The 56875-nt window shown below is 61.9% G+C and carries 52 protein-coding genes, 2 tRNA genes and 2 pseudogenes (2 of these 56 running past the window's edge); 36 read left to right on the top strand and 20 right to left on the bottom strand.

The window, feature by feature from the left end:
• The 4 genes from F759_RS0105585 to F759_RS0105570 all read left to right on the top strand — a co-directional run.
• Window positions 1–192, top strand: the 3' portion of a protein-coding gene (locus F759_RS0105585; RefSeq protein WP_027798987.1) for an SRPBCC domain-containing protein. The gene continues 312 nt to the left of window position 1, outside the view; 192 of the gene's 504 nt are visible here — the last part of the coding sequence; the start codon falls outside the window, past its left edge; its stop codon occupies window positions 190–192.
• Between the two features lie 25 nt (window positions 193–217).
• On the top strand, window positions 218–1012 hold the full coding sequence (locus F759_RS0105580) for an SDR family NAD(P)-dependent oxidoreductase (protein WP_027798986.1): 795 nt from the start codon (window positions 218–220) through the stop codon (window positions 1010–1012).
• Between the two features lie 209 nt (window positions 1013–1221).
• The gene (locus F759_RS0105575; protein WP_027798985.1) at window positions 1222–2379 is read left to right on the top strand and encodes a DUF3182 family protein; all 1158 of its coding nucleotides are present in this window, start codon (window positions 1222–1224) and stop codon (window positions 2377–2379) included.
• Complete coding sequence (locus tag F759_RS0105570) at window positions 2376–3152, top strand: alpha/beta hydrolase family protein (protein WP_027798984.1); 777 nt, start codon at window positions 2376–2378, stop codon at window positions 3150–3152. Before F759_RS0105575 ends, F759_RS0105570 begins: the two co-directional genes overlap by 4 nt.
• 84 nt (window positions 3153–3236) lie before the next feature.
• Here F759_RS0105570 and F759_RS0105565 read toward each other — a convergent pair whose 3' ends face one another.
• A complete protein-coding gene (locus F759_RS0105565; protein ID WP_027798983.1) occupies window positions 3237–3863 on the bottom strand; it encodes a dihydrofolate reductase family protein in 627 nt (208 codons plus the stop codon).
• 193 nt (window positions 3864–4056) lie between these two features.
• The gene (locus F759_RS0105560; protein ID WP_027798982.1) at window positions 4057–4464 is read right to left on the bottom strand and encodes a hypothetical protein; all 408 of its coding nucleotides are present in this window, start codon (window positions 4462–4464) and stop codon (window positions 4057–4059) included.
• A gap of 871 nt (window positions 4465–5335) precedes the next feature.
• On the opposite strand from F759_RS0105560, the gene F759_RS0105550 reads away from it, so the two are divergent.
• The 9 genes from F759_RS0105550 to F759_RS0105505 all read left to right on the top strand — a co-directional run bounded on the left by F759_RS0105550 (window position 5336) and on the right by F759_RS0105505 (window position 14214).
• A complete protein-coding gene (locus F759_RS0105550; RefSeq protein WP_027798980.1) occupies window positions 5336–6097 on the top strand; it encodes an enoyl-CoA hydratase/isomerase family protein in 762 nt (253 codons plus the stop codon).
• An 88-nt stretch (window positions 6098–6185) separates the two neighbouring features.
• On the top strand, window positions 6186–7247 hold the full coding sequence (locus F759_RS0105545) for an ABC transporter substrate-binding protein (protein ID WP_027798979.1): 1062 nt from the start codon (window positions 6186–6188) through the stop codon (window positions 7245–7247).
• A gap of 10 nt (window positions 7248–7257) precedes the next feature.
• The gene (locus F759_RS0105540) at window positions 7258–8328 is read left to right on the top strand and encodes an ABC transporter ATP-binding protein (RefSeq protein WP_027798978.1); all 1071 of its coding nucleotides are present in this window, start codon (window positions 7258–7260) and stop codon (window positions 8326–8328) included.
• Window positions 8329–8339: 11 nt separating this feature from the next.
• Entirely contained in the window at window positions 8340–10130 is a 1791-nt protein-coding gene (locus tag F759_RS0105535) for an ABC transporter permease subunit (protein ID WP_027798977.1), read from the top strand.
• Window positions 10131–10156: 26 nt separating this feature from the next.
• A complete protein-coding gene (locus F759_RS0105530) occupies window positions 10157–11698 on the top strand; it encodes an AMP-binding protein (protein WP_027798976.1) in 1542 nt (513 codons plus the stop codon).
• 70 nt (window positions 11699–11768) lie between these two features.
• Window positions 11769–12611, top strand: coding sequence for an IclR family transcriptional regulator (locus F759_RS0105525; RefSeq protein WP_027798975.1), 843 nt, complete (start codon window positions 11769–11771; stop codon window positions 12609–12611).
• A 118-nt stretch (window positions 12612–12729) separates the two neighbouring features.
• A complete protein-coding gene (locus F759_RS0105520; protein ID WP_027798974.1) occupies window positions 12730–12996 on the top strand; it encodes a hypothetical protein in 267 nt (88 codons plus the stop codon).
• Window positions 12997–13339: 343 nt separating this feature from the next.
• The gene (locus F759_RS0105510) at window positions 13340–13549 is read left to right on the top strand and encodes a DUF2905 domain-containing protein (protein WP_027798973.1); all 210 of its coding nucleotides are present in this window, start codon (window positions 13340–13342) and stop codon (window positions 13547–13549) included.
• Window positions 13550–13740: 191 nt separating this feature from the next.
• Complete coding sequence (locus F759_RS0105505; protein WP_027798972.1) at window positions 13741–14214, top strand: VOC family protein; 474 nt, start codon at window positions 13741–13743, stop codon at window positions 14212–14214.
• A gap of 86 nt (window positions 14215–14300) precedes the next feature.
• Here F759_RS0105505 and F759_RS0105500 read toward each other — a convergent pair whose 3' ends face one another.
• Both F759_RS0105500 and F759_RS0105495 read right to left on the bottom strand, forming a co-directional pair.
• On the bottom strand, window positions 14301–15308 hold the full coding sequence (locus F759_RS0105500; RefSeq protein ID WP_027798971.1) for a sulfonate ABC transporter substrate-binding protein: 1008 nt from the start codon (window positions 15306–15308) through the stop codon (window positions 14301–14303).
• Window positions 15309–15676: 368 nt separating this feature from the next.
• On the bottom strand, window positions 15677–16672 hold the full coding sequence (locus F759_RS0105495) for an AraC family transcriptional regulator (protein ID WP_027798970.1): 996 nt from the start codon (window positions 16670–16672) through the stop codon (window positions 15677–15679).
• Between the two features lie 180 nt (window positions 16673–16852).
• On the opposite strand from F759_RS0105495, the gene F759_RS0105490 reads away from it, so the two are divergent.
• The 6 genes from F759_RS0105490 to F759_RS0105460 all read left to right on the top strand — a co-directional run bounded on the left by F759_RS0105490 (window position 16853) and on the right by F759_RS0105460 (window position 24541).
• Window positions 16853–17686 (top strand): oxidoreductase, encoded by an 834-nt coding sequence (locus F759_RS0105490; protein ID WP_027798969.1) that lies wholly within the window; start codon window positions 16853–16855, stop codon window positions 17684–17686.
• Between the two features lie 316 nt (window positions 17687–18002).
• A complete protein-coding gene (locus F759_RS0105485) occupies window positions 18003–19337 on the top strand; it encodes an MFS transporter (RefSeq protein ID WP_027798968.1) in 1335 nt (444 codons plus the stop codon).
• 413 nt (window positions 19338–19750) lie between these two features.
• Window positions 19751–20098, top strand: a complete 348-nt coding sequence (gene nirD / locus F759_RS0105475) for a nitrite reductase small subunit NirD (protein WP_027798967.1) — start codon at window positions 19751–19753, stop codon at window positions 20096–20098.
• A complete protein-coding gene (locus F759_RS37260) occupies window positions 20095–21366 on the top strand; it encodes an NAD(P)/FAD-dependent oxidoreductase (protein ID WP_084534208.1) in 1272 nt (423 codons plus the stop codon). Before nirD ends, F759_RS37260 begins: the two co-directional genes overlap by 4 nt.
• Window positions 21367–21379: 13 nt before the next feature.
• Window positions 21380–24205, top strand: coding sequence for a nitrate reductase (locus tag F759_RS0105465; RefSeq protein WP_027798966.1), 2826 nt, complete (start codon window positions 21380–21382; stop codon window positions 24203–24205).
• Between the two features lie 123 nt (window positions 24206–24328).
• Complete coding sequence (locus F759_RS0105460) at window positions 24329–24541, top strand: hypothetical protein (protein ID WP_244438785.1); 213 nt, start codon at window positions 24329–24331, stop codon at window positions 24539–24541.
• On the opposite strand, the gene F759_RS0105455 is transcribed toward F759_RS0105460, so the two are convergent.
• The 4 genes from F759_RS0105455 to F759_RS0105440 all read right to left on the bottom strand — a co-directional run bounded on the left by F759_RS0105455 (window position 24534) and on the right by F759_RS0105440 (window position 29623).
• Window positions 24534–26066 carry a UxaA family hydrolase gene (locus F759_RS0105455; protein WP_407668516.1) on the bottom strand — a complete coding sequence of 511 codons (1533 nt, stop codon included), beginning with the start codon at window positions 26064–26066 and terminating at the stop codon, window positions 24534–24536. The genes F759_RS0105460 and F759_RS0105455 overlap by 8 nt on opposite strands.
• Window positions 26067–26086: 20 nt before the next feature.
• Window positions 26087–27373 (bottom strand): MFS transporter, encoded by a 1287-nt coding sequence (locus tag F759_RS0105450; protein WP_027798963.1) that lies wholly within the window; start codon window positions 27371–27373, stop codon window positions 26087–26089.
• Window positions 27374–27462: 89 nt separating this feature from the next.
• Entirely contained in the window at window positions 27463–28596 is a 1134-nt protein-coding gene (locus F759_RS0105445) for a mannitol dehydrogenase family protein (RefSeq protein ID WP_027798962.1), read from the bottom strand.
• Between the two features lie 16 nt (window positions 28597–28612).
• Window positions 28613–29623: a zinc-binding alcohol dehydrogenase family protein gene (locus tag F759_RS0105440; RefSeq protein ID WP_027798961.1), complete on the bottom strand. Its 1011-nt coding sequence runs from the start codon at window positions 29621–29623 to the stop codon at window positions 28613–28615.
• Between the two features lie 916 nt (window positions 29624–30539).
• On the opposite strand from F759_RS0105440, the gene F759_RS0105435 reads away from it, so the two are divergent.
• The 3 genes from F759_RS0105435 (at window position 30540) to F759_RS0105425 (ending at window position 31974) form a co-directional block, all read left to right on the top strand.
• Complete coding sequence (locus F759_RS0105435) at window positions 30540–30737, top strand: hypothetical protein (protein WP_027798960.1); 198 nt, start codon at window positions 30540–30542, stop codon at window positions 30735–30737.
• A 49-nt stretch (window positions 30738–30786) separates the two neighbouring features.
• Window positions 30787–30951 (top strand): hypothetical protein, encoded by a 165-nt coding sequence (locus tag F759_RS43215; RefSeq protein ID WP_167334007.1) that lies wholly within the window; start codon window positions 30787–30789, stop codon window positions 30949–30951.
• Between the two features lie 108 nt (window positions 30952–31059).
• Window positions 31060–31974, top strand: coding sequence for a LysR family transcriptional regulator (locus F759_RS0105425; protein WP_027798959.1), 915 nt, complete (start codon window positions 31060–31062; stop codon window positions 31972–31974).
• A gap of 237 nt (window positions 31975–32211) precedes the next feature.
• On the opposite strand, the gene madM is transcribed toward F759_RS0105425, so the two are convergent.
• The 3 genes from madM to F759_RS0105410 form a co-directional block, all read right to left on the bottom strand.
• Window positions 32212–32979, bottom strand: coding sequence for a malonate transporter subunit MadM (gene madM / locus F759_RS0105420; protein ID WP_027798958.1), 768 nt, complete (start codon window positions 32977–32979; stop codon window positions 32212–32214).
• A 14-nt stretch (window positions 32980–32993) separates the two neighbouring features.
• Window positions 32994–33389 (bottom strand): malonate transporter subunit MadL, encoded by a 396-nt coding sequence (madL, locus tag F759_RS0105415; protein ID WP_027798957.1) that lies wholly within the window; start codon window positions 33387–33389, stop codon window positions 32994–32996.
• Between the two features lie 519 nt (window positions 33390–33908).
• Window positions 33909–34832, bottom strand: coding sequence for a LysR family transcriptional regulator (locus F759_RS0105410; RefSeq protein ID WP_027798956.1), 924 nt, complete (start codon window positions 34830–34832; stop codon window positions 33909–33911).
• Between the two features lie 104 nt (window positions 34833–34936).
• Between F759_RS0105410 and F759_RS0105405 the strand changes: the two genes are divergently transcribed.
• From F759_RS0105405 to F759_RS0105385, 5 genes and pseudogenes are all read left to right on the top strand, one after another.
• The gene (locus tag F759_RS0105405) at window positions 34937–35680 is read left to right on the top strand and encodes an SDR family oxidoreductase (RefSeq protein WP_027798955.1); all 744 of its coding nucleotides are present in this window, start codon (window positions 34937–34939) and stop codon (window positions 35678–35680) included.
• Between the two features lie 293 nt (window positions 35681–35973).
• Entirely contained in the window at window positions 35974–36402 is a 429-nt protein-coding gene (locus F759_RS0105400) for an ATP-dependent Clp protease ATP-binding subunit (RefSeq protein ID WP_027798954.1), read from the top strand.
• A 170-nt stretch (window positions 36403–36572) separates the two neighbouring features.
• Window positions 36573–37094: pseudogene (locus F759_RS40620) on the top strand (CbbBc protein); the annotation flags it as partial.
• Between the two features lie 621 nt (window positions 37095–37715).
• Window positions 37716–39635: a hybrid sensor histidine kinase/response regulator gene (locus tag F759_RS0105390; RefSeq protein WP_084534200.1), complete on the top strand. Its 1920-nt coding sequence runs from the start codon at window positions 37716–37718 to the stop codon at window positions 39633–39635.
• A gap of 432 nt (window positions 39636–40067) precedes the next feature.
• Window positions 40068–40373, top strand: coding sequence for a hypothetical protein (locus F759_RS0105385; RefSeq protein ID WP_027798951.1), 306 nt, complete (start codon window positions 40068–40070; stop codon window positions 40371–40373).
• A gap of 502 nt (window positions 40374–40875) precedes the next feature.
• Here F759_RS0105385 and F759_RS0105380 read toward each other — a convergent pair.
• Genes F759_RS0105380 through glnH form a run of 5 tightly spaced genes read right to left on the bottom strand, consistent with a single transcriptional unit; the run spans window position 40876 to window position 45045 of the window.
• Window positions 40876–41841 carry a MurR/RpiR family transcriptional regulator gene (locus F759_RS0105380; RefSeq protein WP_027798950.1) on the bottom strand — a complete coding sequence of 322 codons (966 nt, stop codon included), beginning with the start codon at window positions 41839–41841 and terminating at the stop codon, window positions 40876–40878.
• Entirely contained in the window at window positions 41798–42850 is a 1053-nt protein-coding gene (locus F759_RS0105375) for a C45 family autoproteolytic acyltransferase/hydolase (RefSeq protein ID WP_027798949.1), read from the bottom strand. The genes F759_RS0105380 and F759_RS0105375 overlap by 44 nt, the downstream gene beginning before the upstream one ends.
• A 21-nt stretch (window positions 42851–42871) precedes the next feature.
• On the bottom strand, window positions 42872–43621 hold the full coding sequence (gene glnQ / locus F759_RS0105370) for a glutamine ABC transporter ATP-binding protein GlnQ (protein ID WP_027798948.1): 750 nt from the start codon (window positions 43619–43621) through the stop codon (window positions 42872–42874).
• Complete coding sequence (glnP, locus tag F759_RS0105365; RefSeq protein WP_027798947.1) at window positions 43618–44274, bottom strand: glutamine ABC transporter permease GlnP; 657 nt, start codon at window positions 44272–44274, stop codon at window positions 43618–43620. Before glnP ends, glnQ begins: the two co-directional genes overlap by 4 nt.
• 24 nt (window positions 44275–44298) lie before the next feature.
• Entirely contained in the window at window positions 44299–45045 is a 747-nt protein-coding gene (gene glnH / locus F759_RS0105360; protein ID WP_027798946.1) for a glutamine ABC transporter substrate-binding protein GlnH, read from the bottom strand.
• Window positions 45046–45435: 390 nt separating this feature from the next.
• On the opposite strand from glnH, the gene F759_RS0105355 reads away from it, so the two are divergent.
• A complete protein-coding gene (locus F759_RS0105355) occupies window positions 45436–46296 on the top strand; it encodes a MurR/RpiR family transcriptional regulator (protein WP_027798945.1) in 861 nt (286 codons plus the stop codon).
• On the opposite strand, the gene F759_RS0105350 is transcribed toward F759_RS0105355, so the two are convergent.
• Window positions 46293–47180: a LysR family transcriptional regulator gene (locus F759_RS0105350; RefSeq protein ID WP_027798944.1), complete on the bottom strand. Its 888-nt coding sequence runs from the start codon at window positions 47178–47180 to the stop codon at window positions 46293–46295. The two genes, F759_RS0105355 and F759_RS0105350, sit on opposite strands and share 4 nt — an antisense overlap.
• A gap of 105 nt (window positions 47181–47285) precedes the next feature.
• On the opposite strand from F759_RS0105350, the gene F759_RS0105345 reads away from it, so the two are divergent.
• The 6 genes from F759_RS0105345 to F759_RS0105320 all read left to right on the top strand — a co-directional run bounded on the left by F759_RS0105345 (window position 47286) and on the right by F759_RS0105320 (window position 53549).
• The gene (locus tag F759_RS0105345; RefSeq protein ID WP_027798943.1) at window positions 47286–48722 is read left to right on the top strand and encodes an N-acyl-D-amino-acid deacylase family protein; all 1437 of its coding nucleotides are present in this window, start codon (window positions 47286–47288) and stop codon (window positions 48720–48722) included.
• 23 nt (window positions 48723–48745) lie between these two features.
• The gene (locus tag F759_RS0105340; protein WP_027798942.1) at window positions 48746–50062 is read left to right on the top strand and encodes an MFS transporter; all 1317 of its coding nucleotides are present in this window, start codon (window positions 48746–48748) and stop codon (window positions 50060–50062) included.
• 107 nt (window positions 50063–50169) lie between these two features.
• A complete protein-coding gene (locus tag F759_RS0105335; RefSeq protein ID WP_027798941.1) occupies window positions 50170–51513 on the top strand; it encodes an aspartate aminotransferase family protein in 1344 nt (447 codons plus the stop codon).
• Window positions 51510–51677 (top strand): hypothetical protein, encoded by a 168-nt coding sequence (locus F759_RS42815; protein ID WP_154670903.1) that lies wholly within the window; start codon window positions 51510–51512, stop codon window positions 51675–51677. Before F759_RS0105335 ends, F759_RS42815 begins: the two co-directional genes overlap by 4 nt.
• Window positions 51658–52998, top strand: coding sequence for an AtzE family amidohydrolase (locus F759_RS37255; RefSeq protein ID WP_322787077.1), 1341 nt, complete (start codon window positions 51658–51660; stop codon window positions 52996–52998). The genes F759_RS42815 and F759_RS37255 overlap by 20 nt, the downstream gene beginning before the upstream one ends.
• Window positions 52995–53549, top strand: coding sequence for a carboxymuconolactone decarboxylase family protein (locus tag F759_RS0105320; RefSeq protein WP_027798940.1), 555 nt, complete (start codon window positions 52995–52997; stop codon window positions 53547–53549). Before F759_RS37255 ends, F759_RS0105320 begins: the two co-directional genes overlap by 4 nt.
• A gap of 18 nt (window positions 53550–53567) precedes the next feature.
• On the opposite strand, the gene F759_RS0105315 is transcribed toward F759_RS0105320, so the two are convergent.
• On the bottom strand, window positions 53568–54473 hold the full coding sequence (locus tag F759_RS0105315; protein WP_027798939.1) for a glutamate/aspartate ABC transporter substrate-binding protein: 906 nt from the start codon (window positions 54471–54473) through the stop codon (window positions 53568–53570).
• Between the two features lie 435 nt (window positions 54474–54908).
• Here F759_RS0105315 and F759_RS40615 point away from each other — a divergent pair.
• Window positions 54909–55169, top strand: a pseudogene (locus tag F759_RS40615) (transposase); the annotation flags it as partial.
• 119 nt (window positions 55170–55288) lie between these two features.
• Here F759_RS40615 and F759_RS0105305 read toward each other — a convergent pair.
• Together F759_RS0105305 and F759_RS0105300 are read right to left on the bottom strand one after the other, a co-directional pair.
• Window positions 55289–55375 (bottom strand) — tRNA-Leu (locus F759_RS0105305).
• Window positions 55376–55653: 278 nt separating this feature from the next.
• Window positions 55654–55740 (bottom strand) — tRNA-Leu (locus F759_RS0105300).
• Between the two features lie 305 nt (window positions 55741–56045).
• On the opposite strand from F759_RS0105300, the gene rnr reads away from it, so the two are divergent.
• Window positions 56046–56875, top strand: partial view of a ribonuclease R gene (gene rnr / locus F759_RS0105295; protein WP_027798938.1) — the beginning only. It continues 1675 nt past the right edge of the window; the window shows 830 of its 2505 coding nt (coding positions 1–830); its start codon is at window positions 56046–56048; its stop codon lies off the right edge, out of view.

Here is a 56875-nt window from a genome sequence, read left to right as displayed (position 1 = left end):
GCCTATCACGGCTGGGTCATCACGCCGACGGACGAGGGCTGCCATGTGCTGACCGAGGAAACGCAGCAAGGCGAATTTTTCCTCGACGTAATCGGACGCCAATACCCCGGCGCACTTTATCGCTACCACCAGGATTGGGTCGAACGCCTCGCCCGCGCGGCGGAAGCCGAAGTGACGAAGCGGGCGAGCTGATTGATGCTCACTCGGAGAAAAGATCATGCATATCGAACTCAACGGACGTAAGGCGATCGTGACGGGCTCCACCGCTGGCATTGGCCGCGCGATTGCCGTAGGGCTGGCGCGTGCAGGCGCGTCGGTCGTGGTCAACGGACGCACGCAAGAACGCGTCGATGCCGCGTTGCGCGAGATGCGCGTCTTGTTGCCGGAAGCCGGCTTGACCGGCGTCGTCGCGGACATCGCCACGGCGGCAGGGTGCGCGGCTCTGTTCGCGCAAGCGCCGGACGCGGACATTCTCGTCAACAATGCCGGCACCGCGCGCCTGAACAATTTCTTCGATCAGGACGACGGTGAATGGCTCGACCTCTTCCAACTCAACGTGATGAGCGGCGTGCGTACCGCGCGCCACTACCTGCCGAAAATGATGGCGCGCGGCTGGGGGCGCGTGGTGTTTATCAGCAGCGAATCGGGGCTGAATATCCCGAAGGAAATGATCGACTATGGCGTCACCAAGACCGCGATCCTCGCCGTCTCACGCGGCCTGGCCGAACTCGTCGCGGGTAGCGGTGTCACTGTCAATGCCGTGCTGCCGGGCCCGACCAACTCCGAGATTCTGTCCAACTGGATGAAATCGACGGCGCAGGAACAGGGCATCACACAGGAGCAAGCCGAGCAACAGTTCCTGAATACTGCACGCCCGACGACGCTGATCAACCGCTTCGCCACCACCGAAGAGGTTGCGAACATGGTGGTATATGCCTGCTCGGAACAGGCTTCTGCGACTACAGGTGCCGCACTGCGGGTCGATGGGGGCGTAGTTCGTTCGATTGCCTGAAGCAGGTTGTGCGGCAACGACGCGAATGGAACTGCGCCATCTGCTCGCTGTTGCCGAAGAACTCCATTGCTCCCGCACGGTGGAGCGGTTGGACACATCTCTATCGCACCGCCACCATTGATGGCACAGCATTTGCGTCTCGACAGCGCGAGGAAGTGAAGGCAATGCCTCTCACGGCAGCGCGCGACTTTCCGTTGGGGGAGGGCAGCATGGACCCATCGGCCGTATCGGACGAATCTGCGGTACAAGGACTACCCGTCGTCATTGTGCATCGGCAGATGCGCAAGACGTCCCGAGGCGGTCATGAAGCCGACACGCTTCGCGAACTGGCGCGCCAGATCGCGGAGCTAAAAGGCACGCGGGTTGCAGGCGAATTCGACGACTCGCAGGCGTATCCCGCGCATCGTTATCTGATCCCCGACGATACGTTGACGCTTGCGCAAGCGCGCAAGCTGGGAGTGCGCTCGGTGCGCGATCTCTACGGCGGCGTCGTGCCGTTTCCGTTCGTTGCGACAAAGCTGATCGCGCATAGCCTGCCTGATGGCGCAAATGTCGCGCCGCCTGGCTGGTCGCGTGCGTTCGGCGCGCGCGTCGCGTCACTCGTGTTGCCCGGTTACGCGACGTTCTCGCGCGACGACGCACACAGTGCGGCACGCGCGCTATGGCAAGGAGGCCGCGTGCGCGTCAAGCGGCCGTATGGAATCGGCGGCGCGGGACAGGCGTTGATTGCGAACGAGGACGAACTCGAGGTGCAACTCGATACGCTCGGTGACGACGCATTGCGCACAGAGGGCATCGCGATCGAGCGGCATCTGGAGGTAATCGATACGTTCAGCGTCGGCCAGATCGTGCTCGACGACCTCTGCGCGAGCTACTATGGCGTGCAGCATCTAACGCAAAACAATCACGGCCATTACGTATATGGCGGCTCGGATCTCGTTGTCGTGCGAGGTGGCTTCGATGCTCTCGAGCGACTCGATCTCACGCCGGACATACGCGAATCGATTGCGAAGGCGCGCGCGTTCGATGCCGCCGTCCAGATCGACTACGCCGGATTTTTCGCGTCGCGGCGCAACTACGACGTGGCGTGCGGCTTCGACGACGCGGGAGCGCGTCATTGCGGCGTACTCGAACAATCATGGCGTGTAGGCGGGGCAACGGGCGCTGAAATCGGCGCGCTGCGCGCCTTCCGGGCCGAACCGGACGCGTATCTGGTCCGCGCATCGACACGCGAAGTCTATGGAGAAGACGTGCCGTTGCCCGCCGGCGCGTGCCTGGTTTATCGCGGCGTCGATGTTCAGGCTGGCCTGATCACGAAGTTCTACACGCTCGATTGCAATGCGATGCAAAGGAGTAGCGGCCCATGACGGCAGACCGTTATCAGCTACAGATCAAACTCGAACGCGGCCATCTCGACGGCACGATGCTCGTACCTAAAACGACCGTGCCCGGCGTGCTTTTCGTGCACGGATGGGGCGGCAACCAGGAGCAGTACCTCGAGCGCGCGAGACAGGCCGCGGCCCTCGGCTGCGTCTGCCTGACGTTCGACCTGACAGGGCATGCGCGCACGCAAAGCGAGCAGCAGACAGTGACGCGCGAAATGAATCTCAACGACCTGCTTGCCGCGTACGACACGCTGGCCGGGCATCCGTCGATAGACCGCGATTCGATTGCCGTGATCGGCAGCAGCTACGGCGGCTATCTTGCAGCCATCGTGACCGAGTTGCGTCCGGTGCGATGGCTCGGTCTGCGCGTGCCCGCGTTGTATCTCGACGAAGGCTGGGCCACACCGAAGCGAGCGTTGCATGACGAGTACGATCTTGTCGCCTATCGCAAGCGCATCGTGCCGGCCACGGAAAACCGCGCGTTGCGCGCTGCTGCGAACTTCAGGGGCGACGTGCTGCTGGTCGAGTCGGAGCACGATGAGATCGTTCCGCATACGGTCATCGCCAGCTATCTGCAGGCTTTCCTGCAAGCACATTCGCTCACGTACCGCGTGATCGAGGGCGCGGACCACGGCCTGTCCGACGCGGGCAGTCAGCGGGCTTATACCGACCTGGTGGTCAACTGGCTGGCGGAGATGATCCAGGGCTCGCGGGCCGGCAGCCGCGGTGCGGTGCGCACTCAGGGAAATGTGTAAGCGCGTGTCAATGGCACAACGGTGCTGTCCAACGCCCTGCGCTCTCCGGAACGGCAATCGCAGCGCGACGAATCGCACGCGTTGTTAAGCGTCTTCGTCGAACGATCCCGTGCGCACGTCGCCATTACGCAGGTAGCGGGTAATCAGCACGCCGTCGCGCGTCGCCGCCGAGCGCGCCAGGGTGAAGGCAGACGCGCGTGCGTTGTCGTCGAAGAGACGTTTGCCGCGCCCGAGTATGACGGGGTAAATCACAAACCGAAGCTCGTCCACCAGATCGTCTGCGAGCAGTTGACGCACCATGTTGCCGCTGCCGAACGTCAGCAGATCTGCGCCGTCCTCACATTTAAGCGCGCGTATCGCGTCGGCAAGCCCGCCCTCCAGCACATGACTGTTGCGCCAGTCGACCGTATCGGGTCGATGCGTGGCCACATGCTTCGGTACGCTGTTGAACAGGTCGGCGATGGCGCGGCTATGCGAATCGGCCGGTACGCGCGGCCAGTACGCTGCGAATATGTCGTAGGTGCAACGCCCGAGCAGCAACTCGAACGGCTGCGAGAGCAGGTCCTGCAAATTTTCCCCGATGGCTTCGTCAGCATACGGAACGATCCAGCCGCCAAGGCGGAACTCGCCGCTGGGGTCTTCTCCGGGTCCGCCCGGTGATTGAATTACGCCATCCAGACTGATGAAAGCCGAAACAGTGAGCTTGCGCATAAGGTTCTCCAGATCCACGGACCCGATCGGTCCTTAGATACGACGAACGAGCCACATGTGGATCGACAGCGCGCCCGGCGGCAAGATGCGAAACGTCGGCCAACGACGACAGCACGGTTTGGGCTCCGACGATTGCCGCCCGTTCCGCTTACGCCTGAGCGCTGAGACGATCGATCGCCGCAGGTTCGCGACCTCATCGACCCAGTCGCGCGGATTGGTCTCTATCCCGGGTCAGTTCGTCTCGCTTGTCCGCGCCCGTCTTTGGCGGCGTCGGGGCGGCGCAAGCTTCCAGCGCGGCGACTGCGCGTTTCGCGAGCTCAACCGTTTCGTCACATGCAGCGACGTTTCGCAGCATCGTGCAATGGGCGCCCCAGCCGAGCTTCGACAAGACCGAGCGCAGCTTCGCCAGCGCCGCTTGCGGCGAGCCGTTGTCAGCAATGAGCGAGGCCATGTCGAATGCGCTGCCAGCCGGCGTTGTGATCACTGTCGGGCAACTGGTCGCGGCGCCTACGCCGGACACGAAGAGCGCCAATGTGAGTCCGACGGTGCCGGTGCGCCAGGCGCCGGGAACATCGAAATACGTATGCATCGATACGATCATAGGAAACTCCGGTCGGCGGCGGTGCAATGCGGGTTGCACGACACCGCTCAGTATCGGCTGCGCGTATTTCGCGTGCAAGCATCGACAAGAAGCGGGCGGCGGCGATCGCAATGGAACCGCAGAAGCGCTCTGCGGCGTGTGGCATTTGGGGCACCTATGAGCGCCAACCCAAGCGCCAATAGGGAGCGACGCGGCCATCGCGCAGATATTCGTCACGGCGAACACCGCTTGCGAGCCTTCGGGCCTGCGTCTTGTGCGGCTCGCGTTGTTTTTTTGCGACTGGCGAAAAGGCGAGGTGCGGGGACAGCCATGTGCTGAAAGCCTCCGACGCAACGAGGGCATGCTGTCATACGAAATACCCGATTTTCAGGCGTCGCAAACATGGATACGATTCGATTGACGTCAGCGTTCTCCAAACGTTCGGCGTGTGTGTTTGTTAGCCGCAGCTTGTCTGCGGCTTTTTTCTGCGCTTTTTGCCCGCTTTTTGCCCGCTTTTTGCCCCCTTTTGCCGCAGCTAGAACCGGCCGGCCCGTTTTAATCTTCCCGCCAACGAACCGGGTTCGGTAAGGCCATCAACGGAACGATATTGCATCGGATATCTAACTATTATCCGTGCCTTCGGAACTGCGCGGCGTGACCGCAAAGAACATCACCGCAAGATCCGTCGCGGACGCCTCGCGCACGCAGGGAACCGCGTATTTCCTCCTACATGACAGCAGCTCCATCGCGTAATAGCGGCTGGCGAGACCTTGGCTCGCCCGCGCGTTGGCGGTTTCATCCTGTTCGCCGTCTCTCTGGTAAACCCGCTTGCACCACAATTTCGGTGCGTCTATATTGCTATACACCATTAACTATTGCGATGCGATAACAAATGAGCAATGACGTGTTGTTCTCGAATCACGGCCGCGTCGCGGTCATCACCCTCAACCGCCCTGAGCGTCTGAATGCGTGGACCACGCCGATGCGCGAAATGATCATCGAGGCGTTGGAGCGCTTTAACAGCGACCCCGAAGTCGCCGCGATCATCATGACGGGCGCGGGCAATCGGGCCTTCTCGGCGGGCCAGGACCTGTCGGAAGCGCATGACTTCGACGGCGAACGCGCGGTGGCGTGGGTCAAGGAATGGCAGCGCTACTACACGGCGCTGCGCAGCCTCGCGAAGCCGCTCGTCATGGCGTTGAACGGTACGGCCGCGGGCTCGGCGTTCCAGGTGGCGCTGCTTGGTGATATTCGGGTCGGCCATCCGGGCGTGCGCATGGGACAGCCGGAGATCAACGCGGGCATCGCCAGCACGACCGGCCCGTGGATCATGAACTCGATGCTCGGCATGTCGCGCACCATCGAACTGACGCTGACGGGTCGTTTGATGGATGCCGAGGAGTGTCATCGCATCGGCCTCATTCATCACCTCGTTGCCGAAGACAAGGTGTTTGAAAAGGCGCTGGAAATTGCCAGCGAGCTTGCCGCCAAGCCACCCGTCGCGATGCGTCTGGACAAGCAGCGCTTTCGCGAAATGACCGAACCGGGTTTCATCGACTGCATCGAAGCTGGCGAGCGCATTCAGCGCGAAGCCTACGACTCGGGGGAACCCGCTCGCATGATGGAAGAGTTCTTCCGTAAGCGCGGGAAGTAGCCGGCCGCGAGCGATGCCAGAAGCGATGCCAGAAGCGAGGCAAAGTCGAGCCGTTCCAATCTCAACCCTTGTGCGGGAGACCTGAACAATGACGCAAGACTTCAATGCGGCGCGCCGTCGCATTCTTCACGGCGCGGGCGCGCTTGCTGTAGCCAGCGCGATGCCGCTCGCCGCGCGAGCGCAGACCAGGCAGATCGTGGTGTCGGACCCGGGCGGTCCCTATACGACCGCGTATCGCGAAGCGTTTTACGATCCGTTCGAGAAAGCGACTGGTATCAAGGTCGTGAGCGTCGCGCGCGAATCGCAGCCCGTTGCGCAATTCGCCGCGATGGTGCAGACGAAGAATTATGTGTGGGACGTCACCACGCTCACGCTGTCGGCCGACATCCCTTACCTCGAATCGAAAGGTCTGCTCGAACCCATCGGCCTGAAGGCGAGCGACTATCCGGACATCATGCCCGAAGCCATCACGCCGAACTGGCTCGGCGTCGACGTGTATTCGACCGTGCTCGCGTATCGCGCGGACAAGTTCAAGGACAACGGCCCGAAATCGTGGGCGGACTTCTGGGACGTGAAGAAATTCCCCGGTCGCCGCTGCCTGCGGCGCAGCCCGCTCGACACGCTCGAACAGGCGCTGCTTGCCGACGGCGTGCCGCTCGACAAGCTCTATCCGCTCGACGTGGACCGCGCTTTCAAAAGCCTCGACAAAATCAAGCCGCACGTGAACATCTGGTGGACCTCGGGCGCACAAGCCATGCAGGCGATCCAGAGCGGCGACGTCGACATGATCTCGACGTGGAACGGCCGCGCGCAAGCCGCGAAGGACGCGGGAGCGCCGGTCACGATCGTCTGGAATCAGGGCCTCTATTCGATCGAAGGCTGGGGCATTCCGAAAGGCACGCCGCGCGCGGACGCAGCGAAGCAATTCGTGCGCTTTTGCGCCGATGCCAGGCGCCAGGCGCTGCTCACGCGCACGCTCGCCTACGGCCCGACCAACAAGAAAGCGTTCGAGACGATTTCGAAAGACCGCGCGACGCTGTTGCCCACGGCGCCCGACAACATTCGCGATATGCGGCTGCCGAGTCCGCAGTGGTGGGAAGCGAACCGTCAGAAGGTCACCGAACGGTTCAATTCGTGGATCATTTCGTAAGGGCCGCACCATGAGTTCGAAGCTCGAGGCGATTGGCATTGCAAAGCGCTACGGCGATGCGCTCGCGCTGGAACCGACGGACCTCGCCGTGCAAGCCGGCGAATTCCTGACGCTGCTCGGTCCCTCGGGTTCGGGCAAGACTACGCTGTTGCAGATGATCTCGGGCCTCGTCGCGCCGAGCGCGGGGCGTATCGAGATCGACGGGCGCGACGTCACGCATGTCGAGCCTGGCAAGCGCGGCATCGGCATGGTGTTCCAGAGCTATGCACTGTTTCCGCACATGAGCGTGTGGGACAACGTCGCGTACGGCCTGCGCATGCGACGAAAGTCGCGCGGCGAAGTGCGCGCGGCCGTCGACGATGCACTCGCGATGGTGCGCATGACGGAATACGCGAAGCGCTTTCCGAAGGAATTGTCGGGCGGGCAGCAGCAGCGCATTGCACTTGCGCGCTGCTTTGCGTACCGGCCGTCGGTGATTCTGCTCGACGAGCCGCTCGGCGCGCTCGACAAGAAATTGCGAGAGCACATGCAGTCGGAGATTCGCCGCTTGCATAAGGAGCTCGGCGCAACCTTCGTGTACGTCACGCACGATCAGGACGAAGCGCTCACGCTGTCCGATCGCATCTGCCTGATGAATCAGGCGCGCATCGAGCAGGTGGGCACGCCCGCCGATCTGTACGACCGTCCCGCGACGCGCTTTGCGGCGGGTTTCATCGGTCATTCGAATCTGCTCGAGGGTTCGCTCGACGACGCACGCGGCGCGAGCGGCGAGCCGATCCTGCTCGCGGCCGGCGGCCGCATTCCGTTGCCGATGAACGCTATAAAAACGCTCGGGCCATCGGGTGCGCGCCATACGCTGCTCGTGCGTCCCGAGGCCCCGCGCCTCGTCGACCCGACAAGCGGTTTTGTCGACGGCACGATTGCGGACGTTGTGTTCTTCGGCAGCGACACACGCATACAACTGGCGATGAACGACGGCAGCGAGCTCACTGTGCGTTGCGAGCGCGGTCTCTCGCCGCGCATCGGCGACAAGGTTGGTCTCGTGTGGGACCCGTATCGCACGACGCTTCTGCACGCCTGAAAGGGATCACGATGACCATCGCTCTTCACGCGCACCGCGAAAACGAAGCGTCGCGGCGCAGCCGGTCCGTCTGGCTCGGGCGCTGCATGCGCTTCCTGCCGATCGTGCCGACGCTGCTGTTTCTGTTGGTGTTCTTCATCGTGCCGGTCGGCGAAATCCTGCAAGGCGGACTTTTCAGCGCCGAAGGGCAGATCGGTTTCGCGCAGTTCGAGCGCATCGCACGCACGCCTGTTTACGCCAAGGTGCTGTGGATCACCTTCGCCATTTCGTTCATGACGGCGGCGCTCTCCCTTCTGCTCGGCTATCCGGTCGCGTACATGCTGAGCCGTTTGTCGGAGCGCACACGCGAACGCTGGCTGCTGTGGATCATGCTGCCGTTCTGGACGAGCTATCTCGTGAAGACATACGCATGGATGTTGCTGCTTTCGAAAACGGGCGTGCTGTCGACCATCGCGCTGTCGCTCGGCCTCGTGCGCGAGACGAGCGGCACGATTCCGTCGCTCACTGGCGTGCTGATCGGCATGGTGCACTCGATGCTCCCGCTCGCCGTGATGACGATGCTGCCCGTGATGCGCGGCATCGACGATCGGCTCACGCAAGCCGCCGAAACGCTCGGCGCCGAGCGCAGCACCAGTTTCTTCACGGTGTTCCTGCCGCTGTCGTCGCCGGGCGTGGCGGCGGCCGGCCTGCTCGTGTTCATTTCGAGCCTCGGCTTCTTTATCGTGCCGGCGCTGCTCGGCTCGCCGAAGGAAACGATGATCGCGCAGCTCGTGATCTCGTCGGTGCTGGAACTGTTCGACATGCGCTTCGCCGGCGCGCTGTCGACCGTGCTGCTCGTCTGCTCGATCGTGATCTTCTTCGTGTACGACCGCATGGTGGGCCTCACGTCGCTAACGGGCGAAGTCGCGGAGCGTCAGCGCGGCTCGCGTGCACAAGGCATCAAGCTCGCGCTTCTGATAACGGCAGGGCGCGTCTTCGCCCCGTTCGTGATGCGCCGCAAGACGCACCCCGAAGAGGGTGCGCGAGGAGCGCGCGCGGCGAGCCCGCTTGGCTTCTATACGTGCGTCATCATGGTGGCGCTCGTCGTGCCGGTGCTTTCCGTGATTCCCTATGCGTTCACGAAGAGCGACTACATCGGCTTTCCGCCGAAACTCTTCAGTGTTCGCTGGTTCGGCACCTTCATGGATTCGCCGGTGTGGCAAAGCGCGATCATCCGCTCGTTCGAAGTGGGTCTCGGCACCGCGCTGTTGTCGCTGCTGCTCGGCTTCGGCGCCACACTCGCGATGACGCGCATGCCGCGCCGCGCGAGCAAGCCCATCTTCGCGTTGCTGGTCGCGCCGCTCATCGTGCCGCGTATCGTGGTGGCGGTCGGCCTGCTGTATCTGTTCGGACGCTTCGGCCTCACCGGCACGAACCTCGGTCTCGTGATCGGCCATACGGTGCTCGCGATTCCCTATGTGGTCGTGACGCTTGCCGCGGGCTTCCAGCGCTTCGACTGGCGTCTTGACGACGCGGCACGCGTGATGGGTGCGTCGCCGTTGCGGCGCATCACGTCGGTTGTGTTGCCGCTTCTGATGGCGAGCGTGACCGCCGCGTTCCTGTTCGCATTCCTCGTTTCGTTCGACGACCTGACTATCGCAATCTTCGTTTCCGGCGGCATCAACACAACGCTGCCCAAGCAGATGTGGGACGACATCCAGCTCGCGATTACACCGACGCTTGCGGCCGTGTCCACCACGCTCGTCATTCTCATTGCGCTCGTCGTCGCGGTTTCTTCCTGGCTCAAGCGCAAGACGCGCTAACTCTCCGTATTCCGACCGGTTCACACATGCATTGTTATCCAGAATATTTCGCTCACCGGCACGCAAACGACGAACTCGACTGTGTGCCGCTGCTCGCGGCGGGGTTGCGCCGCGACCCCGCGCGCACCATTGTGCATTTCGAGGATCGAGCGATTACATGCGAAGACGCCGCGCGGCACGTCGTGCAGTTGCAGCGCTGGTTCGCTGCGCAAGGTCTGGAGCCGGGCGATCGCCTCGCGGTGATGCTCGGCAACAGTCCCGGGCATATTCATCTGATCTACGCGCTGCATTTGAGCGGTCTCGTGTGGGTGCCCGTCAACACGAAGCTGCGCGCGGCGGGCCTTGAATATCTGCTGCAACATGCAGAACCGAAGCTGTTCGTGATCGACGACGAATTCGACGCGGTGACCGCTGAGCTCGATTGCGGCACGGCGCGGCGCACGCAACTGCCGGCATTCGATGCGCACGATACGAACGCGGAGTTCGCGACGCCTGTTATCGGCGTGCACGATCCGCTGTGCATCATCTACACGTCGGGCACGACGGGCGCGCCGAAAGGCGTAGTCTTCACGCACCGGATGATGCGCATCGCGAGCGAGGCGGCGCTTCGCGTCGCGGACGTGCGCGATGGCGACCGGCTTTTTCTGTGGGAACCGTTGTGTCACATCGGCGGCGCGCAGATGCTGTTGCTGCCGTTTCTCGCCGACGTGACGCTGCACGCGGTGCCGCGCTTTTCCGCGTCGCAGTTCTGGCCGCAGATCGAGCGCGCGGGCGCAACGCAACTGCATTACCTCGGCGGCGTGCTCGATATCCTGATGCAGTTGCCCGAGAGCGAGCAGCCCGCCGGGCACACGCTGCGCGTCGCGTGGGGCGCGGGCGTGAGCGCTTCGTCCTGGGAGCCGATCCAGACGCGGCTGAACGTTTCGCTGCGCGAGTGCTACGGCATGACCGAATGTTCGAGTTTTGCGACGGCGAATGTCACCGGCAAGCCAGGTTCGATCGGCCGCGCATTGCCGTGGATCGACATCGAATTGCTCGATGAAAACGGCCATGCCGTGAAAGAGGGCGAGGCGGGCGAAATCGTGCTGTCCAGCAAGGTGGAGGGCACATTTTTACCGGCGTATCTGAAGAGTCCCGATGCAACGAGAGCCGCATTGCGCAACGGCCGGCTTCATACGGGCGACCGCGCGCGCCGTGACGCGGATGGCGATCTGTTCTTCATCGGCCGGCAGACGGACAGCATGCGCGTGCGCGGCGAGAATGTGTCCGCATGGGAAATCGAGCGCATTTTCGCGGCACATCCGGCGATCCGCGCGAGTGCGGCGATCGGTGTCGAGTCGGCGATCGGCGAGCAAGACATTTTGCTCGACGTTCAGTTCAGGGACCAACCGGTGGAGTGGCAAGCGCTGCATGCATGGGCGCGCGAGCGTCTCGCGAGTTTCCAGTTGCCGCGCTACTACCGCGCGGTAGCCGGCTTCGAGATGACGGCGAGCGAGCGCGTGAAGAAGCATCTGCTGTCCCGCGATACCGCGGACGCCTGGGATCGTCTCGCGACTGCGGAGCAGTAGCTATCGCATACAGATAGCGTTTTAGGGCTATGCGATAATTCCCCGTTCGAACCAGACAGACACTGACCCGATGAGCGACGAGCCCAAAGCCCCGCCCAAGCGCAAGACTTCTGCGGCAAAGCCGCCGGCCGAGGCAGCCGACCCGAGCGCGTCTTCACTCTATGTGCAGTCGGTCGAAAAGGCGATGAAGGTGCTCACCGCTTTCGACGGCAGCAAGCGTCAGCTGTCGTTGTCGGAAATCTCCGCGTTCACGGGTTTCGACATGAGCGCGACGCAGCGTTTCACTTATACGCTCGCCGCGCTCGGTTATCTCTTCAAGGACCCGGACAGCCGCAAGTATGAACTGTCGCCGCGGCTTCTCGACTTCACGTATCACTACCTTACGTCGAACGATCTCGTGAGCCGTGCGACGCCTTATCTCCAGCAGCTCGGCTCCGAGACGGAAGAGGCGACCAACCTCACGGTGCTCGACGATACGGACATTGTGTTCGTGCTGCGCATTGTGAGCCGCAATGTGTTCAACGCACACGTCATTACTGGCTCGCGGCTGCCCGCATATTGCACCGCGCCGGGCCTCGCGATTCTGGCGACGCTCGCCGACGGCGAGATCGACGACATCCTTTCGCGCACGAATCTCGTGCCTTATACGGCGTCCACGGTGTACCAGCCGCGCAAGATCAAGGAGCGGATCGCGCAGATCCGCAAGCAGGGCTACGCGCATACAGAAGACGAATACTTCGTGAGCGATATCTCGACGGCGGCCGCGATCACGAACGCGCACGGACGCGGCATTGGCGCGGTCAATATTGCGGTGGCGCGTTCGCGCTGGCAGGCGGATCGCGATGAAAAACGCTTCGCCGATCTGGTCATTTCCACCGCCTCTGCAATTTCCACACGGCGGCGCGTGGAATAACGGCGCCGCGCCTACCGACGCTCGTCATGGCTAGTGCCGTGCGCTGAGATTCGGTTCGCGGCACGCTCCATGCTGGCCTTCCGGAAAACGGCAAGCGCCGTGAAATCGGGAGACAGTGATGAACATGGTGAAAGTAGCAGGCATCGCGTTGGTGCTGTGCGTGAGTAGCGCGGCCTATGCGCAACAAAGCGGTAACGCGCCGGCGAACAGCGGCGCGCAAACCGGCAAAGAGGCTCAGCCCGGGCAGGCGGGACGCACCGTCGACGAGCCGGCAGCGCTAGGCGCTCCCGGCAACAAGCCGGGATCGCTGATGGATAAGCGCGCAAACGCGCTGTCGCCGCAGGGCGCGTCGTCGCCGACCCGAACGGGTGAGGTCAAGCAGTAGCGGCGGTGAGAACGGGCGTCGCGTGCATCTGAAAACGCGACGACCACGGGCGGCGGCGTGTCCTAGCGACGCACGCCGTCGCTGATTCTTCGGCATGGTAGGGAGCCCTTGGCGCGTTCATGGCAGCGGGGGTTGGTATGCCGCGCGTACGCATGGACCGTGCTGGCTTCGATGCGCAGGCCCGGCGCCCGGAGACCGGCATCGACGCGGTAAAGGGCGCGAGCTGCTGGACTTGCGTTGTCTGCATCGAGGGGTGAGCCCCTTGATGGACGCGCGGGTCCTGGCCCGCCACTCACAGTGCGCCTATGATGAACTCATCGACTGCCGCGACTGCTCCTGTCTCATGAACCGTTTTCTGATCGTTGCTGGGGTGCTGTGCATTATTGCCGGGCTAGCATGGCGCTGGCTCGCGCGCATACCGTTCGGCCGGCTGCCTGGCGACATTCATATTGTCCGCGACGGATTTCACCTTTACTTTCCGATTGCCACCTGCATCGCGATCTCAATCGTGGTGTCCGCGCTCTTGTGGTTTGTGCGGCGCTGGAATGGATAATAACGATAGCGAAGCTCTCCGTTGCCTATAATCGGCTCCGGTGGAGCGACGGAGCAGGTGCGTCAGGTGGGGCGGCCAGAAAGCGAAATTTTTGCGCCCCGGCGTGTCGATTTTGATGGTCTTCCTTCGTCGTCCCAATAGCGGCACGCGGCCTGGCCGCCCATCTGCCCAATACTGACAGGAGACGCTCAATGACGATTCAGAAGATCACCCCATTTCTCTGGTATTCCACCGAAGCTGAAGAGGCCGCGGCTTTCTACACCAGCATTTTTCCGGACTCGCGCATGGTACGCGTCACGCCGGTGCCGAGCGCCCGTTCCACGAAGGTCGTCGAGTTCGTTCTGTTCGGGCAGCAGTTCATCGCGATGAGCTCCTCCGGCAACGAGCCCTTCAACCACGCCGTTTCGCTGCTCGTCAATTGTGCCGATCAGGAGGAAGTGGACCGCTACTGGGACGCGCTTCTCGAAGGCGGCGGCGCGCCCGACGCGTGCGGCTGGCTCAAAGACCGCTTCGGCGTGTCGTGGCAGATCGCTCCGGCCGAAGTCATCTCCATGATGGCCGACCCCGATCCGGAAAAAGCGCGGCGCACCGCCGAGGCGATGATGAAGATGGTGAAATTCGACGTCGCCGCGCTGAAGGCCGCGTATGCGGGCACGGCCGGCTAGCACGGCGCGTATCGGCGAACCGGCAAGCGTCGATAGGCTTGGCCGCCGCGCAGCGCGCGGGCCGCCGGGCGCTTGTTATCGGCTCGTCAGGCGGCCTTCCAGCGCGCGTCGACGACGCTCAGTTTGCCCGGAATCAGCTTGAGCGTGCTGAACGTGTCGGCGATCTGCTGCTGATAGGCGAGGGTGGCATCGGTGATTGGCTGCACGCCGTAGCCGGTGCGCTTGAGCGCGACTTCGAGCGTGGCCGTGTCGAGCCCCACGAGCGGCGACAGCAGCGCGGCCACCTCGGGCACGTTGTCGCGTCCCCAGGTGTCCACGGCGTTGACCTCTTCGAGGAGCGTATTCAGTACGTGCGGCTCGGCGGTCGCGAACTTGCGCGCCGCGACGTAGTACTGCGTATTGCGCACGAGCCCGTCGCCATTCGCGATGGTGCGCGCATTGGCCTGCCGTTCGATGGCGGCAAGATACGGGTCCCAGATCACCCACGCGTCGACGCTGCCCTGTACGAACGCGGCGCGCGCGTCGGCGGGCGTCAGGTAGACGGGCTCTATGTCCGAGTAGGACAGTCGCGCCTGTTGCAGCGCCTTCACAAGCAGGAAGTGAACATTCGAGCCCTTGTTGAACGCGACCTTCTTGCCGCGCAACTGCGTCACGCTGCGAATCGGCGAATCGTGCGGGACGACGATCGCTTCGCCGCGCGGCGCGGGCGGCTCGTTGCCGATATAGACGAAGTCGACGCGGCCTGCCTGCGCGAAGACCGGTGGAGTTTCGCCGACGGTGCCCACATCCACCGCGCCTGCATTGAGCCCTTCCAGCAGTTGCGGTCCGGCAGGGAATTCGAGCCACTGAACCGTGATTCCCTCGCTCGCGAGCCGCTTCTCCAGCGTGCCGCGCGCTTTGAGCACGACGAAGTTGCCGTACTTCTGAAAGCCGATGCGTAGGCGTTTATTGTTGCCTTGCGCATGGGCGGTGCTGCTCGTGAACGGCGCGACAGGCGAGAGAACGCCGCCGAGCGCCGCGCTCGTCAAGCCGGCTGCGGCGCCATGCAGAAGGCGGCGCCTGCGTGTGTCGATTGGATCGTTGCGTCGGGTCATCGGTCTTTGGCTCTGTGTGTGAAGTGGCCGTGCGCACTGTCGCATCATCCGTGTTTGAGCAACGGCGATCGCCACGGCCGCGCGCGCAATGCGCGTCGAGTCACCGACGTTAAATCGAGGCACATGCAAATCAAACCAATCTTTGCGCATATGAAAAGCATTGAATCGACGATAGCGTCGACACAAACTGCGCAAGTCACGCGAAGTGATGACTGGATGAAGCTCGCATCAGGTCATGTGCAATCGTTTGCCGGACGTAGCCGGCACGCGTGTAACCGGACCGACGGTCGCCGCGGCGAGTTGACCTGTCGCTCATCCTCCGGGCCGCGCAGTTCACCTTCGCACGAATAATGGCGCGGCCACCGGCCTCAATGCGACGAGACGTATTCCGAGCCCGCATGCGCAGGCGGAATCGCGAAACTCGCCCGCATGCGCCGCGCCTCGGCGGCCGGCGTGAGTCCGAAGAGGCGCTTGAACTCGCGATTGAATTGCGACGTGCTTGCATAACCGACGGCATTGCTTGCCGCCTCGGCCGTCATGTCCTGTCGCAACATCAGCAAGCGGGCCTGGTGCAGGCGCGTCGACTTCACGTACTGCATCGGCGATGTATGCGTGATGGCCTTGAAATGCGTATGAAACGTGGGAACGCTCATGCCGGCTTCGCGGGCAAGTTGAGCGAGGTCGAGCGCACCGGCATAGTCGGAATGGATCCGACGCAGCGCCTTGCCGATCTTGCCGAACTGCCCCTGCATTGCCAGTGCCGCGCGCATCGCGTTGCCCTGCGCGCCTGTCAGAACGCGAAAGTAGAGCTCGCGCAGGAGCGCGGGACCGAGAACCGTTGCGTCGAGCGGGCGGTTCATCGCTTCGAGGAAACGCAGCACGGAGTTTCGCAGCGCCTCGTCCATCGGGCTCGACATCATGCTCTGTGGTGCTTGTGCTTGTGCTTGTGCTTGTGCTTGTGCTTGTGCTTGTGCTTGTGCTTGTGCTTGTGCCTGCACTTGTACCTGAGCTTGTGCTTGCGTGTGCCCGGGCATGTCATGACGCTCGATCTGGGCCATCAGTTCCGCGGCCAGCTTGAAATCGAGGTGCAGATAGATGGCAAGCAGCGGATGCTCCGGCGTCGCGTCGGTTTCCATCGTGAAGGGCACGGGCACCGACACCGCGAGATAGTGCTGCTCGTCGTACACATAAAGCTGGTCGCCGAAATAGCCACGCTTGCGTCCCTGGCAGACGATCACGATGCCCGGGTCGTATAGAACGGGCGTGGACGACAACGGCCGGTCCGAACGCAGGATGCGCACGCCTTCCAGCGGTGTCAGGTTGTAGCCCTCCGCGGGAGCCAGCGCGCCTAGTAGCGCGGCCATCTTCCGCTGGTCTTTGCCAGGAGCCTGGCGCGCAACGCTTGTTTCTTTGGGCAGACTTCGAGCGGTCATAGGGTCGTAAGTGTCATAAGAATAGGCAAGAAAAAGCCGTAATCTGGACTCAAACCGGCAAGGTGAAGAGAATACTATGCACTTTCCGTCCAACTCCAGGAAAAAGGCATCATGGCATCAATCAAGACTTTGCTTATTACCGGCGTGAGCAGCGGCTTCGGTCGCGCGCTCGCTCAGGAAGCGCTTGCCGCCGGTCATCGCGTGGTCGGCACGGTGCGCAGCGAAGCGTCGAAGCGCGAGTTCGAGGCGCTTGCGCCTGACAGGGCACTCGGCCGCGTGCTCGACGTGACCGACTTCGGCTCGATCGACGGCGTGGTCGCCGAAGTCGAGGCAAGCGTGGGACCGGTGGACGTCCTCGTAAACAATGCCGGTTATGGCCACGAGGGCGTCATGGAAGAATCGCCGCTCGCCGAAATGCGCCGGCAGTTCGACGTGAACGTGTTCGGCGCGGTGGCAATGATAAAAGCCGTACTGCCATACATGCGCGAACGCCGACGTGGCCACATTCTCAACATCACGTCGATGGGCGGCTACATCACGATGCCGGGCATCGCCTATTACTGCGGCAGCAAATTCGCGTTGGAGGGCATCTCCGAAGCGCTCGGCAAGGAAGTAGAGCCGTTCGGCATCGCGGTGACAGCCGTGGCGCCGGGCTCTTTTCGCACCGACTGGGCGGGCCGTTCGATGGTCCGCACGCCGCGCTCCATTTCCGACTACGACGCGCTGTTCGATCCGGTACGAACGGCTCGCGAAGAGAAGAGCGGCAAGCAGGCTGGCGATCCCGTCAAGGCAGCGCGCGCGATGCTGGCCGTGATCAGTGCAACGCGGCCGCCTGCGCATCTTCTGCTTGGCAGCGATGCACTCGGCCTCGTGCGCGCGAAACTGTCCGTACTGTCCGATGAAATCGCCGCTTGGGAAGCGGTCACGCTTTCCACCGATGTCTGAACCCGGTGCTGCATGAAGACGGTGTTCGCGTGCGCCGTTGCTGTGAACCCGCACCATCGTTGTGCTTCTTCGCGTCCAGGCGCGTCGCCCATAGACGCCGCACGCTCCACGTTTTCCATGCAGAGGGCCGCAGACTCAGTGATCGTCCCGCATGGCATAGCCTTTGCATTAGCGGTTAAGCAAAGGATCAAAGGCGATCCTCTCCTGATTGCAATTCATAGCAGCACCCTCACAAGCAGCTTTGGACAACGGCGTCCCCGGAACCCATGTCATCCGACCGGTTCCGCGGGACGCTTTTTTTGTTTCTGGAACGACGATGGCAGACAAAGCAACCCGCATCGATATCTTCAGCCTGCGCACGCCCGCCATGCGCGCTTTCCATCTGACGTGGATGGCATTCTTCGTCTGCTTCTTCGCGTGGTTCGCATGCGCGCCGCTGATGCCGCTCATCAAGCGCGAATTCGGCCTTTCCGCCGATCAGGTCGCCAACATCAACATCGCCGCCGTGGCCGTCACGATTCTCGTGCGTCTCGTGATCGGGCCGATGTGCGATCGCTACGGGCCGCGCAAGGTCTATTCGGGGCTGCTGCTGGCAGGCGCATTTCCCGTGCTCGGAGCCGCGCTATCCACGGGCTACGAGAGCTTCCTGCTGTGCCGTCTCATGATCGGCGCCGTCGGGGCAAGCTTCGTGATCACGCAATACCACACGTCGATGATGTTCGCGCCGAACGTGGTCGGCACCGCCAACGCGACGACCGCGGGTTGGGGCAACACCGGCGCCGGCGCGGCGCAGGCGCTCGTACCGTTGCTGCTGGCCGCGATCATCGTGCTCGGCGTCGGCGAGTCGTCGGCATGGCGCGCGGCGCTCGTGGTGCCCGGACTTGCGATGCCTGTGATGGCCGCGTTCTACTGGCGCTTCACGCAGGATTGCCCGCAAGGAAACTTCGCGGAACTACGCGCGCGCGGCATTACGATCGACGGCGGCAAGAAGGGCGGCTGGGCGAGTTTCCGTGCGGCCTGCGCGAACTACCGTGTGTGGATGCTGTTCACGACCTACGCGGCGTGCTTCGGCGTCGAGGTCTTCATCCATAACATCGCGGCGATCTATTACGTCGATCATTTCCATCTGTCGCTGAAGGAGGCGGGCATGGCCGCAGGCAGCTTTGGGCTGCTCGCGCTCTTTGCTCGCGCGTTGGGCGGCTGGGTGTCGGACAAGGCCGCCGCGCGTCGCGGCCTCGATGTACGCGCGACGCTGCTGTGCGCGTTGATCGTCGGGGAAGGCGTCGGTCTGATGTGCTTTGCGCACGCCGACAGCATTGCACTGGCTCTCGTCGCGATGCTGGTCTTCGGCCTCTTCACACACATGGCGTGCGGGGCGACGTATGCGCTCGTGCCGTTCATCGACCGCAAGGCGCTCGGCGGCGTGGCGGGCATTATCGGCGCCGGGGGCAATGTGGGCGCGGTGGCTGCGGGCTTCCTGATGAAAGGCGTCGGCAGCATTCAGCAGACGCTCGCGATGCTCGGCGTGCTCGTCACGCTGTCCGCGCTGTGTGCGTTGGCCGTGCGCTTTAGCGGCGAGCACAAGGCGCGCGAAGCGGCGTTGAGGGAGCGTGCGCTCGCCGCCGCGAGTACTCAAAGCGTGGCCAATTAACAGGCGCGCCGTTGCTGCCGGCGCGTCGGGTTCGGTGGCGACGCGCTGCACGCGGAAGGTGCTGCGCCGCACCATCATCGCGCTTGAATGCATCGGAATGCGTCAGCTTCAGTCGAGCGGATCAGCGCTGCAATACGCGCCAGCGCTTACGCAGCAGGCTTTCGGCGCGGTTCTCCGCTAGTGGCATGGCCTTTGCATTAACGAGTCTGCGGATCAATGACGATCCGGCCTGCATGCAGCAAAAGATTTCTCTGTAGATCCGGTTCTGGACAACGGCGTCCCACGAATACAGTCGCATTGGCGATTGCATCCGCGGGACGCTTTTTTATTTGCCGTACAGCTCAGGTCGCGAATCGCTTCGCGAAAGAATCAAACCGCTTGAGCATCTACCCACCCGACGTGAGGAACCCAGCATGAGCAACGATCAGACTTCAGCCTCCTGGATGCCCGTATGCGCGCTCGATGACATCGTTCCAAATACGGGCGTGTGTGCGCTCGTCAACGGCGAGCAGGTCGCGGTATTTCACGTCGCGGATGGTGACGGCGGCGTGTTCGCGATCCACAACTTCGATCCGGGCTCGCGTGCGGCGGTGCTCTCTCGCGGACTGATCGGCAGCCTCGGCGAGCGCATCGTGGTGGCTTCGCCGATCTACAAGCATCACTTCGATCTGCGCACAGGCGAGTGCCTGGAAGCCCCCGAGAATTCCGTGAATGCGTATCCGGTACGCGTCGAAAGCGGCAAGGTATGGGTCGCGGCATGAGACACGAAATCGACGCGCAGTCGCCGGGAGGCGCATCGTTCGCAGCGCCTTCGCGCCCGCGCCTCGTCGTGATCGGCAACGGCATGGCCGGCATGCGCACCGTTGAAGAACTGCTGAAGCTCGCGCCGGAACTCTACGACATCACCGTGTTCGGTGCGGAACCATACGGCAACTACAACCGTATCCTGCTCTCGCCGGTGCTGGCGGGCGAGAAGACCGTCGACGACATCATCCTCAATACGCGTGACTGGTATGAGGAGAACGGCATTCGTCTGTATGCGGGCGATCCGGTGATCGCAATCGACCGCAGGCGGCGCATCGTGCGCTCGCAAAGCGGCGTCGAGGTCGGTTATGACCGGCTGCTGATCGCAACGGGTTCAAAACCTTTTCTGATTCCGGTGCCGGGCCACGACCTGCCGGGCGTGATCGCGTTTCGCGATATTCAGGATGTCGAAACGATGCTCGACGCGGCGCGTAGTCATCGCCATGCGGTGGTGATCGGCGGAGGTTTGCTCGGGCTCGAGGCGGCGAACGGGCTCATGCGCCAGGGCATGTCGGTGACAGTCGTGCACGTGATGGACAGCCTGATGGAGCGCCAGCTGGACAGAAGCGCGTCCGCGCTGCTGCAACAGGCGCTGGAGCGCAAGGGCTTGCGCTTTCTGCTGAAGGCGAATACCGCGGAAATCGTCGGGCAGGATCGCGCCACGGCCGTGCGTTTTGACGACGGCATGGAAATTCCCGCCGATCTCGTCGTAATGACGGCCGGCGTGCGCCCGAACATCGACCTCGCGAAACAGGCGGGGCTGCATTGCGAGCGTGCGATCGTGGTCGACGACACGTTGCAGACCTACGATCCGCGCGTCTATGCGGTCGGCGAATGCGTGCAGCACCGCACGGCGACCTTTGGACTTGTCGCACCGATCTGGGACCAGGCGCGTGTGTGCGGCGCGCATCTCGCCGGCGCGGGTCATCGCCGATACGTGCAGCGCGCGACGGCGACGAAGCTGAAGGTCACCGGCGTCGAACTGTATTCGGCCGGCGACTTCATCGGCGGCCCGGACAGCGAAGATCTCGTGCTGCGCGATCCGCGGCGCGGCGTCTATAAGCGCCTTGTGATCGAGGATAACCGCGTGGTCGGCGCGGTGCTCTATGGCGACGTCAAGGAGGGCGCATGGTATTTCGAACTGATCCAGAACCGCACCGACATTTCTCCGCTGCGCAGCCAGTTGCTGTTCGGCAGAGCCCTCTGCGAGACGCAGGCTGCCTGACCTGGAAGACACCGTGAGTTTCCCCATCGCTATTTCGCGCGCGGCTGCTGGCAGCCGCGACGCTGTCAAGACCACCTGTCCATACTGTGGCGTCGGTTGCGGCGTGCGCGCGAGCGCGCGCCCTGACGGCGGACATGACATCGCCGGTGACGAACTGCATCCCGCGAACTTTGGCCGCTTGTGCGTGAAAGGCTCGGCGCTCGGCGAAACGATCGGACTCGACGGACGGCTGCTTCATCCGAAGATGCGCGAGCCTGCAAGCGGCGCCCTGCGCGACGTGTCGTGGGACGACGCACTCGATGCCGTAGCCGGCGGCTTTCGCCGGATCGTCGAGCAGCATGGCCCGGATGCCGTCGCATTCTACGTATCGGGGCAGTTGCTGACCGAAGACTACTACGTCGCGAACAAGCTGATGAAGGGCTATGTCGGCAGCGCAAACATCGATACGAATTCGCGGCTGTGCATGTCGTCTTCCGTTGCCGGACATAAGCGCGCTTTCGGCGAGGACGTGGTGCCGGTGTGCTACGAAGATCTCGAACTGGCGGATCTCGTCGTGCTGGTCGGCTCGAACACCGCGTGGTGTCACCCGATCCTGTTCCAGCGGATCATCAAGATCAAGGAAGCGCGGCCCGAGATGAAGGTGGTCGTGATCGACCCGCGCTACACCGCGACCTGCGAGATGGCCGACCTGCATCTGCCGCTGAGCGCAGGCACCGACGTGCGGCTTTTCAACGGCTTGCTCAGTTTTCTCGCGGAACACGGTGCGATAGATGCGGAGTTTGTCGATGCCCATACGAGCGGCTTTGCCGACGCGTTAGCCGCCGCTTCAGCCAGCGATTCAGGTGGCATTTCGAGTGGCGCAGCATCCGGCTTCGACCTTGCGCAATGCGCAAAGGCATGCAAGGTCGATCCGCATGATCTGCTCGAGTTCTACCGCCTCTTCGCGCGCACCGAGCGCGTGGTCACCGTGTATTCGCAAGGAGTGAATCAGTCGAGCGCCGGCACCGACAAGGTCAACAGCATCATCAATTGCCATCTGCTGACGGGGCGTATCGGCAAGCCGGGGATGGGACCGTTCTCGTTCACCGGACAGCCGAATGCGATGGGCGGGCGCGAGGTCGGCGGTCTCGCGAACACGCTCGCTGCGCATCTCGAACTCGACGACGCGAAGCATCGCGAACTCGTTCAGCAGTTCTGGGGCGCACCTGTGATCGCGTCGCGGCCAGGGCTTAAAGCGGTTGAGCTTTTCGAAGCCATCGAACAAGGCCGCATCAAGGCGGTCTGGATCATGGGCACCAACCCCGTGGTGAGCCTGCCCGACAGCGACCAGGCAAAACGTGCGCTCGCGCGCTGCGAGCTCGTGGTCTGCTCCGATATTGTCGAGCGCACGGACACCAATGCTTTTGCTCATATTCTGCTGCCCGCGCTCGGCTGGGGAGAAAAGGACGGCACCGTCACCAATTCGGAGCGCAGGATCTCGCGCCAGCGTGCGTTTCTGCCCGCGCCGGGAGAAGCACGCGCGGACTGGAAGATCATCTGCGATGTGGCGCGCTGCATGGGCTACGCAGGCTTCGAGTTCGCGAGCCAGCAGGAAATTTTCGATGAACATGCGCGGCTGAGTGCATGGCGTAACGACAGTCGCGCGAGCGTGGAAGAACCGGGCGCTCAGGAAAACGCCGTGCGTCGCGCGTTCAATCTTGGCGGGCTCGTGGGCTTGGGTCGCGAAGGCTATGCCGCCTTGCAGCCTGTCCAGTGGCCTGTTCGCGCGGATAACGACGCGGCAGCGCCGGGCACCGCGCGCCTTTTCGACGATCGCCGGTTCAGCCACGCGGACGGCAAGGCGCGCTTCATCGCGACGCCCCCGCGCGCGCCGGCCAACGCGCCCGACGACGAGTATCCGCTGACGCTAAACACCGGCCGCGTGCGCGACCAGTGGCACACGATGACCCGCACGGGTAAGTCGGAGAAACTCGCGGGTCATGTCACCGAGGCATTCGTCGACATGCATCCACAGGATGCGCTGTTGTGCGGCGTGCGCGAAGGGGACCTTGCACGCGTATCGAGCCGTTGGGGTGCGATGGTTGCGCGTGTGCAATATGGCGGAGGCATGCCGCGCGGCAGTGTGTTCGTGCCGATTCACTGGAACGATCAGGTGGCGTCGGACGCGCGCGTGGGTGCCGTGGTGAATCCATCGGTCGATCCGCTGTCCGGCGAGCCCGAGTTCAAACACACGCCGGTGACGGTCGAGAAATTTCACGTCGCGTGGCATGGCTTCTCGCTAAGCCGGCGCGTTCCGGCGCTCGACGGTGTCACTTACTGGACGCGTATTCACGGCGCGCAGTTCGTGCGCTACGAACTCGCGGGCCGCAACCCGCTCTCGGAGCATGGCGATCGCGGCGCCTGGGCGCGCGCGCTGTTCGGCGTCGACGATGCGCATGCCGACTGGCTCGAATACGAGGACCGCACCGCAGGTATTTATCGCGCGGTTCATCTCGTCGACGATCGCATCGAGAATTGTGTTTTCCTGTCGGCGCGTCCTGAGTTGCCGGCGCGCGAATGGCTCGCGAGCCTGTTTGCGAAGGACAAGCTGGAGGAAGCGGACCGCATCGGCGTGCTTTCCGGCCAGTCGATAGGCAAGGGCGCCGATACGGGGCCGACGATTTGCTCATGCTTCGGCGTGGGGCGCAACACAATTTGCACGGCGATCCGCGAGCAGGGCTTGAAGACTGCCGCGCAGATCACCGCATGCCTGAAGGCCGGTGGCAACTGCGGGTCGTGTGTGCCGGAGTTGAAGAAGCTGCTTGTCGATACGGAATTGGCGCGCCTGAGTGCGGCTTGAGTTGGCACTTGAATTGTCGTTACGCGTCGCGCGGCACTGGCCGCCATGCGTCATGGTGAGCCTGCCGCGAGTGCAAATGCCTGATGAGGAATCTCTGCTGCGATGATCAAAAGACTTCAAACGATGCTTCGTACAATCGACCTGAACGTTGCATTCAAGGGCGACGACAAGACCGGCCCCGCCACGTCCCCCGCTTCGAGCGGCGACGTGGGCACACAGCAGCGGCATGCGGCGAACCCGCGCCCGGCGCGTTTGCGCGGCCCCTCGCGCCCCGAGCGTTCGCGGCGCCGCAGGATCGCGCGAGCGGCAACCGGTGCCGCTGCTTCCTTCAGGTGATCACGCCCAACTGCCACGGCACGAATTCGCTTTGTCCATAGCCGTTCACTTCGCTCTTCGACGGCACACCGGACGCGCATTCGAGCATGCGCGTGAAAATGACTTCTCCGAGTTGTTCAATCGACGCGGACCCATCGATTACGCCGCCGCAATTGATGTCGATGTCATCTTCCTGCCGTTCCCACAGCGCGGTATTCGTCGCGAGCTTTAGCGAAGGCGAGGGCGCGCAGCCATAGGCCGAACCGCGACCCGTCGTGAAGCAGATCAGGTTCGCGCCCGCCGCGACCTGGCCCGTCGCGGACACCGGATCGTAACCGGGCGAATCCATGAAAACGAATCCCTTAGCGTCGATGCGCTCGGCGTACTGATACACGTCGACGAGATTCGTCGTGCCGCCCTTGGCAACGGCGCCAAGCGACTTCTCGAGTATCGTCGTCAAGCCGCCGACCTTGTTTCCCGCAGAGGGATTGTTGTCGAGCGCCGCGCCGTTTCTCGCGCAATATTCTTCCCACCAGGCAATGCGCGCCAGCAGCTTTTCGCCGACCGCGCGACTGACGGCGCGACGCGTGAGCAGATGTTCCGCGCCATACACTTCGGGCGTCTCGGAGAGAATCGCCGTGCCGCCGTGACGCACCAGGCGATCCACCGCTGCACCCAGCGCGGGATTGGCTGAGATGCCGGAATATCCGTCGGATCCGCCGCATTGCAGACCGACGATCAGATGCGACGCGGGCAAGGGCTCGCGCGCCACACGGTTGGCATCGGCGAGCATTTCCTTCACCAGCGCGATGCCGCGCTCGATCGTCTTCTTCGATCCGCCGGAATCCTGAATCGTAAAGCTGCGCAACTGCTCCGTGTCCTTCAATCCGGCGGATTCGAGCACGCCGGCTATCTGGTTGGTCTCGCAGCCGAGTCCGACGAACAGCACCGAGTGGAAGTTCGGATGAACCGCATATCCGGCAAGCGTGCGCCGCAAAACCGCAAGACCTTCGCCGAGCGTATCGATGCCGCAGCCGAGTCCGTGCGTCAACGCGATCACACCGTCGACATTTGGATAGTCGGCGAGCGCGTGCGGATTCACGTCGCGCCGGAAGTGATCGGCAATGGCGCGCGCGACGGTGGCCGAGCAGTTCACGCTCGTCAATACGCCGATGAAGTTGCGCGTTGCAACTCGTTCATCGTCGCGGCGGATACCCATGAAAGTCGCGGGTTGGGCGGCGTATTCAGTCGGATGCACCGCGACGCCGAACTCGTGAGCGCGCGCAAACTCTGCCATGCCGAGGTTGTGAACGTGGACGTGCTGGCCACGCTGGATCGGCTCGGTCGCTATTCCGATGATCTGGTTGTAGCGTTTGACGGGCTCACCGGCAGCGATAGCGCGTGTCGCGATCTTGTGGCCGGGCGGAATGAGTCCGGCGACCACGAGGTCCTCCGACGCGATGCGCGCGCCCGACATCAGCTGTCGCGTTGCGATCACCACATCGTCGTTTGCGTGCAGACGAATGACAGCGGGATTGAATTGCATTGATTGACTCGACATGGTGTTCATACCGGTGAATGAGCGCGGCTGCGCGCGGCGTCGCTCGCATCGCCGCCGACTGGCAACGGCTCGATCTTTTTCACAATCACCAGATAGCTGAACGCGCCGAGTATGCAGAAGCCTCCCGCCACGCACAGCGGAATCGTGAACGAGCCGTGCGTCAGCGAAACCATCAGGCCGGTGAAAGTGGTAATGACAATGCCGGCGCAATTGGACGCAAAGTTCTGGATGCCGCCGATAGAGGCGACGTGATCGGGCGACGGAGCGACGTCAGCAGGCAGCGACCAGATGCTCGCGGCTGCGAATGCGAGGCTGCCATAGGCAATGCCAAAAAAGGCGAGCATCAGGTAGATGTTCGTCGTGAATGCGCATAGCGTGATGACCGACGAAAGCAGCATGCCGCCGACCATGCAGGTTTTGCGGGACTTGGTAAGACTCCAGCCGCGGCGATACAGCGCGTCGGAAACGAAGCCGCCGAGCCAGCCGCTCGGAATCGCCATCAACGCCGGAATCATGCCGAGTGTGCCGAGCGACTTCAGCGAAAAACCGCGCGTCTGAACGAGATAGCTGGGAAACCAGGTAATGAAGAAATAGATGACGAAGTTCAGGCAGAAGAAGCCGAGCATCATGCCCCACAGCGTACGGTGCCTGAAGAGAGAAAGCCACGGAACCTTTCGCGCGGGGACGGCGCCTTGCGGGGCAGCCGCATCGGACTCGCCGGTCAGGTCGCCGCGCGAGGGATTCCGGTAGATCAGAAACCATCCGAGAACCCAGACAAAGCCGACCACGCCCGTGATGACGAACGACGCTTCCCAGCCGAGCCCACTGATGATGAGCGCCACCACGGGGATGGACAGTGCCGAGCCGACGCGCGATCCGCTGTCGAAGATGCTCGTGGCGAGCGCGCGTTGTGCGGGCTTGAACCATTGGCTCACGAGCTTCGCGCACGAAGGATAGGCGCCGGCTTCGCCGATGCCTAGCAGCAGACGGCAACCGAACATGGCGCCCACGCTCGTCGCCGCCGCTGTCAGCGCCGTGAAAAGCGACCACCAGCCAACCGCGAGCGGCAATGCGATGCGCGCACCGACGCGATCGACGAACCAGCCGAACGGCATTTGCATCAATGCGTAAGTCCAGAAGAAGCCGCTCAGGATAAGACCCATTTGAGCGGGACCAATGTCCAGAGCTTTCTCGATGGCCGGCGCCGCGACGGCCATATTCGCGCGGTCGACGTAGTTGATCGCGATCGCAAGAAAGCACAGCAATATCACCATCCAACGCATGTTGCGCATTTTCGTCTCCTTTCACTTTTGGTGACGGCCACTCGATTCGAGCTGGGCCGCCTGTTTTAATAAGGCAGCAAGGAACCGGCCAGGGCTGGCTATGTACCTGCTAGCGCAGCCTTGAGGCGCTTCTGCTCGACGCGCACTCCCAGTTCGCGAGCGAGTTCGACGACAGGTTTGAGGCGGCGCTGTTTCTTTGCCTCGTGATTGCTGGCAATATCGGCAAGGCGGTGCGCGAGGAACGGATTGTTGAAGCGGTCTCGCACATCGTCGAGATACCTGCTGGCAATATCGTACTGGCCTAGCGCCCCGAAGACGGGAAGCACTTCGTCATTCCACGTCGATTCTAGCGTTGCGCGCCACGCTTCGTTTCCCATGCCGTCGAGGACGGTGGCGGCCGGCTCGCCTCGCGAGTCGAGCCAGCATTGCGCGAGCATGGTGTGACCGAGGTTCAGCAGGAAGAGCTTCAGTCGTTCGTAGTGGGCCAGGTCGTCCGTAACGACGATGCTTTCGTGACTGCAAGGCAAAACCATGCCGACCTGACGCTCGATGGCCCATAACGCGTAAGGCTCGGCCACCGCGCCGACCGGCTCGATGGCTTCGGAGACGATCCGGTCGACCAGCGAATTCACCCAGATGCAATCGTTCGCCAGGTAGCTCAGAAAGCCCGGCTCCATCTGCCAGCCTCGCGCGACCGAAAGCACCAGATCGCGCAACACGTCGCCGTTGCACGACACCAGTTCGCACGGCAGCAGCGTGATTGTCCGGCCTCCCGCGCGATAGCGTTCATGTAACAGAACCACCAGTTTCGACGCGAAGCCGCGCGGCGCTACGCGGCCGTCAAGCATGGAAGCGGTATCTTCGGCAAAGAGCGCATAGCCGTTGTCCGCGGTATTCGAAACGATCACGTGTACTTCTTCGCGGATGCGTTCGAGCAATGCTGACCAGTCGTCGTCAGCGTGCAGCGCTTGCGCAACGCTATCGCACTCGATGGTCACGTCAACGGTTTCCTTCCGGTGCAAGCCGCGAATGCGAACAGGATAGCGCGCGTTACTACGGATTGCGTCGATACGTGCGCGACTTTGTGCGCTCGTCGTGGTCTGCACCATCGCGATCTTACCGAGTGCGTCATCCGGATTGCGACGCGCGGCTTCGCAAACGAACAGGTCGACATGCGCCTGCAAGAATCGGCTCGTGCCGAACTGAAGAATCGGACAAGGCGTGTTTGTCATGCTCGGTTCCCGTGCTTCAGCATTCAACGATAGCTTTCACGACGCCTGCCGACGGTTCGAGCAGCTTCGAAAAATCGGTAGCAAGCGACGACAACTGCAAGCGGTGCGTGTTCAACGCGGCGTCGGGGATTTTGCCCGCACGCATTGCATCGAGAACCGTATCGAAATCTTCGAGCGTTGCGTTGCGGCTTCCAAGCAGCGTTGCTTCGCGCTTATGGAACTCCGGATCCGAAAACGATATGGCGTCCTTCACGACGGAGATCAGCACATACTTTCCGCCGTGCGCGATGAATTCGAAGCCGCGGCGCATGGCCTCCGCGTTGCCGGTTGCATCGAAGACGACGTCGAAGAACTCGCCGCCTGTGAGCTCGCTAAGCGCTTCTACGTCTGCGTTGCCGACCGTGACGCACGCGGCCACGCCGATCTTCCCGGAACAGAAGCTCAAGCGATCGGCCCTCGAATCGAGCGCGGTGACTGTTGCGCCGCGAAGCCCCGCGAAGATCATCGCAGCCATGCCGATCGGGCCCGCGCCGACGACCAGCACGCGCTGTCCAGCGCTGACGTCTGCGCGTCGGACAGCGTGCGCGCCAATCGCAAGGAATTCGACCATTGCAGCCTGATCGAGCGTAACGCCGTCCGCTTTGCGAACGAATTGAGCGGGCACGCTCAGATATTCGGTCATTGCGCCGTCACGATGAACCCCGAGTACCTTGATGTTCACGCAGCAGTTAGTCTTGCCGTTGCGGCAAGCGATGCATTTGCCGCACGACAGATAAGGCATGACGTAGACGGCATCGCCCGCAGCCACGCCGGAATCCGCATCGGCTGCCTCGACCGTGGCCGATAGTTCGTGGCCCATCACGCGTGGGTATTCGAGGTACGGCTGATTCCCCGTGAAGATATGCATGTCGGTTCCGCAAACGCCGACGCGCCTGACCCTGAGCAATACTTCGCCCGCCCCGCGTTCGGGAATCGAGCGCGTTTCCGATTGAAGCGTGCCGGGCTTTTCGCAGACAACTGTGAGCATGACTGAATGACCTGTATAGGGTTTTATCTCGAGCTAACGTGGACACAACATCGTACGCATCGGCGCTGTTCCGACCGCGCACGGAGCAGCGCAGCGGCCGCCCGCTGTCACTGAAAGCGAGACCGTGCGTGAGAATCCGCCGGTCTGTTTGCGAGACCGGAAACTGGTGCAGGAGCGGTAGCTTTGTTGAGCGTAGAATAGGGCGCCTCGCCGAAATTGGTCAAGCCACTTTGGGCATTCGAGGGTAAGTACGGAGCTCTGGAAGCCTGTTGGTGAAGTTTATCTACGGGTATTCCCTGAATTTTGCTTGTATTTGGTCAAAGTGGTAAGGCCGGTTGCGAGCGCATTTGAAAGCGTCGGAGGCTCGCTGGATCGGCTCGCTCAATCCCGGCAGCTAGCTGGTGCTCAACAGCGGCTACAAGACTCAATGGCGTCCACAGCTATTAGCGCAAATTCAGGAACCGCGAATATTCGCGCCGGGAGAATTATCTCGAGAGCTCGTTGAGCAAATTCAAGCAAGCTGGGTCGAATTCGAAAAAGAATTGACACGGAATTGGAATTTCGACGTCTTCTAATTCGGAGAATTTGTTTGTTTTGAACCAATCGGTTCGTTAATAAAATAGCGTAGGACGCTAGCCCTTCAGGTTATCGTCGTCATGCGGCTCGGCGCCCTGCGATAGCGGCGATCACGCGCTGTACGGCATATCATATGTTTAAACGCACCCTATCGGCGCAGCGTTGTCAATCGATTATTCGTTCGCTGCGACCTATACCTTTCAGTTTAGAATAATCACCCCGGCGCATTGCCGCCGGATCGACATTACCCGCCGAAAAGATTGTCCGAATTACCGCATACCAAAAAGATACGGTAATTCGTTCTTCCGTCTACATTAATACAAAATTGTGAGAGACAACCATGCTGAGTCCCAAGGAGTTCGCCACGCTGATGTTGGTCAAGGCCGCGCCCGATCAGATCGATATGTGCCGGCAAGAACTCGACACGCTATTTGAACGCCAACTCGTTGCGCTCGAACAACTCGCTTGCGGGCATCAGCGCCTGCACGTCACTGGCGCGGGTCATTCAATGCTCAACGCGGTGGCACGCAAACGCTGAACGCGGTGGGCGGCAATTGCACGATCGGAACACTGACTCAAGGGCGGCAATGAACCAAGAACTGGTAAGCATCGTGATGGGTTTCGCGGTCCTCGTGATCGCAGTCATCTTCGCAGTGGGCCACTATCGGCGAGAACATCGCCGTACGAAAATCCTGCGGCAACTGGACCCGGCACCCAGCTGGTACTGGCAGCGGCATCAGCAACGTCACTGAGCAATTGCGCCGGCGCTGGCTCGGCCGGCCGATGTGAGGGGTTAACGCTATTTGCCCCACGCGTTCGCGAGCTAATAATTAACGGTTTGGACCGTTCCATAGCTCGACATGCGCGACCGAATCGACGACGAGATCACCTTCCGCAAACTGGAAGTGCTGCTCGCATTCATGCAGACCGGCAGTCTCGCCAAGGCGGCTGAGGCGCTGAACGTGAGTACGGTCAGCGTGCATCGCGCGCTGCATTCGCTCGAACAAGGCGTGCGCTGCGCGCTCTTTCGCCATGAAGGCCGGAATCTGAAATCGACCGATGCGGCGCAAATGCTCGCCGACGTCGCGCAGGAAGTCATCACGCTGATGTCCGACGGCATCCGCGCGACGCGTGAGGCCGCGGGCTATTCGTCGGATCGCCTGAAGATCGGCTCGCTTTATTCGCTGACCATCAGGACCGTGCCGGGCATCGTCGTGGACCTCAAGGTGCGGCGGCCGACGCTTCAGGTCGAACTCGTGCTCGGCCCGAATGCCGAGCTGATCGAGAAGCTCAAGCAGGGCGCTATCGATGCGGCGCTGATGGCGTTGCCCGATGCGGAGCCCGAGGTCGAATCGATTCCGCTTTTCGAAGACGACATTTTCTTCGCGGCGCCCGCGAATTCGCCCTATGCAAATCTCGAAGCCGTCGATCTGCGCGACTGCCGCGACGAAACCTTCGTCTCGCTCGGCGAAGGGTTTGCTACTTATCACGGCTTTCAGGAAGCATTTCGCGTCGCGGAGTTCACGCCCAACGTGACGATGCGAGTGGGCGATATCTACTCGCTGATGAACCTGGTAAGCGGAGGCGTCGGCTATACGCTGTTGCCTGGCCGCGTGCGAGGCGTGTTCGGTGAGAAGGTGCAGTTCATCGCGCTCAAACCGCAATACATGATGCGCCAGACGATTGGCGTCAGTTTTCTGCGGGCACGCGAGCGCGATCCGAACCTGCTGGCGCTCATGGCCGTGTGCCGTCTTCGGACGAGAAACGCCGGTTGACGTATCGGGGCCGCGGCATCGTCGAGCAGTGAGTACGGTGCAATGCAGAGCGACGGCCACGTAAAGCGATGAACAAAGCAACGCGACCGCCTCGGTCAGACGCGCGAGGCATGAGAGTTAGCGACGCTCGCGCGCGGCCGGGTGCCGCTTCCGCGCGCGAGCGTCGCGAGATGATGTATGGCGGCATAGGACGCGCACGACACGTCACCCGTTGGTGACTCCCGGCTGCGATCAAGCTCAGCCGCCAACCAGTGCGCGCGTCGCGAAGAAAAGCAGCGAAGGTCCGAGCAGGCAGCCCACACCCGTGTGAAACGTGGCGATCAGCGCACCATAAGGAACGAGCCGCCGATCGGTCGCCGCCAGGCCCGCGCTCACGCCGCTGACGGTGCCGGCGAGCCCGCCGAAGATCATCGCGGAGCGGGGCGTCCTGAGCCCCATGAAGCCGGCCGCGAGCGGCGTGCCGATCATGACGATGATCGCCTTGATTAGACCGGTCGCAATGCTGAGTGCAATCACGTCCGAGCTCGCACCGATCGCCGCGCCCGTCACCGGTCCAACGATGTAGGTGACCGCGCCCGCGCCGATGGTCGTCATGCTGACCGCGTCGGTATAGCCGAACGCATGAGCGACGCTCGCGCCCACGATAAACGGCAGCACCGTGCCAAGGAGCAGCGAGACGACGCCGATGAGCCCGGCCTTGCGTGCTTCGGTGGCCTGAACTTCGAAGGCGGTCGCGACGATTGCAAAGTCCCGCAGCATCGCGCCGCCCATCAGGCCGACGCCCGCGAAGAGCGGCAGGTCTGCAAGACCTTTCTGACCAGCAGTGAAAACGCCGCCGAAATACGCGAGCACGAGGCCGATCACGATAGCGATTGCCGAGCCGTGCACGCGCCCGAACGTGAGCTTGCGCGAGACCACCGACGACACCCACATGATGAGTCCCACCAGCGCAAACGCCGTGACAAGGCCGTTGTGTATCAGTACTTTATCGAGCATCTGGATCATGGCTGGCTCCTGCGTCAGGCTTCTTCGGGTTGCGGACTGCTGATGAACGATGTGCTGTCGCGGCCGGTGCGTGACAGCACTGCGATGCAGCCGGCACACAAGGCCACGGCGCCCAATGCCGAAAGCAATGCGACGGGCCCGCCTTTGAGCGCTGCAACGACGTTCTGATTGGCTGCCATCGCGACGACGACGGGGATATACATCGCGCCCCAGAAGCCCACACCTGCTTCGGTTTCCTTCGGCAGCAGACCTTTGCCGTGCAGATAGAGCCGGAGGAAGATCAGTAGCAGCATTGCGATGCCGACTCCGCCAACATTGGTCTTCACACCAATTGCGACCCCCAGCAGGTCCCCGAGAAAAAGCCCGGCGAGGTGGCAGAAAGCAAGCAGCGCGGTTCCGTAAATAATCATTCGTGTCTCCTGTCGACCAGAGTTGTGCAAAGCACCTACTCGGGTCCCATGCAAGGCGGTTACTGATTGGGTTTTATCGGCCTCTCGCGAGACTGTGTTGTACGCAAAAGCGGCTCACATCAATGCAGATTCATTGCGACCACTGCCCTGGTTTTCCTCGGACTGACGACAACATGGCGCGAGTCTAGGGAGCGTGAGTTATCGGTTCAATCACCTTCGCCAGGCGTTCGTTATCGTAAAGCTAACAATTCGGAGTATCGGAGCGCGAAACCCATGCGCGGCGGGGCGCGCGGGGCTACCTTGCTGCTTAGGGGTTTTCCCTCGCGCAGCGCACAACGCGCATGTCGCGCAAATCGAAAACGATGAGTGTGCTTGACGCGTCCAGCCGACACTCTGTTTTCGTCGATGACCGACCGACATGAAGCGACTAACCAGAGCGCCGCCGGCGTTGCTATTCGATATGCGTCGAAGGCGTCGAAGGTTGGGGATGAGGGCACCCGATTCGCTGTTCGTCTCGTGTCATCGCGCATCGAACTTTGACGCCAGTCTCTGCTTACGGAAGGCAGCGACCACGAAGTCGATGAACACGCGCGTTTTTGCCGGCAGGAGTTTTTTGTTCGAGTAATAGATCGAAATCGGGCCGTGATCGGCATACCAGGCGGGAAGCAGGCGAATCAGCGCGCCGCTCGAGAGCCAGCGCGCCGCATGCGGCATTGGAAGGAATGCCACGCCATGCCCTAGCATGGCCGCGTGCGCCATTGCCTCCGGGTCATCGAAAATCAACCGGGTACGGCACTCGGCTTCGGCCTGCTCACCGACCTGGTTACGCAGCGTCCAGGCGCGCAGACGTCCCGACGTGGCGGAGCGCCGCACGATGGCATCGAAGGCGGCCAGATCCGCCGGATGCCGGGGCATTTCCCGTGTCACCATATACGAGGGCGACGCCGCGACGATCACATGGGTTCTCGCGAGCTCGCGTGCCACGATCCCCGGCGTGAGCTCGATGCCGCCGCCGATGGCAGCGTCGAACGCTCCTGCAACCAGATCGACGGGGCGATTATCGAAGTGCCAGTCGGGAACGATCGCCGGATAGCGGTCGAGAAACTCTCCGAGCAAAGGCAGCAGATATTCGCGTCCGAATGCGAGAGCCATACTGACCTTCAGCGATCCGGACGGCTTTCCTTCATGCGTCGCTGCGTTCGCAAAGGCATCGCGTAGTGCGGAAAACGGATCCGCCACGTCTCGCAGGAAACGTTCGCCAGCCGCGGTCAGCGTCAGCTTCCGCGTGCTGCGTTGAAAGAGGCGCAACCCCAGCGACGCTTCCAGACGAGCCACGTTCTTGCTGACGGCAGCGGGTGTGAGACCGAGGCGCCGGGCCGCTGCGGAGAAGCTTCCAGACTCCGCGCTGAGGACAAACGACTCGATCGAATTCAACGCTTCCATCGTGACTTGATACAGATGGTTGAAAGACCAACTCGCATTAGACGCTGCTCGTAATGGAGTGTCGAGCCCATACTTCGTGCACCAACTCAACAAGGAACGGCATCATGAACTTACCCCTGAATGGAAAAGTGGCGTTTGTAACGGGAGGTGGCCGCGGAATCGGAGCTGCCATCGTGCGACGGTTGGCTCGCGACGGTGCGGCCGTCGCGTTCACGTACAAGGGCTCGGCGGCGATCGCGAACGACCTCGCCGAAAGCATCGCGCAAGCGGGTGGGCGCGCCATCGCGCTGCAAGCCGACGCAGGCGATGCGGCGGCACTGACGCGCGCTGTCAATGACGCGGCGGCCGCTCTCGGCAAGATCGACATCCTGGTCAACAACGCCGGCGTGCTGTTGATGGGCGCCGTCGACACGTTCTCGCTGGAAGACTTCGACAAGACGCTCGCGGTCAATGTGCGGGGCGTCTTCGTGGCCATAAAAGCGGTGCTTCCGCACATGGGAAATGGCGGGCGTATCGTCAACATCGGCAGCTGCAACGCGGAGCGCATGCCATTCGCGGGCGGCGCAGCTTATGCGATGAGCAAGTCCGCGCTGCAAGGGCTGGTTCAAGGCCTCGCGCGCGACCTTGGTCCGCGCGGGATCACGGTCAACAACGTGCAGCCCGGCCCGACCGATACGGACATGAATCCAGAGACCGGCGACTTTGCATCGGCATTGCACGGCTTGATGGCGCTGCCACGCCACGCACATCCCGATGAAATCGCCGGCATGGTGGCTTATGTTGTCGGACCGGATGCTGGGTTCGTCACGGGTGCGAGCCTCACCATCGATGGCGGCTTCAACGCGTAACGGCCCGAGCGCATATCCAGTTGCGGCCCGCCTTGCCGATCGGTGCGCTTATCGGGCGCCGATCGGCCGCACCTTGGGGCATGAAGTCAGAAAATGTCGTTCTACGCCGGGAAGCTGGCGTCTGATTCCGAATGTCTCGATGCCGCGCGACGTGCGCCACGACGTTTTCTAGGGACGAGGACGAAAGCGACAATTCGCAGAAGCGCACGTGATATTTGCCGTTTCCCCTCCTAAACTGGACTGTTGCCCGTCACTTCCTGAATCGTCTCGGCAAATTGTCTGCGCATTGCCGAATGATCTGGCTGTCCGTTGAGCGGCAAAAGGGGAAGCGATGGAATGCATCGAGAGAGAACATCCGCTCGATCGTGCAAATCCAGCTAGAGCGCGTCACGCGTACGGCGGCGACGCAGGACATCACGCTCAAGGTGCAGGATTCGGTCATCGATCATCTCGCCGATGTCGGTTACCGGCCGGAGTTCGGCGCGCGCCAACTCAAGCGCCAGATCCGTCAGGAACTGGAGACACCGCTCGCGAAGGAAATCCTCGGCGACAAGGTGAAGCCGGGCGATACGGTCGACTTGAGCTACGACAAGGAAACGGACAAAGTCACGTTCGCCAAGCTCGAAGTCGAAGCGAAGCAGAAGAAAGCCAGGTCATCGAGCAAGAAGAGCGCGGCAAAGTCAGCAGGCAGCACGAAGGAGTCCGCCGAGAGCAAATCCTGAGTGCGGGCGTCGCCGTTGTGCAGGGGCCGGGCGGTCATGTCAACTGCCCAGCTCCTGAAACAGGCGCAGTGGGCCGACTAGACTGATGCTGCCCAGGTGACACACCGGAAGAATGCGTAACCCGTTGTCGAGTCGCCTCGCTGCCATTTTGTAAGTTCATGGAGTCTCATATGACCACACGACGTGAAGTGCCGGGTATCCGACCGTATGATGGCCCTGCAGGAGGCTGGGGCGCGCTCCGGGCAACTGCTCAGGCCATCCGAACGCAGATGGAAAGCGTGGAGGCTCCGATCACGCTGTTGCGCACCAATTAGCCAGACGGCTTCGACTGTCCGGGGTGCGGGTGGCCAGACAAGGAGCACAAGTCAACGTTTCAGTTCTGCGAGAACGGCGCGAAGGCTGTAACGTGGGAAGCGACGACCAAGCGTGTAACCCCGGAGTTTTTCGAGAACAACACCGTGTCGTCGCTGTTGCAACGTTCGGACTTCGAGTTAGAGAATCTCGGACGTCTGACGCACCCGCTCGTCTATGACTTGGACACCGACAAATTTCGAGTCGTCGAATGGGAAGATGCGTTCGCACGCATCGGCGAGGTGCTCCGCGGCTTGTCCTCTCCCAACGAGGCAGAGTTCTACACCTCGGGAAGAGCATCGAACGAGGCCGCCTATCTCTTCCAGCTGTTCGCGCGGGAGTACGCGCTCTGTCTATACCGTGCGAGGCAACAGTTCGATGCCCAAGACCTTTTCAAAGCTGGAAAGAATATGCTGCGGGCGAATCTTGAATCGAACTGGCTGGGCGCTGGACAATATCTAAGGGCGGCGACGTGGTTGAAGTCTGTGTACGACCTCATTGAGGAGACATTGACTCCCATCGAGGTCGTGCTCAAGGCCTACTACCACATGCCCAACGTGCCAAAACCGGATTTCATCGAGATTTGAGTCCTGAAGAAGGGTCGTTGCGACTGGCGAGCCCATGGTAGACCAAAGACATGTTCGAAGCCCGGTTCTTGAAGCTGGCAGAAGACGGGTAAATGTGGTCTGCGCAAAGGACCCGCGTGGCACATAGAACGGCCGCTTTCGAGAGACGCAAGTGGCCGCTCGGGGTCGGTCACGGTCTGACGTGCAATACGCGGCCTGTGGGTTGACGATGCGGGACGTCAGGCACAGGTCAGCCATCTTGAGCCATTCGGCGCCGGGCCCTCCGATCGTCAAGAATCGGGAGAAATCGCTTCCGGTCTCGGGGAGCTCACTGCGCGCCGCGCTAGAATCATTACTTTAAACGGTTCCCCAGCCCTACGACTATCACACACTGAAATGAAAACCGAGCAGCGTGACCAGACACCGGAAATCACCGACGCACAGCGTTTTGAGTTGCTCGTGACCAGCGTGAGGGACTATGCGATCTATATGCTGGACCCGCAGGGATATGTCGTCAGCTGGAATACGGGCGCGCACAGGTTCAAGGGTTATACCGCCTCCGAGATAATCGGAAAGCATTTTTCCGCCTTCTATACGGACGAAGACCGGGCGACTGGGCTCCCTGACAGAGCGCTGCGTACGGCGCTCGATGAGGGAAAATTTGAGGGGGAAGGATGGCGTGTGCGTAAGGACGGAACGCGATTCTGGGCGTCCGTGGTGATCGACCCGGTCCTGAGGCCGTCCGGGCAGTTGGTCGGATTTGCGAAGATCACGCGTGACATCTCCGAGCGCAGGGCGGCCGAGGAAGCGCTACGCAGGAGCGAACAACAGTTTCGAATTCTCGTTCAGGGCGTCACAGATTACGCTATCTACATGCTCTCACCGTCCGGGGTTGTGACCAGCTGGAACGCCGGTGCAAGGCGGATCAAAGGCTATGAACATGATGAGATCGTGGGCCAGCACTTCAGCCGTTTCTACACCGAGGAAGACATTGGGACGGGTGTTCCGGCGCAGATTCTGGCCATCGCAGCCGGCGAGGGCCGGGTCGAGCGTGAGGGTTGGCGGGTCCGCAAAGACGGGAGTCGTTTCTGGGCGCACATCGTGGTAGATGCGATCCGGGATGAAGCGGGTACGCTCATCGGATTCGCGAAAATCACGCGGGACATTACAGAGCGCAAGGAGGCGGCCGAGGCGCTGGACCGTGCCAATGCCGCGCTCTTTCACTCGCAGAAGATGGAAGCCGTCGGACAGCTTACGGGGGGCGTTGCGCACGACTTCAATAATCTGCTATCGGTCTTATCAAATGGTTTGCAGGTGTTGGGCGCGCAGTCGCGAACGCATCTTGACGTGAAAATGCTGGATATGATGCAGCGCGCTGTGGACCGCGGAGCGTCGCTCGTCCAACAACTGCTCACCTTTGCCCGGCAGCAACCGCTCAGGAACGAAAGGCATGACCTTAACGCTGTGATCCGTGAGTTTGAGCCCATGCTCCAGCGTGCCGGAATCGGATCGATCCGGCTTGAGGTCGTGTTGGACTCGAAGCGGCCGACCGTGCTACTCGATATCGCGCGATTTGAAGCGGCACTGCTAAATCTGATCGTCAACGCGCGCGACGCGATGCCTGACGGTGGAAACATCGTTATCCGTACCGAGGACGTTGAGCTTGGAGAGCGCGATGCCGGTACTGTAGCGCCCGGCGCATATATCAGGGTGTCAGTGACGGACTCAGGGACCGGTATGTCACCGGAGATCGCCTCACGGGCATTCGAGCCCTTCTTTACCACCAAGGAGACCGGTAAAGGTACCGGCCTTGGGCTGAGCCAGGTCTACGGATTTATCGCGCAGTCGGGTGGGGACGTACGGATCACAAGCTCCGGAGGCGAAGGCACAACAATTGACCTCTACTTACCCACAGCGGCAGTGGATGCCGGCTCGCTGGAAGAATTTCCGGGGCCTGCGATGGTGGAGACCGTGCTGATTGTTGAAGACGAGCCGGACCTGCGAACTGCGGCAGCTGAGCTATTCCGAAGCATTGGCTATGAGGTCGTGACAGCTGGCGACGCAATGGCTGCAATTGATATTCTGAAGACTCACCCGGCGATCGACATTCTTTTCAGCGACGTCGTGATGCCTGGGGAGACAAGCGGCATTAAGCTTGCGCGTCACGTCCAGCAGCAGTATCCCGCCATCAAAGTTGTGCTCGCATCCGGTTTCCCGATGACGGCGCTGCGGCGGCAGCACGGCGACGTGAGCGATTTTACGTTCATCCCCAAACCGTACCGGCTCGCGGATGTCGCGAGGGCTCTGCGCTCCTGAGACTGAACGGCTGCTTCCGGCATGCTCATGGTCCAAAAGGGGTCGATGACGGTCCGACGCCATTGGATCTTGCGTAACCGCGCTACGCAGTCAGTGTCGGACTGTGATCGGCCGATGCTTGAAAAAGTCGCTACATATTCTTTTCAGTTGCCCCGCGAAAATCGACCTCTCAGACCGACCTACAAGCCGCTCGTGCATGCCGTCAATGGTAAGAAGACCCCTGAAGTGCGACGCGTGGCGCCGTCCGCAGGACGTAAATCGGCAATGTAGTGGATGGCAAAGCTCTTCTCTGCCTTGTCACATTCAATAACCTGAACATCGGAGATCGAAGCTGTGACCTGGACGGTCGTTCGACATCAATGCCTGAATCGTCGACAATCCGTTGCGCGCACCTGCACTCAGGAAAGGATGAACGACTGATGCACCAAAACAATGAACTGGCTGTGGACGTGGGGCGGCACCAGCTTCGGCTATCGCGAGGGTGACAATCTGTGGACTTACGATAGGCGCCATGTCGGCCGTTTTGCCGGTAACGACGTCTATGGCCCGGATGGGGCGTACCTCGGCGAACTCACGGGCACTCACCGCCTGATCACCTGCCAGGCGAAGCTGGGCTCGCGGCAGGTTGGCTTCACGCCCTCCGGCAGGCGGGTTATCTACGCGTCTTACGCCGACTATAGCGGCTACGCGCTGGACGAGGGCTACGAGGACTTTCCGGCCCCCTGGACGCTGCGATGACACGCGCCCACGAAGGCAGGCGGCCAGCGCAGGCCAGAGGGTGGCGACCTGCCGATGCAGACGTATCTGGAAACAGCACATAGGAGTGGATCACTAGTCGCCTAATCCGTCCGGCCACGTTGGCGATCCCGGTGTTTGGACGGCCGCTTTAGCGAGACATGAACGTCCCTTCAGGGTCGATTCCGGAAGTTCGGGCCGCGGTCGCCGGGGATGCGCGGCGCTCTAACTGCGATCTTCGGCAACCGGCCATGAAGCGTCATTCGGTGACTGCACTGACCGGTCTCTCGGACGGCGGCTTCGCCGCGCATAACGGCCGTTCAAAGGATTCTGCCATCTTGGCCCTGGCACATACGGCGTTCAGCTACACGTTTGCGCACAGCCAGAAACAGGCGAAAAAACTTCAAGCACCTCGGGTGGAGGTGGGCTTGGCGCGGCCGAGCTCCCCTGGAGACCCACAAACGTAATCTGCTGACGCGCGGCTCAGGAATTACCTGTGTTCTTGTCAGGACATTTCGATGCCAAGCGTCGTGATAAGACGCTCGCGCCGTTCGAGCGCCTGCAACGAGCGCTTTCCGAGGCGGGCCGCGACGACATTCATCAGGCCCTCGCAAAACACCAGATATGCGCCCATGCTGTTGCTGAAGAAGCTGCTATCGTGTGGAACCAGGAACGCATGACGCGCGGGCGGCACGAGCGGCGAGGCGAGGGTATCGGTGATCGCAATGACATCAAGCCCGGCGTCCTTGGCGGCGATCGCAGCATCGGCGACGCTGCGCGTATAGGGAGCGACGCTCGTGACGAGAACGACGTCGCCCGGCTCCAGCTGCGCGAGTCCTTCCGCGACGCCGAGCCCCTGTGCATCGAGCAGGCCGACGTCCGTGCGGATCATGCCAAGGCCATAGCAGACGAAGCTCGCGAGTGCGCTGAACTGGCGCAGGCCATGAACGCGTACGCGCTTTGCATCGGCGATGAGGCGCGCGGCGCCGCGCAAGTCGACGGGCGATAGCTGTGCGATGAAGCCTTCCACATTGCCGATCGATTCACGCGCGAGCTTCACGACCATGTCAACCTCGGGCGCGGCATCGTGGGCGTGCGTCCTGCTGCTCGCGACGAGCCGCTCCGCCTGCTGGCTATAAAAATGCCGATGACGCTCGGCGAGGCTGTCGCGAAACACGCTCTGAAAATCCGCGAAGCCCGCATAGCCGAGCTTCGTGGACAGGCGCGTGAGCGTAGACGCATTGACGTCGAGCGATGCGGCGAGGTCAGTGATCGTGCGCACCGCCACTTCTTCGGGGCGTTCGAGCAGCTTCGCGAGCACCGTGTGCGCCTTGCCGCCGAGCGAGACCTCGGCCTCGTCGCGGCCGATGCGTATCGCAAGTTCGCGCAAGCCGTCGACGCTGCGCGGCGGCACTTGCAAGCCCGCTTCAGCTTTGCTCGCGTGACGCCCCTTCTGTTTGCCTGTGTCCATTGATCATCCAGTACCGGGCGGGCTGCCCGGGATGTTCGTGAACCTGCCATTCTATGCGAGATGGACGAATGGCAATGTTGGCGGTAGCGAGGGTGTTTTCATCGTCAGGATCGTCCGGATGCGTGCGATGAATCGGCAGTGCGGAATCTTCATGATCCGCGAGGATCGCGAGAGAATCGATTGCTTCGCCCGATGCGAGCATCGCCTCGCCCCGTGCCTGCCGATGGCGCGACGAATCCGTGATGATCTGCGAGAAGCCGTGCATCGAAGGATGAATCGCGTGGTTCGCATGCAGGGACGGCGCTTTCACTTCGACGACAGAGCAATCGTGCGCGCTGAATTCGACGCTCAGCAGCGCGGGACTGCTGCAAGCGCCGAGCGTCAGATGAAAGCCGCCCGCACGCGGATTGTCACGCACGATGGAGACGGCTTCATCGAGATCGACCGCGTCGAGAATCGCGCGTGTGAGCACCATGCGCGGCACGCCCGCGACGACTTCGCGCTGACGCAGATTGTTCACGGTCACGGCGAGACCGCCGTTCGTAACGGCGAACGTATGTCCCGGCAGCGAGGCCGGATAAACTAAGGCCGCGAAACCCGCGTTGCCTTGGACCCTGCATTCGGCAATCGCGCAATGCCCCGCGAAGCCGGGAAGACCGTCTTCGTTATGGCTGATGCGCCGCGCATCCGTGCCAGGAAGTTGCACAGTTGTGCAGCCATCGGGCGACATCGCCCAGAGATCGCCCCGGCAGTTCCAGAGAAAGACGTCCTCGAACGGCAGGCCGAGACCAAAGGCCAGACCTTCGAGCTCGTCCCACACGCGCGGAAAGCGTTCGCGCACGAGCGCCGCCATTGTCTTCGACGTGGCGCTGCCGCGCCATTGCATGACCGTTTGCCATGCACGGGTCTTCAATAAGTACGCATGCGTCGCGTGCGCGCCGGACCGGCCGAGTGCTTCGCCCGCTTCGCGCGGGGAACCGGAGATTTCTATAAAGCCGAGTGCTGCCATATTCGAGGTGTTTCGTGAAAGTTATTCGACATGTTGCAGAAAATCGCGCAGGCGCTGATTAGGCGGATTATCGAGCAGTCCGGCAGGCGGGCCATCGACAGTAATATGCCCGTGCTCCATGAAGATGAGCCGCGTGCCGACCTTGCGCGCGAACGCCATCTCGTGCGTGACCACGACCATCGTCATGCCTTCTTCAGCGAGCGCCTGCATCACGCGCAGCACTTCCTGACGCAACTCGGGATCGAGCGCGGAGGTGGGTTCGTCGAAGAGCATGAGCTTGGGTTTCACCGCGAGCGCCCGCGCAATCGCGACGCGCTGTTGCTGTCCGCCCGACAATTCACTCGCATAGTGCCCGACGCGCGAGCCCAGTCCGACCTTCGTCAGCAGCTCGCGCGCGAGCGACTCGGCCTCGGACTTGCTCATCCCGCGCACCTGACGCGGCCCAAACGCGACGTTCTCAAGCGCCGTCATCTGTGGGAACAGATTGAACTGCTGAAACACCATGCCCGCTTCCTGACGGATCTCGCGCATTTTCTTCGCGCCGCCGAGCACGCTGATGCCATCGACGACTAGATCGCCGCCATCGATCTGCTCCAGCGCGTTGATGCAGCGTAGAAGCGTCGACTTGCCCGAGCCGGACGGCCCGATCAGCACGACTACTTCGCCCGCGCCGATGTTCAGATCGACGCTATCGAGCACGACCGTCTTGCCGAAGCGCTTCGTCACGCCCTTGAATTGCACCATGTGGCCGTTGTGGTTCATCGTATTCATAGGATGCGCATCCGCCGTTCCATCGTGCGCAGGCCAAAGCTGAGCGCGCCGATCATGCAGAGATAGATGAGCGCGACGGCCGTCCAGATTTCCACCGCGCGAAAGTTCGACGCCATGATCTCCTGACCCTGACGCGTCAGCTCGCCCACGCCGATCACGATGAAGAGCGAGGTGTCCTTGAGGCTCACGATGAACTGATTGCCGAGCGCGGGCGTCATGCGCCGCAGCGCGACTGGGCCGACCACGAACGCGAGCACGCGCCAGCCCGGCATGCCGAGCGCGAGGCCGGCTTCTTTAAGACCGCGCGGCACCGAGAGAAACGCGCCGCGCACGATCTCCGCGATATACGCGCCCGAGTTGATGATGATCGACGCGATGGCCGCGGTCATTGCATCGACGCGCACGTGCAGCAGCAAAGGCAACGCGAAATAGATGAACATCACCTGCACGACGATCGGCGTGCCGCGCACGAACTCGATATACGTGAACGCGATCTTCTGGCATAGCGTGTTGCCGTATGCGCGCATCAGGCCGAACACCAGGCCGACGAACATGCCGCCCGCGAGCCCCGCGATGGTGATCAGCACCGTGAGACGCGCGCCGTGCATGAGTGCGGGCACGGCGTCGACGATGACCGAAAGATCGAACTGCATCATTATTCTCCGTAGCGCGGGTTGTCAGGACTTCGCCGGCTCGACGCCGAACCACTTCTTATAGATCGCCGCATAGCGTCCGTCGGCTTTGATCTTCACGAGTTCGGCGTTGACCTTCGAGACGAGCGGGCTGCCTTTCGGGAACGCGATGCCGTATTGCTGCGCCATCATCTGCGGGCCGACGGCCTTCACGCGCGACTTGCCAGCGGTGTGGATGTAGTAAAGGACGTTCGGAGTGTCGTGCATCGCGGCATCCACCCGACCGGTAGCGAGTTCGAGATAGGCGTTGTCGATGTTCGGGAAGGCGCGCAAATCCGTGTTCTTGAAGTTCGCTTTCGCGTAATCGAAAGAGGACGTGCCGGTCTTGACCGCAAGCGTCTTGCCCTTCAGGTCGTCCGGTCCCTTGATCGTGCTGTCCGCGGGCACCATTAGCGTGAAGCCGCTGGCGTAGTAGCCGTCGGAGAAGTCGATTACTTTCTTGCGCTCGTCCTTGATCGTGATGCCCGCGAGCGCGACATCGACGTTATGCGTCTGCAGCGCTGGCAAGATGCCGCTGAAGTCCATTGGCTGCAGCTTGTAGTCGATCTTCAGGTCCTTGGCGATTTCCTTCCACAAGTCGATGTCGAAGCCGACGTATTCGTTGCCCTGTTTGAACTCAAACGGCACGAACGCGGTGTCGCACGCCACAAGCAGCGTTTCAGCGCGAGCGGCACCGCTGGCGAAAGAAAACGCGGCGAGGGCGGCCACGGCAAGGTTTGCGGCGAGTTTCATGATCGACTCCTTGTCGAAATGTGTGGTCAATACGCAATGATATTTGCGAGTTGATGTTATGCGCAAATATAATTGCGAAGTCTTAATGATCAAAATACGATTGCAACTAGGGGTTTACACCTAGTGTGTATGCGGCGGCGCCGCTAACGTCGCGAAGATCGGGAGGGACTTAAGGGGCGACCTCCGACGGTCGCATCGACACGCGCGGAGGAGGGCGTCGGAATGACGCGCGCGCATCCGTCAAATTCATCGGTTGGCGCAATACGCAACCCTCAGCTGTCATGAAGGCGCTGGCCCCGAACAAGTAGGCTAGCGCGCTCATAAGGGCACCCCTGTCGCGACGCGCCGTGCTTAAATACCGAATTCAATCCGCCGAGCCCGAGCCTGTCCGTGCACACCTTCAACGAACTTGTCACCATCATCCGCGACCGCTTTCCCGATTTGAGCCCGCAGTTCCAGGCAGGCGCCGCCTTTCTCCTGGACAACCCCGACGAAGTCGCCATCCTGTCGATGCGCAAGGTCGCCGAACGCGCGAAGGTCCAGCCCGCTGCCATGGTCCGTCTCTCGCAGCTACTCGGTTTCCCGGGCTGGAACGAGCTGCGCGAAATCTTCGTGAGCCGCGTGCGCACTCGCCCGGAGCCACTGACGACGCGTGCACGCTCGCTGGTCAAAGGCGGCTCCGGCGACCAGCTCAGCCGGGAGCTTGCGCAGGCGCAATCACACAACCTCGAACTTACGCTGGCCCAGAACGCCGGGAGCGTCGTCGAAACGGCGAAGACGTTGAAGAAGGCGCCGCATCTCCACGTCGCGGGTTTTCGCTCGTGTTATCCGGTTGCATTTGGCCTGCTTTATGGATATCGCCTCTTCCGACCATCGGTGAGTCTCGTCAGCGGCGAAGCCGGCACGCTTGAAATGCAGTTGCGCGGCATCGAGAGAAAGCACGCCGTGGTCGTCGTCAGCTTCGCGCCGTATTCCGTCGAAGCGCTGCGCGTCGCGCAGGCGGCGGTTGAGCGCGGCGCGAAACTCGTCGCGCTGACCGATAGCGCCGTGTCTCCCATCGCACTGAACGCTGATCACACGCTCATCTTCTCGCACGAATCGCCGTCTTTCTTTCCCTCGCTCGTGGCGGCATCGGCGCTCGCGGAAATGCTGGTCGCGCATCTACTCGCGCTCGAAGGCAAGGACGCGATCGCGAACCTGCAGCAGGCCGAAACCGCGCTGCACTCGCAGGGCGCCTACGCGGAGAGCTAGTCGATCGATCCCCGCAGTAGTTCGCATAGATCGGCGGCGATGGAGGACATCGACACGTGCCGATGCTTCACGATGCCGATCGAGCGTTGCACTTGGGGGCTTGCGATAGGAACTGTCCGAATGTTCGGTGCGAAGTGTGCCGACACCGCAAGCGACGGCACGATCGCGCAGCCGAGACCCGCATCGACCAGCGCGACGACGCATGAGATGTGTTCCACCTCGTAGAACCATCGCAGACTGATTGACTCGTGCCCGAGCAGCAGTTCGAGCAGCAGCCGATTGCCACTGTCACGCCCGCCGATGACGAGCCGCGCATTACGCAAATCCTGCAAAGACACGCTCTCGCGCGACGCCCACTCGTGCTCGCGATGCATCGCGAGCACGTATCGATCGGCAAGCAAGGGCTCGAAAATCAGATCCTCGTCGTCGCGGGGGTCGAGGCTGATACCGAATTCCGCAAGTCCCGCGCGTACCTGCCCGAGCACGAAGTCATGATTGCCGTCGAAGATTTGCACGCCGACTTGAGGGTATTTGTCCGCGTAACGCCGCAGCACGGCTGGCAGTACGCGATTCACCACCGTCGGAATGCTCGCGAGCCGCACCTTACCAAAGCGCTTCTCGGCGATCTCCCGAATCGACGACAACATCGTGCCCAGCTGCGACATCTGCTGGCGCGCCATCGGCAGGAACTGGCGGCCGACGCCCGTTAGCACAACGCTGCGCGTTGTCCGGTGAAACAGCTCGACGCCGAGCGCCCGCTCGAGTTTCTGGATGCGCCGCGATAGCCCCGGCTGCGTGAGATGCAGCTTGTCTGCGGCCTTCTGAAAGCTGCCGAGCTCCGCCACCGCGACGAATGCTTCGAGTTCCGAGTTCTCGATTTTCATGACTGTTCCGCATGAATCCTTGAAAGACCGGCATTGGACACGTCTATTTTGTGCGCCGAGCATTGTGAATGAAACAAAAAGTCATCACCCCTGAGGGCGAAGCTCATGCACTTTCAATTGATCATCCGGAATGGCGATATCATCGACGGCACCGGCAACGCGCGCTTTGCCGCTGATGTCGGCGTGAACGACGATCGTATCTCGGCGATTGGTGATTTGTCGGCGGCGAGCGCGGACACGACCATCGACGCGACGGGAAAGATCGTCGCGCCTGGGTTCATCGACAGCCATACGCACGACGACGCCTTCGTGCTCACTCACCCCGACGTCACGCCGAAAGTCGTGCAGGGTGTGACGACGGTGATCGCGGGCAACTGCGGCATCAGCCTCGCACCGCTTTCCGCGCATGCCGTTCCGCAGCCGCTCGACCTGCTCGGCGCGCCCGAGTGCTTCGCCTACGACAGCTTCGGTGCCTATCTCACCGCGCTCGAGCATGCGCCCGCAGCCGTGAACATCGCGGCGCTGGTCGGCCATTCGACGCTACGCGTGCGGCATATGAGCGATCTCGCGCGCGAAGCGACTGCAGACGAACGCAAGCGCATGGCCGCCGACGTCGAAGAGGCGATGCAAGAGGGCGCGTTTGGCGTGTCGTCGGGCACGTTTTATCCCCCGGCCGCATCCGCGAGCACGCAGGAACTGATCGACGTCTGCGAGCCGCTCAGGCGGCATCCCGGCGTCTTCGCCACGCACTTGCGCGACGAAACCGCGGACATCGTCCCGTCGATGGAAGAGGCTTTCGCCATCGGCGGAGCGGTCGGCGCGAACCTCGTCCTCTCGCATCACAAGGTTGCGGGCAAGGAAAACCACGGTCGCTCGACGGAAACGCTCGCGCTCATCGACGCCCAAAGCGAGCGCCAGCCGCTTTGTCTCGATTGCCATCCGTATCCCGCAACGTCGACGATGCTGCGCGCGGACCGCATTCGCCAGTCGTCGCGCGTCATGCTCGCCTGGTCGACGCAGCGTCCTGAGCTCGCAGGCAAGGACTTCGCGGAGATCCTGCCGCTCTACGACGGTTCGATCGAAGCCGCCATCGAGGACCTGAAGCCCGCAGGCGCCATCTATTTTGTGATGGACGAAGAGGATGTGCGCCGCATTTTCAGTCACGAGAAAACGATGGTCGGCTCCGACGGCCTGCCCAACGACACCGCGCCGCATCCGCGCCTCTGGGGTACGTTTCCGCGCGTGCTCGGCCATTACTCGCGTGAGCTCAAGCTCTTTCCGCTCGAAACCGCCGTGCGCAAGATGACAGGGCTCACCGCGGAGCAATTCGGGATCACCGGACGCGGACACGTCGCCGAGGGTAGCTACGCGGACCTCGTCGTGTTCGATCCCGACGAAGTCATCGACCGCGCGACGTTCGAGGAACCGAAGCTCGCGCCCAAGGGCATCGAACACGTGATCGTGAACGGCGTGCCCGTGCTTATGCGCGGCGAGCCGACCGGCGCGCGACCGGGGCGCGCGCTGCGCCGTATTCCCCGATAACCTCCAGCCGATCAGAGACCGACATGGCCACTCCTCATCAAGCAACGCCGCAGTCCGCCGTGCACGCCGTGCCGCCGGCCGACGCCGTTTATCGCAAGGTGACGCTACGCGTCATTCCAATTATCCTGCTGTGCTACTTCTTCGGTTATCTGGATCGTGTGAACGTCGGTTTCGCCAAGCTGCAGATGATGAGCGACCTGAGTCTGACTGAAGCGGCATACGGCGTCGGCGCGGGACTCTTCTTCATCGGCTATTTATTGCTTCAGGTGCCCGCCGGTTACCTAGTGAAGCGCATTGGCGTGCGCGCGTGTCTCGGTGGCTCGCTGATTGCGTGGGGAATCGTCTCCATCGCCACACTTACGACGGGCAACCACACTGCGTTCTTTGCGCTGCGCTTCCTGCTTGGCCTGACTGAAGCGAGCTTTTTTCCGGCGGTCATTGCGTACCTCAGTCTGTGGTTCCCGTCATATCGTTTAAGCAAGGTGATGTCCCTGCTGTTTCTCGCGATGCCGCTTGGCGTGATCATCGGCGGGCCGCTGTCGGGCTGGATCATGGACGCGACACATGGCGGTTGGGGAATGAACGGCTGGCAGTGGATGTTTCTGATTGAAGGGCTGCCCGCTGTCCTGCTCGGCTTCATGCTGTTCAAGATTGTCGTTGACCGCATCGAGGATGCGAAATGGCTCTCGCCTGAGGAGCTCGCAACCGTGAAGCGCGATGTGGCGCGCGAATCGTCGGGCAAAAAGCATGCACTTCTGCCCGCGCTCAAAGAGCCGACTCTCTGGCTGCTCTGCGCGATCTCTTTCCTTTACAACGTCGGCAACTACGGTCTCGTCTTCTGGATGCCGACTATGGTGAAGGCGCTCGGACATCTCACGAACTTCCAGACTGGCGTGGTGAGCGCGATCCCGTATCTCGTTGCCGCTGCCACGATGGTACTCAATGCCCAGCACTCCGTTAGGACGAAGGAGCGGCGCTGGCACACGGCCGTGCCCGTGTTCATCGGCGGCGTCGCGCTGATCGGCAGCGTGGCGGTATCGAACGCGCCGGTCGCTGCCGTCGCATGCCTCACGGTCGCCGTCGCGGGCATCATGAGCACCCTCGCGATGTTCTGGAGCCTACCGTCGCGCATTCTCGCAGGCACGGCCGCCGCGGGAGGCGCGGGGCTCGTGAACGTCGGCGCGGCGGTCGCGGGCTTCGTCGGACCGTCGATCATGGGCTTTCTCAAGCAGGTGACCGGGAGCACGACCGTCGGCGTCGCGCTCCTCGCAATCACGCTCTTTCTCGCGGCGCTGTTGATCCTTACGATTCCGGCGCGCTACATCAAGGCGACGCATTGAGTTGCCGCGTGCGATTGTTGACAACATATGTTGTAATGTGGTTAGAATTATAAATCGCGTGTTGCGCACGTCCTTCACACCCAGATCCGCACCAAAGGCGAAATTACATGACCACGGTATTTCATCGCGCGCCGCGCGCCAGCCTGCCCATCGCCGTGCGCGGCGACGGCATAGAAATCGTCGATTCGACCGGCAAGCGCTACATCGACGCGTGCGGAGGCGCGGCCGTCTCGTGTCTTGGGCACAGTCATCCGCGGGTGATCGAAGCCATTCAGCGACAAGTGCAGCAGTTGCCCTACGCACATACATCGTTCTTCACGACCGAGCCTCCCGAAGCACTCGCCGATCTGCTCATCGAAGCCGCGCCGGGAAGCCTTGGCCACGTCTACTTCGTGTCGGGGGGCTCAGAAGCGATGGAAGCGGCGCTAAAGCTCGCGCGTCAGTATTTCGTCGAGAAGGGCCAGCCCGAGCGGCGGCACTTCATCGCGCGCCGGCAGAGCTATCACGGCAACACGCTCGGAGCGCTCGCCATCGGCGGCAACGCATGGCGTCGCGAGCCGTTCCTGCCGATTCTGATCGAAGCGCATCACGTGACACCCTGCTTCGCCTATCGCGAACAGCAAGCGGGCGAAACCGACGAAGCCTTCGCGCAACGTCTCGCCGACGAACTTGAAGCGAAAATCCTTGAACTCGGCGCGCAATCGGTGGCGGCATTTGTCGCAGAGACGGTCGTCGGCGCGACGGCGGGCGCGGTGCCGCCTGTGCGCGAATACTTCCGCAAGATTCGCGCGGTCTGCGACAAATACGGTGTGCTGCTGATTCTCGACGAAGTGATGTCCGGCATGGGCCGCACGGGCCACCTGTTCGCTTGCGAGGAAGACGGCGTTTCGCCCGATATCCTCGCGATCGCGAAAGGTCTCGGCGCGGGCTATCAGCCGATCGGCGCGACGCTCGTCAGCAACGAGATTTTCAATACCATCGTCGGCGGATCCGGGTTCTTTCAGCACGGTCACACGTATATCGGCCACGCGACGGCGTGCGCGGCGGCGCTCGAAGTGCAGAAAGTCATCGCCGAAGAAAAGCTGCTCGACAACGTGAAGGCGCGCGGCGAGCAACTGCGCGCGCAGCTGCACGAGCGGCACGCAAATCATCCGTTCATCGGCGATGTGCGTGGGCGCGGCCTCTTCACCGGTGTTGAGCTGGTGCAGGATCGCGCGAGCAAAAGCCCGTTCGATCCGAAGCACAGACTGCACGCAATCATCAAGAGCGAGGCGATGAAGCGCGGCCTTATGGTGTATCCGATGGGCGGCACTGTGGACGGCCGCATCGGCGATCATGTGCTCATTGCGCCGCCGTTTATCACGACCAGCGCGCAGATCGACACGATCGTCGAGCGCCTCGCAGATGCCATCGACGGCGCGCTCGGCCTCATCGACGTGAAGGCGGCATGAACGTCGCCGCCCTGAAAGCATGGGCGGCGACGCTCGACATCGCGCTGCCCGACGCGTTGCTGCCCGGCGTTGAATCGCTGCTCGACTCGATGCACGCTAGCGCGCGGGCACTTGCCATCGCTCACGACGAAGCGGAACCCGGCGATGATGCAGAGAGCGCTTGACATCGCCGCGGATGTGCGCGCACGAAAGCGTTCAGCCGTCGACGTGACGCGGGAAGCGCTCGTTGGCATCGAACGCGCGAACGCCTCGCTCAACGCATTTCATCATGTTTTCGTCGACGAGGCGCTCGAACAGGGAATGCGTATCGACGCGCTCGTCGCGCAGGGTATCGATCCGGGACCGCTTGCCGGCGTGCCGTTCGCGGCCAAAAGTATTTTCGATATTGAAGGTCACACGACGATCGCCGGCTCGCGCGCGCGGCTCCGCACACCGGCCGCGATCCGCGACGCCGACGCGATCGCACGGCTGAAGCGTGCCGGCGCGGTGCTCGTCGGCACGACGAACATGGACGAGCTCGCGTGCGGCGCGACCGGCGAGAATCCGCACTTCGGCCCGGTGCGTAACCCACACGATGTCGACCGCATGACGGGCGGGTCGTCGGGCGGATCCGCTGCCGCTGTAGCCGCGCGATGCGTGCCGCTCGCACTCGGCAGCGACACCAATGGCTCGATTCGCGCCCCCGCCGCGCTGTGCGGCGTATGGAGCATCAAGCCGACTTTCGGCAGGCTGTCGCGACAAGGCGTGCTCGCTTACGCCAGTTCGCTGGATTGCATCGGCGGCTTCGCGAACAATGCCCGAGATCTCGCCGCGCTTTATTCGGTACTCGATGGCGATGCATCGGACGAGCGCGAATCGCGTGTGAGAGTCGGCATATTGAGCGGGTACTTTGAAACGTACGCATCGCAACAAGCATGGGACGCGGTGCTGGAAACAGCATCGCTCATCGGGTCGCACGAATCGATCGACATGTCTGAGGATGATATGCAGCTCGTTCGCGGCGCGGCGACGATCGTCTCGAACGTGGAGGTAGCGACCGCGCACGCGGAGCTGCTCGACGCACCCGAAGACACCGTCTCGCCCCGCCTGCGCACGCGCCTCCTCGCCGGCGCGTTGAGTCCGGCCGCGTGGTACGCCCGTGCGCTAAGCTCTCAGCGGCGCTTTCGCGCGAGCATGGCGCGGCTCTTCGCCGACTTCGACGTCCTCCTCGCGCCGAGCACGCCCTTCGCCGCGCCGGGGTTCTCTGACGCTACTATCGCGGTCCGAAATCACGAACTGGAACCCGCGAAGCATCTCGGCATGCTGACCCAGCCGGTTTCCTTCGCCGGCCTGCCTGTCGTTACCGCTCCCGTTTTGCGCGACGGTCATATGCCGGTCGGCGTGCAGATCATCGGCGCACAATTTGACGAGGCCGCGTGCTTTGCGGCCGCACGACGCATCGAGCAAGGCCTCATGCACATCTCACGGACATCAATCGAATCATGAATAAACGACTTCCCGACTTCCAGATCGCCACCGCGTCCGGCGAACAGAAGGCTGTTTTGGAGGACATCCTGAGCGGCCCGCGCGGCAATCTGAACGGGCCGTTCCTCGGCTGGATCTTTAGCCCGGAACTTGCGCAGAACGCGCAGAAGCTCGGCGCGTTCTGCCGCTACAATACCGGCCTGCCGCTACGCCTTTCCGAACTCGCGATTCTCGTGACCGCGGCGCGCTGGCGATCGCAGGCGGAATGGCACATTCATCATCCAATCGCGCTCGAAGCCGGCCTGCCCACCGATGTCGCCGAAGCGCTGCGCACAGGGAAAACGCCGACTTTCGCCGATGCCGACGACAAGATCATCTTCGATTTTGCCACCGAGCTCTACGACACGAAGCGGGTAAGCGACGCTACATACGACGCCGCTGTCGCGCGCTTCGGTCTAACGGTCGCCGTGAATCTCGTCGGGTTGCTGGGCTACTACGCGCTCGTAGCAATGACGCTCAACACGTTCGGGATGCGCGCTGAGGGGCAGACCGATCTGCCCTTCGCGGAGTGAAGCCGGTTCGCCGACGCGTTACTCGAATGCCTTGTCGTTCGGCTCGTCAAAGAGCTTCTGCATCGTCCCGCTCATCGGGAATTCAAAATTAATGTTCTTCGGCGGCACCGGTTTCGTGAACCACTTGTCATACAGCGTCTTGATCTCGGGGCTTCTCATCACTTGGCTCATTGCATCGTCGACAAGCTTTTTGAACTCCGGGTCGTCCTTGCGCATCATGAAGCCGTAAGCCTCCGATGACTGCGGCGTGCCAACCAGCACCCAGTCCGAGGGCTTCGCCGTCAGGGAGCGCGTGCCGGCGAGCAGAACATCGTCCATCATGTAAGCGACTGCGCGGCCGGTTTCAAGCGTCGCGCGTCCCTCGCCATAGTCCTTCGCGCTGATGATACTCATGTTCATTTTCTTTTCTTCGTTCATCTTGCGAAGAATGCGCTCGGACGTCGTGCCCTGATTCGTCACGACGGTTTTGCCCACGAGATCGGGAAAGTCCTTGATGCCGGAGTCCTTCCTCGTGAGCAGACGCGTCGTCGCGACAAAGAATGTGTCCGAAAACGCAACCTGGTTCTGGCGCGCCGTGAGATTCGTCGTCACGCCGCATTCAAGATCGATCGTGCCGTTCTGTACAAGTGGGATGCGGTTTTGCGACGTCACTGGAATGAAGCGCACGCGCAAATCGGGGTGCTTCGTCTTCACCTTCACCGCGTCGATTACCTTGTTGCACAAGTCCTGCGAAAACCCAACGACATTGTTATTGGTATCGACATACGAAAACGGCACGGATGTTTCTCGATGGCCGACCGCGATCAGATTCGTGCTTTGAATCTTGGCAAGCGTCGGCTGACTGCCTTGGCCGTAGCTTGTCCCTGTGACAAGCGAGAGCGCGGCAAGCGCGAAAGCTGATGTGAGCAGTGGCTTTGTTTTCATAGACTACCCGTCTGATGTGGATGATACATATGTTGCCATGAAAAAAAATACAGCTACATATGTATTTACCCATAGTTCAGTGATCGCGCCGACTGTCCTATGGGTTTCACTTCAATCAAACGCCGGCGGCGCTGCTCGGCCTCGTCGGGAGTACAAGAGGTGTTGTGCAGTTGGAAGGCGGCGACCTGACGTACGTTCACTCACGCGCCAGTTCAACCGCTTGAGTGATTGAGACGCGAAGGAAGGCGTCCGCAGTGTTTCCTGCATGCAGACTGCGGGGGATACGCTTTGCGTTGCGCACGCCGTAATGACCGTAAGCATCCGTTTGCGGCCACCAAAGTCCGACGGTTGCAAACGGCAGTTAAGGGTCCACCTTGTGTGAAAACGCACGCTCATCGCCTAAACTGAAGTAACGCATTCAGGTCGGGCGGGCACATGAAGCGATTCGTTGAAGGCGAAGACCGTAAGCAAGCTGTTTTGCTGCCCGAGTATCTGGAGGACTATGTGTCCGACGACAATCCAGTGCGCATTGTCGACGTCTTTGTCGATGAGCTCGATCTTCACGACCTCGGCTTTGACGGAATCGCTCCCGCAACGACGGGACGCCCCTCATATCATCCATCTGTACTGCTCAGGATTTACATCTACGGCTACCTGAACCGCATTCAGTCGAGTCGGCGTCTGGAGCGTACTCATTCGACGTCGCCTTATGAAGGAACACGAGCATCTTCCAGGGACCTCCAAAAAACAAAATGCCCGCAAAAAAGCGGGCTTTTTGACCAACATCATCCAGTAATCATCCGGATCTATTTTTATGGTGCCCAGGAGAGGACTCGAACCTCCACGGTGTTGCCACCGCTAGGACCTGAACCTAGTGCGTCTACCAATTCCGCCACCTGGGCACGTCTTCAAGCTAGACCGCTATTTTAGCGGGATGATGCAGGGTGTCAATCCCCGCTGCAAACAAACGCCGCTATTACCGCCACCGACAGGGCCTCGCAGCGAAGCCCCCAACGCAATATGCGGGAACCGCAATTCACCATGCGCGTAGCCCCCGATAAACCGCTTTGCGGACCCGCACCGAACGCCGACGACCGGCAATTGGATCGCATGGCCACAAAAACGCCTCGCACAAAATTAAAGCCGCCCAATGCCACATGGCGGCTTTAATTTTGAATCTTGGTGCCCAAGAGAGGACTCGAACCTCCACAGTGTTGCCACCGCTAGGACCTGAACCTAGTGCGTCTACCAATTTCGCCACCTGGGCAGGTGATGAACAGCAAAGACCGCCATTATAGCGACAGAATGGAAGCTGTCAAGCGTTTCTCAAATCTCGCTTAAACAACCCGCCGACGAGGCCGCGCGGGCTTCCCGGCGACTATTGACGCCCCGCGTGGCGCGCGAGACGGGTGTTAGAATGCCTCGCAGTAGTTCGTTGGCACGGTGCACAAGCCCGTCGGACTCAGCCTTGAACGAGCCGGACCCGAGAGAGTCTTTTCAGTGCAACGGCAGGCGCGATTCATGCGCGCTGCAAACGCTTCTTAAGCCGAGCCACATCGCCGACCGACGTCCATGCAACGAGAAAAAATCATCGACAAGCCCTTGAGCAAATTTCCGTATCCGATTCCGAGCCGCGAGGAAATCCTCGGCGTCCTGCGTACGAGCGAAGCGCCGCTCGCCGCCAACGACATCGCCGAAGCCCTGTCGATCAAGCGCCAGGAGCGCGAAGGATTTTTCAAGCGCCTGGGCGCGATGGAGCGCGACGGTCAGATCCGGCTCGATCAGCGCAATCTCTATCAGCTAACTCATCCGTCGAACTTCGTCGCGGGCCGCGTTCAGGGCCATCGCGACGGCTACGGCTTTCTGATTCGCGACGACGGCCAGGACGATCTGTTTCTGCCCACCGCCGAAATGCAGAAGGTCATGCACAACGACCGCGTGCTTGCGCGCATCGTCGGCTATGACCGGCGCGGGCGGCCGGAAGGGCATATCGTCGAGGTCACCGATCGCGCCAACAAGCGCGTGATCGGGCGCCTGCTCAACGAGAACGGCGCGCTGATCGTCGCGCCCGAAGACAAGCGCATCGGCCATGACATCCTGATCACGCAGAACACCAAGAAGGCCAAGGTCGGCCAGGTGGTGGTGGTCGAACTGACCGATTTTCCGAGCCGTCATTCGCAGCCGCTCGGCCGCGTGGCGGAAGTGCTCGGCGATATCGACGACCCGGGCATGGAAATCGAAATCGCCGTGCGCAAGTACGGCGTGCCTCACGAGTTCAACCAGAGCGCGCTCGACGAAGCCGCCAAGCTGCCCGACGAAGTTCGTCCCGCGGACGTGCGTCATCGGATCGATCTGCGCGACGTGCCGCTCGTCACGATCGACGGCGAAGACGCGCGCGACTT

It is taken from the genome of Paraburkholderia dilworthii (assembly GCF_000472525.1).
Lineage (GTDB): Bacteria > Pseudomonadota > Gammaproteobacteria > Burkholderiales > Burkholderiaceae > Paraburkholderia > Paraburkholderia dilworthii.
Note: the sequence above shows the minus strand (reverse complement) of the source record. Positions and strands in the feature narration are given on the sequence as shown.

Bases quoted from the DNA above. Each gene is read 5' to 3' on its own strand.
- F759_RS0105425 (WP_027798959.1), top strand. From the start codon at position 31,060: ATGCGCGACCGAATCGACGACGAGATCACCTTCCGCAAACTGGAAGTG.
- F759_RS0105380 (WP_027798950.1), bottom strand. From the start codon at position 41,841: ATGGACACAGGCAAACAGAAGGGGCGTCACGCGAGCAAAGCTGAAGCG.
- F759_RS42815 (WP_154670903.1), top strand. From the start codon at position 51,510: ATGAACGTCGCCGCCCTGAAAGCATGGGCGGCGACGCTCGACATCGCG.
- glnQ (WP_027798948.1), bottom strand. From the start codon at position 43,621: ATGAATACGATGAACCACAACGGCCACATGGTGCAATTCAAGGGCGTG.
- F759_RS0105500 (WP_027798971.1), bottom strand. From the start codon at position 15,308: ATGACCCGACGCAACGATCCAATCGACACACGCAGGCGCCGCCTTCTG.
- F759_RS0105340 (WP_027798942.1), top strand. From the start codon at position 48,746: ATGGCCACTCCTCATCAAGCAACGCCGCAGTCCGCCGTGCACGCCGTG.
- F759_RS0105545 (WP_027798979.1), top strand. From the start codon at position 6,186: ATGACGCAAGACTTCAATGCGGCGCGCCGTCGCATTCTTCACGGCGCG.
- F759_RS0105345 (WP_027798943.1), top strand. From the start codon at position 47,286: ATGCACTTTCAATTGATCATCCGGAATGGCGATATCATCGACGGCACC.
- F759_RS0105350 (WP_027798944.1), bottom strand. From the start codon at position 47,180: ATGAAAATCGAGAACTCGGAACTCGAAGCATTCGTCGCGGTGGCGGAG.
- F759_RS0105510 (WP_027798973.1), top strand. From the start codon at position 13,340: ATGAACCGTTTTCTGATCGTTGCTGGGGTGCTGTGCATTATTGCCGGG.
- F759_RS0105320 (WP_027798940.1), top strand. From the start codon at position 52,995: ATGAATAAACGACTTCCCGACTTCCAGATCGCCACCGCGTCCGGCGAA.
- F759_RS0105525 (WP_027798975.1), top strand. From the start codon at position 11,769: ATGAGCGACGAGCCCAAAGCCCCGCCCAAGCGCAAGACTTCTGCGGCA.
- F759_RS0105445 (WP_027798962.1), bottom strand. From the start codon at position 28,596: ATGACAAACACGCCTTGTCCGATTCTTCAGTTCGGCACGAGCCGATTC.
- F759_RS0105550 (WP_027798980.1), top strand. From the start codon at position 5,336: ATGAGCAATGACGTGTTGTTCTCGAATCACGGCCGCGTCGCGGTCATC.
- F759_RS0105495 (WP_027798970.1), bottom strand. From the start codon at position 16,672: ATGGCCGCGCTACTAGGCGCGCTGGCTCCCGCGGAGGGCTACAACCTG.
- F759_RS0105435 (WP_027798960.1), top strand. From the start codon at position 30,540: ATGCTGAGTCCCAAGGAGTTCGCCACGCTGATGTTGGTCAAGGCCGCG.
- F759_RS37260 (WP_084534208.1), top strand. From the start codon at position 20,095: ATGAGACACGAAATCGACGCGCAGTCGCCGGGAGGCGCATCGTTCGCA.
- glnH (WP_027798946.1), bottom strand. From the start codon at position 45,045: ATGAAACTCGCCGCAAACCTTGCCGTGGCCGCCCTCGCCGCGTTTTCT.
- F759_RS0105565 (WP_027798983.1), bottom strand. From the start codon at position 3,863: ATGCGCAAGCTCACTGTTTCGGCTTTCATCAGTCTGGATGGCGTAATT.
- F759_RS0105455 (WP_407668516.1), bottom strand. From the start codon at position 26,066: ATGCAATTCAATCCCGCTGTCATTCGTCTGCACGCAAACGACGATGTG.
- F759_RS37255 (WP_322787077.1), top strand. From the start codon at position 51,658: ATGATGCAGAGAGCGCTTGACATCGCCGCGGATGTGCGCGCACGAAAG.
- F759_RS0105570 (WP_027798984.1), top strand. From the start codon at position 2,376: ATGACGGCAGACCGTTATCAGCTACAGATCAAACTCGAACGCGGCCAT.
- F759_RS0105335 (WP_027798941.1), top strand. From the start codon at position 50,170: ATGACCACGGTATTTCATCGCGCGCCGCGCGCCAGCCTGCCCATCGCC.
- F759_RS0105460 (WP_244438785.1), top strand. From the start codon at position 24,329: ATGCTTCGTACAATCGACCTGAACGTTGCATTCAAGGGCGACGACAAG.
- F759_RS0105560 (WP_027798982.1), bottom strand. From the start codon at position 4,464: ATGATCGTATCGATGCATACGTATTTCGATGTTCCCGGCGCCTGGCGC.
- glnP (WP_027798947.1), bottom strand. From the start codon at position 44,274: ATGCAGTTCGATCTTTCGGTCATCGTCGACGCCGTGCCCGCACTCATG.
- F759_RS0105520 (WP_027798974.1), top strand. From the start codon at position 12,730: ATGAACATGGTGAAAGTAGCAGGCATCGCGTTGGTGCTGTGCGTGAGT.
- F759_RS0105540 (WP_027798978.1), top strand. From the start codon at position 7,258: ATGAGTTCGAAGCTCGAGGCGATTGGCATTGCAAAGCGCTACGGCGAT.
- madL (WP_027798957.1), bottom strand. From the start codon at position 33,389: ATGATTATTTACGGAACCGCGCTGCTTGCTTTCTGCCACCTCGCCGGG.
- F759_RS0105315 (WP_027798939.1), bottom strand. From the start codon at position 54,473: ATGAAAACAAAGCCACTGCTCACATCAGCTTTCGCGCTTGCCGCGCTC.
- F759_RS0105390 (WP_084534200.1), top strand. From the start codon at position 37,716: ATGAAAACCGAGCAGCGTGACCAGACACCGGAAATCACCGACGCACAG.
- F759_RS0105440 (WP_027798961.1), bottom strand. From the start codon at position 29,623: ATGCTCACAGTTGTCTGCGAAAAGCCCGGCACGCTTCAATCGGAAACG.
- F759_RS0105450 (WP_027798963.1), bottom strand. From the start codon at position 27,373: ATGCGCAACATGCGTTGGATGGTGATATTGCTGTGCTTTCTTGCGATC.
- F759_RS0105400 (WP_027798954.1), top strand. From the start codon at position 35,974: ATGATCTGGCTGTCCGTTGAGCGGCAAAAGGGGAAGCGATGGAATGCA.
- F759_RS0105575 (WP_027798985.1), top strand. From the start codon at position 1,222: ATGGACCCATCGGCCGTATCGGACGAATCTGCGGTACAAGGACTACCC.
- F759_RS43215 (WP_167334007.1), top strand. From the start codon at position 30,787: ATGAACCAAGAACTGGTAAGCATCGTGATGGGTTTCGCGGTCCTCGTG.
- madM (WP_027798958.1), bottom strand. From the start codon at position 32,979: ATGATCCAGATGCTCGATAAAGTACTGATACACAACGGCCTTGTCACG.
- F759_RS0105490 (WP_027798969.1), top strand. From the start codon at position 16,853: ATGGCATCAATCAAGACTTTGCTTATTACCGGCGTGAGCAGCGGCTTC.
- F759_RS0105385 (WP_027798951.1), top strand. From the start codon at position 40,068: ATGAACTGGCTGTGGACGTGGGGCGGCACCAGCTTCGGCTATCGCGAG.
- F759_RS0105530 (WP_027798976.1), top strand. From the start codon at position 10,157: ATGCATTGTTATCCAGAATATTTCGCTCACCGGCACGCAAACGACGAA.
- F759_RS0105405 (WP_027798955.1), top strand. From the start codon at position 34,937: ATGAACTTACCCCTGAATGGAAAAGTGGCGTTTGTAACGGGAGGTGGC.
- F759_RS0105580 (WP_027798986.1), top strand. From the start codon at position 218: ATGCATATCGAACTCAACGGACGTAAGGCGATCGTGACGGGCTCCACC.
- F759_RS0105505 (WP_027798972.1), top strand. From the start codon at position 13,741: ATGACGATTCAGAAGATCACCCCATTTCTCTGGTATTCCACCGAAGCT.
- F759_RS0105375 (WP_027798949.1), bottom strand. From the start codon at position 42,850: ATGGCAGCACTCGGCTTTATAGAAATCTCCGGTTCCCCGCGCGAAGCG.
- F759_RS0105410 (WP_027798956.1), bottom strand. From the start codon at position 34,832: ATGGAAGCGTTGAATTCGATCGAGTCGTTTGTCCTCAGCGCGGAGTCT.
- nirD (WP_027798967.1), top strand. From the start codon at position 19,751: ATGAGCAACGATCAGACTTCAGCCTCCTGGATGCCCGTATGCGCGCTC.
- F759_RS0105485 (WP_027798968.1), top strand. From the start codon at position 18,003: ATGGCAGACAAAGCAACCCGCATCGATATCTTCAGCCTGCGCACGCCC.
- F759_RS0105535 (WP_027798977.1), top strand. From the start codon at position 8,340: ATGACCATCGCTCTTCACGCGCACCGCGAAAACGAAGCGTCGCGGCGC.